Below are 55,620 nucleotides of genomic sequence, written 5' to 3'. Positions count from 1 at the left end.
CGACAGATGACTTGAAAAAATTGGTCGGAGCGAGAGGATTTGAACCTCCGACCCCTAGTCTCCCAGGCGACAGCAGATCGTTAATTCTACAACCATTTTGTTGGAACGGAAGGGCTCTGCATTGCAAAGACAGGATCTTTTACCGGAATTGTAAACCGATCTGGCTACTGAAGTTCGCTGCGATCGGGGGCGATCCGCTCTGAAGGTCAAAAATGATAGTTCACGCCAACTCGGGCCACGTGGAAATCGGCTCGGCCGAAATCTGCCGTGTACCTGGAAAGGTTCGGACCAATGCCCGTTGCGAGCGCAATAGCCGACACTGACGAGTTGCCGAGATCAACGTAGAGATATTCGGCCTTGAAGCTCCAATGAGGCGCAAAGCGCCATTCGCCGCCTCCACCAACGGTCCAACCAGTCTTTATGCGAGAATTGGTCCCCGTGAAGCAGGGCAACCCTATCGTGCAGTTGAATGAAGTGCCGCCGACCGAGATATCGAAAGCGCCACCCGGTCCGTTTGCGACGTAGTCGGCGAACGTTGTTACCTTCCCAAAAGCGAAGCCGCCGGTCCCATACAGAAGAACGCTAGGCGAGACCAGCGCCCCAACGCGCCCACGAATACTCCCCCACCAGTCAATCTTTTGTTCAGCCGAGAAAGTCTGCGTGAAAGCTGGAGGCAGTAGCGGCGTTGTTTCCCGACCGCTTCCGCGCAAGCTGGATGCGCTCAAATCACCTTCAACGCCGACGAGCCAGTTACCACCCAGCTGCCAATTGTAGCCCGCTTGCAAGCCTCCCGTTACACCACTCATCGAAAAGTCGTGAGGTCTGGGAGCAACCTGTCCCGCAAATGGAGCCAGAATCGGAACACCAGGATTGAAGAGGAAAGCGGAAGCAGCGTCCCCGGTGAAATTCACGGAGCGGTCTGCCCAAGCGCCGCCGACGTTGCCGCCTACATAAAAGCCTGTCCAGCTTGGGCTGGAGCCAGCCGCGCGCGCTTTCGTGAAAAGTCCAGGGCTTTGGTCAGCAGCCTCCGCTGTCAACGTCATACTCGCCAGAACCGCTATAGCAATTAGTACTCTTCTCACGGGATGCCCCCTCCGCGATTCCGCAGCGCACGATCCTAAATCAGGTTGACGCTCCATGCTGTGACGTGGAGGCAACACTTGCGGAACGTTGGAAGCCAACTGCAAATGCGCTGCCCGGAGTAAACGGATGGTCGCGCGATGCAACGTCCGATGTCGCCGACGCGTTGGCCCAGCGCGCGGTCGACACCGACGCGGATGTTTCAGCCGCCTTGCAGGACTTCATCAGCGCAAACGCCTCAAGACGCTTTGACTACGATTGAAGTGGCCGCGGCAGCACACATCGGGCTCAAAGCGGACTTGGAATCTTGCAGATCGACACTGCTTTGGGGGCGCAGTGTGACTAATATCACAGTATCGACGCTTGCGTTTCGGCAGCCTCCGCATACCCTGCGCACATATTCTCCGGGGCTACCATGGGCGCTTTTCGCTGGTCTTTATTGTCTCTTTTCATTTGGTTGACCTGTGGATCGGCTCATGCCGAGCGTCGCGTCGCTCTCGTCATTGGCAACTCTGCCTATAAGAGCGTGCCTCGTCTTTCCAACCCCATGAACGATGCGGCACTGGTCGGCGGCATGTTCAAGAAGGCAGGCTTCGACAGCGTCGAAATCAAGCTAGATGTGAGCGCCGCCGAAATGCGCAGATCGTTGCGCGACTTCGCCAACAGGACGCGCGATGCCGAGGTCGCGGTGGTGTATTACGCCGGGCATGGCATCGAGTTGGATGGCAATAACTATTTGATCCCCACGGATGCGACACTCGAAACGGACGGCGATGTCCTTGACGAAACTGTTGCGCTGGACCGTGCGCTATTCGCAGTCGAGCCCGCCAAGCAACTTCGCCTTATCATTCTCGACGCCTGCCGAGACAACCCCTTCGCTAAGACGATGAAGCGAACCGTCGCCGCGCGCGCCATCGGACGCGGCCTTGCTAAGGTGGAGCCGACCAGCCCTAACACGATGATCGCGTTCGCCGCGAAGGCAGGCTCTACTGCCTCGGACGGCGATTCTAAGAATAGCCCGTTTGCCGCCGCCCTCGTCGAGCGGCTGCCCACACCCGGCCTCGACCTGCGCAAGGCGTTTGGCTTCGTGCGCGACGACGTGTTGAAGAGCACTGGCTACAAGCAGGAGCCGTATGTTTACGGCTCGCTTGGTGGCGATGATGTCCCGCTCATCCCGGCCAAGCCGGTTGCGGTTGGACCGCAGCCGAACCCGCAGGATTCGGTTCGACGCGACTATGAGCTGGCGTTGCAGATAGCCACGCGAGAGGTCTGGACGGCTTTCCTCGCGCAATACCCCGATGGTTTTTACGCCAGTCTCGCCAAGGGGCAGTTGAGCAGGATCACGGCAGAGGAAGCACGCTCAGCAGCCGCAGAAAAAGCCCGACAGGCTGAGGATGAGAAGGCCCGTCTTGTGGCCGAGCGAGCCAAGAAGGCGGAACAGGACAAGGCCGCAGCCACTGCCAAGGCAGCCGAGGATGCGCGGCTCGCCGCCGAGAAGGCGAAGCAGATCGAGGAAGCAAAAGCAGCGGCAGCCGAACAGCGGCGCAAGGATGCCGAAGCTGCCGTGGCAAAAGCTATGGCCGACAAGCAGGTCGCCGAGAAGGCTCTGGCAGATAGGATCGCCAAGGACAAGATGGCCGCCGAACTCGACGCCCAACAGGCGGCGGAAAAGAAGGGGCAAGCGGAGGGGGAACAGAAGGTCGCCGCGGTCACTCCGGCTGCACAACCCAGCGCGTCTCCGCGGGAGGCGGCAAAACTGCTTCAGTCAGAACTACGCCGAGTGGGATGTCTGGCAACGGCCGCCGACGGTGATTGGAACGCGTCTTCTCAGCGCTCGCTGACATTGTTCAACAAGTACGCCGGGACCAAGTTCGACGCCAAGCTTGCCAGCTTCGATGCGATCGACGCGATCAAGGCGAAGCCGGGCCGCGTCTGTCCGCTGGTTTGCGACCGCGGCTTCAAGGCCGACGGCGACGGCTGCGTGAAGATCACCTGTCGCGCCGGCTACCGCGTCAATGACGACAATGAATGCGAGAAGGTGCAGGAGAAAAAGCCCGTCTCGACGCGGGATGAATCGAAGGGGCGTGACGAACAGCGTAAGCAGGGCGAGTCAACACCGGCACGGCCGCAAGCCAATGGCCAGATGTTCTGCAACGGAGCTGGGTGCAGGCCGGTGCGACCCGGCTGCAAGCTGGTTCCCGGTGGCGGGGGTCTACCTTCCGGCGATGGCAGATCCAAAGCGATGATGGAGGTCTGCGGGTGACGCTTTTTGCGAACGCTCAAGCCCGTCTTGAAACCGCAGGTCGCCTTCTGGCCCTTGGCTGACCTTGAGCTAGAGAGCCGTTATATCCGCTTCCGAGGGGTAAGCCGACCAAGGTAATGATGCCTAACGAGGGCAGCCTATGACATGCCGATCACTTCCTCGGCAGGGCATTTACTTTTGCGTGACGCATTTCGCCTCTTGGCCCTTAGCTGACTTCCACGCCCCTGAAGGGGGTGGACGGCGCCGGAAAGGTGGCGAACAGATCTTACAGCTTGCGCAGCTCGGCAAACGCCCACGCAATAAGTAGGCAATCCGTCACGGTAATGCCTGCGATCAGCACATCGCAAAGCTCGCCGCGGAGCGCCGCCGCGTCGAGCAGGATCTGCGGCTCCGTTTTCATTTCAACGCTACCGTGAAAAACTGCGATGCAACCCACAGCACCGCAGCGCCACTGCCGCTGCCGAACGCAAGCCAGTAGATCCAGCGCGCCGCCGTCAGCGCGCCCGAGGCCTTGAGCTTTGCGATCTCGACCGCGTCGACAATCGGCTTCATCTCGGCGATATCGGATATGGCGGCCTTGACCAGACCCTCGAGCGTGCGGAAATCGTCGACGACGCGGCAGATCTCGCCGGCCGATCGAGGCCTTCTCGTCCTGGTCGCGCCATTGCCGCGTCAGCGTGTCGACCGAAGCGACCAGGCCTCCGATCGTCTGCGCCATCTTCAGCAGCGCCGCCTGGGTTGATTCTTCCTGGGTCACTTCGCGCCCTCGCCGCCGTAACTCTGCCGAACACCCCCGTACCAGGCGCGGCCGGCCTCGATCCGGCCACTCGCTTGTTTCAGCGCATCGCGCGTGCGCGCCAAGCGCTCGCGCGCATCGTCATTCGGTTTTGCGGATGGATCGGGGACGGGCGCGAAGATCTGCGCCAGCGCTATCGGCAGCTCGCGGTGGAGCGGCGCAGGCAGCGGTTGGATGCGCATGTGCCCGCCAAAATACCGGAACGCTCGCAGAACGAAAATTGCAAACTAATTGTAAACGGGCAGCCTATGGTAAACTGACCGCCCTCCAATCAGTTTGAAGATATTGATGAAAATGGTCGGAGCGAGAGGATTTGAACCTCCGACCCCTAGTCTCCCAGACTAGTGCGCTAACCGGGCTGCGCCACGCTCCGAACGTCGTTCCATTAGCTAGGATCGGCGCGATGCGCAAGGCGAGCGACACCATTTTGGTGTCTCCGTCCAAGCCCGGGAACTGGCCGCAAAACCGGCGAAAGTGCCCTCAGCCGTCGTTGAGCGCCTGATCCAGCATTTCCCGGCAGGCGACGAGGTCGGCAAGCGCCCGGCCGAGCCGCTCCCGGTCCAGCGCGCTGGGGCCGGCCGGTGCGGCGGCGGTGCCGCCCTTGCGGAAGGTCGTGAGGATGTCCTCGTCGTCGACCTCGGTGAAGCGGAAGTCGATGCCTTCCTCCTCATCCCCCTGGTAGTCGTCATCGTCGGCGTCAGTGACGCCCTTGATCGGCGCCTCATCGTCCTCGGGCTCCCTCAGGCTCACCCCGATGGCATCCTCGATGGCGCCGAAGGAGACCGCGGCCGCGCTGTCGGCGAGGCCCTGCACCGATTTGACGCCGTGCTCTTTCAGGATCCGCTGCACGCCGCGGATGGTGTAGCCCTCGCCGTAGAGCAGGCGGCGGATGCCCTTGAGCAGGTCGACGTCGTCGGGGCGGTAATAGCGGCGGCCGCCGCTGCGCTTCATCGGCTTGATCTGGGAGAACCGGGTCTCCCAGAACCGCAGCACATGCTGCGGAATGTCGAGTTCCTGCGCTACTTCGCTGATGGTTCGGAACGCATCCGGCGCCTTGTCCAAATGCCAAATCCTTCGCGGAGGCGGTTACGCCTCGGGTTGAGCCTTGCTGGCATCGCCATTGGTGCGGTGCTGGGCGTTGATCCGCTGCTTCAGGATCGCCGACGGCTTGAACACCATGACCCGGCGCGGCGAGATCGGCACCTCGGTGCCGGTCTTCGGGTTACGGCCGATGCGCTGACCCTTCTTGCGGACCATGAAGGACCCGAACGAAGACAGCTTCACCGTCTCGCCCTTCTCCAGGCAATCGGTGATCTCCTTCAGCACGAGTTCCACGAAGGCGGACGATTCCGTCCGCGAAAGGCCCACCTTCTGGTAGACGGCTTCGCAGAGATCGACACGCGTTACGGTTTTACTTTGATCGGTCATCGCCCTGCCCCACATCACGGCGAACAATTGTTGTCTGAAATTAGGAGCTTACGATACGGCGGTCAACAGCGCTCATCAATGCAGACGCATCGATAATCGGCGCTGATCGGCAAAATTTTATCGACTGTGGCTCTACCAGCGCACGAGCGCGGAGCCCCAGGTGAAGCCGCCGCCCATCGCTTCCAGCAGGACAACATCGCCCTTCTTGATGCGGCCGTCCTTGCGCGCCACCGAGAGCGCCAGCGGGATCGAGGCGGCCGAGGTGTTGCCGTGACGGTCCACCGTCAGCACCACCTTCTCCGGCGCGATATGGAGCTTGTGGGCGGAAGCGTCGATGATTCGCTTGTTGGCCTGGTGCGGGACGAACCAGTCGATGGTCTCGGCATTGAGCCCGGTCGCCTGGAAGGCATCGACGATGACGTCGGTGATCATGCCGACCGCATGCTTGAAGACCTCGCGGCCCTCCATGCGCAGATGGCCGACGGTCTGGGTCGAGGACGGCCCGCCGTCGACGAACAGCTTTGCCTTGTGGCGGCCGTCGGAGCGCAAGTGGGTGGTGACGACGCCGCGGTCGGTCGCGGCATTGCCCGGCTGCTCCTGCGCCTCCAGCACCACCGCGCCGGCGCCGTCGCCGAACAGCACGCAGGTGCCGCGGTCGTTCCAGTCGAGGATGCGCGAGAAGGTCTCGGCGCCGATCACCAGCGCGCGCTTGAAGGCGCCGGTGCGCAGGAAATTGTCGGCGGTGGCGAGCGCGAACACGAAGCCCGAGCACACCGCCTGCAGGTCGAAGGCCGCGCCGTGGTTGATGCCGAGCGCGTTCTGCACGGCGACGGCGGTGGCGGGAAAGGTGTTGTCCGGCGTCGAGGTCGCCAGCACGATGAGGTCGATCGACTGAGCGTCCATGCCGGCATCGCTGAGCGCGGCCTGCGCCGCCTTGATGGCCAGATGCGAGGTGAACTCGCCCTCGGCCGCGATATGCCGCTCGCGAATGCCGGTGCGCTGCACGATCCACTCGTCCGAGGTATCGATGCGCGCCGCCAATTGGGCGTTGGTCACCACCTGCTCCGGCAGATAGGAGCCGCAGCCGAGCACGACCGAACGAAGTTGAGTCACGAAACAGCCTCCTGCGCGGCCTGCACGGAATTGAGTGCACCACCCTCGCGGTTGAGCATCTGATTGATCTTGTTCAGGAGATCGTAGTGAGCCATCTCATAGCCAACATCGATCGCATAGGCAAAGCCTTCGGCGCCGGTTCCGCCGTGGCTCTTGACCACGAGTCCGTTCAGACCCAGGAACACGCCGCCATTGGACTTGTTCGGGTCCATCTTGTCGCGCAGGGCCTGGAAGGCGCCGCGCGCAAAGAGATAGCCGAGCTTGGACAGCCAGCTGCGCTTCAACTCGTTGCGGAGTAATTCGGCCATCTGTCGGGCGGTTCCCTCGGCGGCCTTGAGCGCGATATTGCCGCTGAAACCTTCGGTGACGATGACGTCGACCAGCCCCTTGCCGATGCCGTCGCCCTCGACGAAGCCGATATAGTCGAGCTCCGGCAGGTTTCTGGCACGCAGGATTTCCCCGGCCTCGCGGATTTCCTCGTGCCCCTTGATCTCCTCGGTTCCGATATTGAGGAGTCCGACCGTGGGCCGCTTCTTGTCGAACAGCACGCTCGTCATCGCCGCGCCCATCAGTGCGAGCGCCACCAGATGGTGCGCGTCGCCGCCGATGGTGGCGCCAAGGTCGAGCACAGTGCACTCGCCGCGCCTGGTGGGCCATAACCCCGCAATCGCCGGGCGGTCGATCCCCTTCAGCGTGCGCAGGTGGAAGCGCGACATCGCCATCAGCGCGCCGGTATTGCCGGCGGAGACCGCGACATCCGCATCCCCCTTCTTCACCGCGTCGATGGCAAGCCACATCGAGGACGTCTTGCGGCCGCGCCGCAGCGCCTGGCTCGGCTTGTCCGAACCACTGACGGCAACGTCGGTATGGATGATCTTCGAGGCGGCCTTGAGCTGGGGGTGCCGGTCGAGCTCGGGCTCGATCTTGGCGCGGTCCCCGACCAGCAGGAATTCAGTGTCGCGATGCCTGCCAAGCGAGATGGCCGCGCCCGGAATGACCACGGCGGGACCGGCGTCGCCCCCCATGGCGTCAAGCGCAATGCGAACCTTGCTTGGCATAAAAGTCCTGGAAAACCTGGTCTGGTGCGGTCTTGAACGAGCGGGGCCGCAGAATGGGTTCGCCATGGACATGGCGACCGGTCAGGCGCCACGCCGCGCCCGGACCGGGGCGCGACAATAGCGTTTTGTTATCCCGAAACAACCTCTTGCCCCCAGCCTTTTGCATCCGGGACGATCCGGGGGCGAACAAAGGAATTTTCAGGAAATATGTAAAAAATCAAGGGGATAAATCAGGCTCTCAAACCACTCCCGCAATCCCCTCAAGCCCCCTGGCAAGCGGCCTTTACGGGGAATGCCCCGTTATTTGCCTTTCTTCCTGCCCTTCTTGTTGTTGTCCTGGAGCGCCTTCAGCGCCGCGAAGGGATGGTCCTCCGGATCGGGCGCCGTGATCTCGGCCTCGAACACGGCTCCCTCCTTGCGCGGATAGGGGTCAACCGCCAGGAACAGGGCATCGGTGGCGATCCGGCCGAGGTCGATGATGCCATTGATGATCGGCTCCGGCGGATCGATCACCTCCGGCGGCTCCTCATCGTCCCGCCCCTCCTCGATCAGGTCGGCCATCTTCCGAACCTCGGCCTCGGGAGCGAACACCAGGTCCACCTCCTCCTCGATCTCGCTCTCGATGGGATCGAGGGTGACCACGCAGGTCTGGCCGATCCGGGCACGAATGTGCCCCGTGACCTGGACCCGGCCGCCGCTCTTGGGGACGACGTCGAGGTCGGCCTGGGCGGACAGCACCTCCCGCAAGCCGCCGACCTCAGCGATGGCCTGCCGCTCGGCGGCCGAGGCCTCGAGCTTGCGATGCAGCCCGGTGTCGGGGATCTGCGCGACGATGACGGGGGACCGCCAGGGATCAGGCCGGGATTCGGCATTGGGTCGGCTCATGGCGTGACATCCTCGGGAATCGCTGGAGGAAACCTGAAGGAGGCGCGCAGCAGCGCAGCCTCATCGGCCCGGCCGAGATCGGCCTCGCTGGCGCGGACATAGGCCGCGAGCCGCTTCGCCTGGTCAAGGCCGGCCCCGTTCAAGATATTCTTGCAGATCGCCTCTGCCAGGACCTCGCCCCCGGCCTCGATGGCCTGGTCATAGGCCTGCACCCGGCCGTAAAAGGCCTCGCCGAAGGCACGCATCCGCTTCGGCACGGTCTGATCGCCGATCCCCATCTCGCGCAGATTGTCGTCCATATCCTCGCAGAATCGGTCGAACAGCGCCTGGGACAGCTCGGTGGCGCCGTGGACGGTGCGCAGGCGGCGCAGCAGCAGCCAGAGGTGCAGCAGCAACAGGTCGAAACGCCCGTTAACCGTATCGGGCACGCCCAAGTCGCGGTAAAACATGGGTTCTCGCGCCTGCGTCACGATCATGCCATAGATGGCTTCAATGGTGCCCGACGGGGTTAGCCGGGGTTTCCTGAAGTGATTGAACGGCCAAAGCATTGTGGTTTCCGCAAGCGGGCGCGCGTGTGTTGCATTCAGAGCCTCCGCCCGGTACTTCAGCGCCTCGCGCGACGCAAGGGGACGGAATCAGTTCCGCTATGACAACGAACCAGATCAGCCTGCGCGCAGACAAGCGGCGCGGCCTTCATGCACGCTGGCGCGGCTTGCGCATGCTCGCGGCCGTCACCCTGATCGGTGCGGCGCTCGCGGGCTGCACGGGTGAGCAGTTCCAGAAGGGTTACATCCTGCCGCCCGGCGCGCTGGAGCAGATCCCGATCGGCGCGAGCCAGGATCAGGTGCTGATCGTGATGGGCACCCCCTCGACGGTCGCCACCCTCGATGGCGAAGTGTTCTACTACATCTCGCAGCGCTCGGAGCGCATGGTCGCCTTCATGAACCAGAAGGTGGTCGACCAGCGAGTCATCGCGATCTATTTCGACAAGAACCGGCGCGTGCGCCGGCTGGCGAATTACGGCCTGCAGGACGGCAAGATCTTCGACTTCATCAGCCGCACCACGCCGACGTCGGGCCAGGAGATGAGCTACCTCACGCCGCTGTTCAAGCTGCTCAGCTTCAACTGAGCAGAGCCTTTTCGAGCGAAGGTGGATACCGGTTCGCGTCAAGAAGCGCGTCAAACAAGAGCCTAGAGCCCGTTCCAATTCCACCGCAAGGTAAATGGCTCTAGCCTGCGGCGTCGTGCCGCCCTTCGCGCGGCCTTTGCCGTGGCGTGCGACTTGCCGTCGCAAGTGAGGTTCCCTACGCTTCCCGCCAAAGCAAAAAGCTGGGAGTGGATTCGTGTCCAAGAAACTTCAGAACACTTTGTTGTCCCGCCGTCGCGTGCTCACCGGTGCTGCTGGCCTTACGGCCGCAGCGATTCTGCCGCGATCGAGCCTTGCGGACTGGAAGCCCACCGAGACCGTTCGTCTCATTGTGCCAGCCGCGGCCGGCGGCTCGACCGACGTCATGGGCCGGCTCTTGGCCGCGCATCTGCAGACCGCATGGGGCGGGACGGCCGTCGTGGAGAACCGCTCAGGCGGCGGCGGTACCATCGGGACCGCCGAGGCGGTCCGCGCCAAGCCTGATGGCCACACCATCCTGGTCGGCAATCCCGGTCCAAACGCGATCGCCTACAGCATCTTCAAGAATCTCACCTACAAGCCGGAGCAGCTTCAGCCCGTCTCCAACATGATCCGGATCCCGAACATCGTCTCGGCACATCCGAAGACCGGCATCAAGTCGATCGCCGAGCTGATCGCCTATCTCAAGGCCAATCCGGACAAGCTCAGCTATGCCTCCTCCGGCGTCGGCCAGAGCCCTCACCTCACCGGCGCCTGGTTTCTCCAGCTCACCGGATTGAAGATGACCCACATCCCGTTCCGCGGCGCAGGTCCCGCGCTTCAGGCCGCGCTCGCCGGCGACATCCAGATCCTGTTCGACAATCTCTATCCGAGCCTGCCGCAGGTGCAGAGCGGCACGCTCAACGGTCTGTGCGTCACCACCACCGAGCGCAGCGATCTCGCGAAAGACCTGCCGACCATGCGCGAGAGCGCGCCGGAGCTCGCGGCTTTCGATGTCTCGTCGTGGTTCTCGGTGTTCCTGCCGAAGGGCGTCTCACCCGAGGTGCTGGGCGCGCTCAATCTCCAGGTCAAGGCGATGCTGGAGCGCGACGACGTCAAGAAGCAGATCACCGCCATGGGCGCCCGCGCCGACTACGGCACGCCGGAGCAGTTCGCCGCCTTCGTAGATGCCGAGACGAAGAAGTTCGCCGGCATCATCCAGAAGGAAGGGCTGCAGATGGACGTGCAGTAGCGGCACGGCCACGATCCGTAGGGCGGATTAGCGCTGCGTAATCCGCCGATTGCTACGGTACGTAAGGTGGCGGATTACGCTGCGCTAATCCGCCCTACGCAGTTCGTATTGTCCCAATCGGCCAGCTCTCCGGCGTGACTGTGTTGCCGACGGCGCGAAACTCGCATCGGCAGGCCAAAATGTCTCTTGACTTAGAGCGCGCTCAAACTCGTAGTTTGCGTGCGTCGTGATGAGAGACAGGTATGAAGATCGGCGAACTCGCCAAGCGTTCCGGACTGACGGCCCATACGATCCGCTACTATGAGCGGATCGGACTGTTGCCTTACGCCGACCGGGATCGATCCAGCCGACGTGACTTCGACGCCTCGATCCTTGCCTGGATCGAGTTTCTCGGCCGCCTAAAGACAACCGGCATGCCGATCCGGGACATGCTGCTTTATGCGGATCTCCGGGATCGCGGCAGCGGCACGGAGGCCGAGCGGCGCGCGCTGCTGGAGCGGCACCGCGAAAGCGTGCGTGCCCACGTCGACGAACTGAATGCCTGCCTTCTCGTCCTCGACACCAAGATCGGCGGTTATGCCGAAACGGAACAGAGGATGAAAGATTATGATGCAACACTTCCCGAACGCCGGCGAAAGCCGGTTGGAGCGCGGTCGCCGCGCACTGGCTGAGATCGACGGAGAGGCCGGCCACAAGGTCGTGGCGGCGCTTGGTGACATCGCCCCGGACTTCGCCACCTATCTATTCGAATTTCCATTTGGCGACATCTACTCACGGCCCGGGCTCGACGTCCGTTCGCGCGAAATCGCAACGATCGCAGCGCTCGCAGCCATGGGGAACGCCACACCTCAGCTCAAGGTGCATATCGAGGCAGGTCTGAATGTGGGGCTCGGCCGAGAGGAGATCATCGAGATCCTCATGCAGATGGCCGTCTATGCCGGCTTCCCGGCCGCCGTGAACGGCCTGTTCGCAGCCAAGGAGGTATTTGCCCAGAGAGCCGAGGGCGGATCGGAGCCGAAAGCCTGAGGCTCGACCGTCGGGCCTTGTTTTGTGGTGCGGCCGGCCTGCGCTGCCCCTGACAAAAAAAACCGCGGCTCGCGCCGCGGGTTTGTCTTGCAGAGCCTCTGCTCGCCGCTCAGTGCGCCAGGATCGCCAGCAGCAGCAAGGCCACGATGTTGGTGATCTTGATCATCGGGTTCACCGCGGGGCCGGCCGTATCCTTGTAGGGATCGCCGACGGTATCGCCGGTCACGGCCGCCTTGTGGGCATCACTGCCCTTGCCGCCGAAATGACCATCCTCGATGTACTTCTTGGCGTTGTCCCAGGCGCCGCCGCCCGAGGTCATGGAAATCGCGACGAACAGGCCCGTCACGATCACGCCGAGCAGCATCGCGCCCACCGCTGAGAAGGCCGCCGATTTGCCGGCCACCCCGCCGCCCGCGATGGCGTAGATCAGGAAGTAGACCACGATCGGCGACAGCACCGGCAGCAGCGAGGGGATGATCATCTCCTTGATCGCCGCCCGGGTCAGCAGGTCGACCGCCTTGCCGTAATCAGGCTTGTCGGTGCCCTGCATGATGCCAGGCTTCTCGCGGAACTGGCGCCGTACCTCCTCGACGATCGCGCCAGCCGCACGCCCGACCGCCGTCATGCCCATCGCGCCGAACAGGTAGGGCAAGAGGCCGCCGAACAGCAGACCGACAACCACGTAGGGATTGTTCAGCGAGAAGTCCGGATTGACGCCGGCGAAGTAAGGATGATGCGCGCTGTCCGCAACGAAGAACTTGAGGTCCTGGTTGTAGGCCGCGAACAGCACGAGGGCACCGAGACCGGCGGAGCCGATCGCGTAGCCTTTCGTCACCGCCTTGGTGGTGTTGCCGACCGCGTCGAGCGCGTCGGTCGACTTGCGCACCTCCTTCGGCAGGCCCGCCATTTCGGCAATGCCGCCGGCATTGTCGGTGACGGGGCCGAACGCGTCGAGCGCGACGACCATGCCGGCCAGCGCCAGCATGGTGGCGGTCGCGATCGCGATGCCGAACAGGCCGGCGAGGCTGTAGGTGACCAATATGCCGGCGATGATGACGATCGCGGGCAGCGCGGTCGCCTCCATCGAGACGGCAAGGCCCTGGATCACGTTGGTGCCGTGACCGGTCACCGAGGCCTGGGCGATCGACTTCACCGGACGATAGTCCGTGCCGGTGTAGTATTCGGTGATCCAGATGATCAGCGCCGTGACGACGAGGCCGACCACGCCGCATTCGAACAGCGCCATGCCGGTATAGTCGACGCCGTCGAGCTTGCCGAAGCCGATCAGGTAATAGATCACCACCGCAATGCCTACTAGCGACAGGATGCCGGTTGCGATCAGGCCCTTGTAGAGCGCGCCCATGATCGACTGGCTCGGCCCGAGCTTGACGAAGAAGGTGCCGATGATCGAGGTGATGATGCAGATGCCGCCGATCGCGAGCGGCAGCGTCATCATGTTGGCGAGAATCGGCGTCTTGGCGAAGAAGATCGCCGCGAGCACCATGGTGGCGACCGCGGTCACCGCATAGGTCTCGAACAAATCGGCGGCCATGCCGGCGCAGTCACCGACGTTGTCGCCGACGTTGTCGGCGATGGTCGCGGGGTTGCGCGGATCGTCCTCGGGGATGCCGGCCTCGACCTTGCCGACGAGATCGCCGCCGACGTCCGCACCCTTGGTGAAGATACCGCCGCCGAGACGGGCGAAGATCGAGATCAGCGAGGCGCCGAAGCCGAGCGCCACCATGGCGTCGATGACGGTACGGCTGTCAGGCGCAAGCTTCACCGAATGGACCAGGAAGCCGAAGTAGAGCGTCACGCCGAGCAAGGCGAGACCCGCGACCAGCATGCCGGTGATCGCCCCGGCCTTGAAGGCGAGCTCGAGGCCACCGGCGAGCGACGTCGTCGCGGCTTGCGCGGTGCGCACATTGGCGCGAACCGAGACGTTCATGCCGATGAAGCCGGCCGCCCCCGACAGGACGGCGCCGATCAGAAAGCCGATGGCGACGTAGATACCGAGGAAATAGACAAGCAAGACGAAGATGACCACGCCGACGATGCCAATCGTCGTGTACTGGCGTCGCAGATAGGCCTGTGCGCCCTCAGCGACCGCTCCTGCGATCTCCTGCATGCGCGGCGACCCCGCATCCGCGCTTAACACCGAAGACGTCGCCCAAATCGCGTAGACGACGGAAAGCACTCCGCAGAGCACAATCAACCATAATGCTGTCATGTGATTTTTGCCTCAGATCCTTGATGTACCCCCGGCGCCTTTTGTTGTCCGTCTTGCGGTGCGGCGCCTTGATTTCGAACAAAGCCGCCCAGAGGCGGCCTTAGTCGGTCGCAAGCTTGCCAAAATCAAATTGAGGGTGCAACGCCGGATAAGGCCAAAAACGCCGATCTCGGCAGGTATTTAGGAGCAAGTACCAAGAACTAAGATGCCGGTTTGGAGCAATTCCTAGAAGTGGCTGTAGGACAGCCGCTTCAGGGCCAATTCCTGGCCCTGCCCGTCCAGAAAGCGCGGCCTCTCCGTCCCCGCGACGATGGTGCCGATCGCCGTGACGGCAAGGCCGGCCGCCCGCCCCGCGGCAATCAGTGCATCACCTTGCGCCGGCGGGACGGTGCACAGCACCTCGTAATCGTCGCCCCCCGCAAGCAGCGTCTCGACGCAAACGATTTTGCGGGCGAGCAGGCCCGCCGCCGCGGCTGAGAGCGGCACGCTTGCCACGTCGACCGTGGCCGAGACCCCGGACGCTGCGCAGAGTTTCACCAGATCGCCGGCGAGCCCGTCGGAGACGTCCATCGCTGCGGTCGCATGATCACGCACGGCCCGTGCCAGCACATTGCGCGGCTGCGGCACGCGATAGCGCCAGACCAGGGCGTCCCTTGCTGCGGGGTTGGTCGCGAGCGCTGCCGCAGCGGCGCCGCCTGTGACCACGTCCAGGCCGAGCGCAGCATCGCCGATCGTGCCTGTCACCAGGATGCGATCGCCTGGCCTGGCGCCGGTACGGCCGACCATCCGCCCTTGCGGCACGCGGCCAAAGGCAGTGATCGAGACCATCTGCGGGCCCGGCGTCGAGACCGTGTCGCCGCCGAGCAGCGGGCAAGCGAATTCCTTCGCGTCCTCGCCCAGCGCGTCCGCGAAGGGCCGCAGCCAGGCATCCTCCTTGCTGCGCAGCGCCAGCGTCAGCACGAAGCCGGCCGGCACGGCGCCCTTGGCGGCGAGATCGGACAGGTTCACCCGCAGCGCCTTGCGCGCGATGGTGTCAGGGGGATCATCGGCAAGATAGTGCACGCCCTCGACGACGGCGTCGGTGGTGACGACGATGTCGTCGCCTGATGAGGAGAGCACCGCAGCGTCATCGACCAGACCGAACGCACCGGGATCGGTCGCCAGCGGCTTGAAATAGCGCGCGATGAGGGAGTCTTCGGCGGAAGCTTGGTATTTGTTCTGCGTCACGATAGCAGACCCGTCATCCCTGCGCGATGGCGAAGCCATCGTCGCTGGAGGTGCGAGCCCTTGCGAGCCTCGAAGGATGCACGGCCGAGGCGCAAGCTTCGTGGCACGCCGTCGTCCTTCGAGGCCTTCGCTTCGCTACGGCACCTCAGGATGACGGCTACTGCAAAGGCCATCGACTGATCCTACCCCCGCCCGAACTCGTCGCCGCGAAACTGGCGGCCGATCTGGTCGAGCACGGCGTTGACCATGCCGGTCTCCTCGCGGTCGACGAAGGCGTTGGCGACGTCGACATATTCGGAGACGACGACGCGGCCCGGTACGTCCTTGCGGTGCTCCAATTCGTAAGCCCCGGCTCGCAGCACCGCGCGCAGGATCGCCTCGATCCGCTTCAACGGCCAGCCCTTCGACAGCGCCTCGTCGATCAGGGGGTCGAGCTTCTTCTGGTCGCGCACCACGCCCGAGACGACGTCGCGGAAGAACGCGGCTTCGGCCGGCAGGTAGGTTTCGCCCTCGACCTCGTTGCCTAGCCAATGGCTCTCGAACTCGGCAAAGATGTCGTTGATGCCGGCGCCCGCGATATCCATCTGGTACAGCGCCTGCACGGCCGCGAGCCGCGCCGCACCGCGCCGGTTCGCCTTTTTCTCGGCAGCGCCTGCCGGCTTTTTGATGTTGTCGGCCATGGCTCAGGCCCGCGTCAGGCGGCGTTTGATGCGCAGCATCGCAAGCGCGGCGCGCGCGGCATCGCCGCCCTTGTCGAGCTCGCTGGCGCGTGCCCGCGCCCAGGCCTGCGCCTCGGTGTTGACGGTGAGGATGCCGTTGCCGAGCGGCAGCTTTCGCGCCACCGCAAGATCCATCAGTGCACGCGAGGATTCCTGCGACACGATCTCGAAATGAATCGTGTCGCCGCGGATCACGCAGCCGAGCGCGATCACGGCGTCATAGGGCTTGCCGTTCGCCGCCGCGGCATCCATGGCGATGGCGACCGCCGCCGGAATCTCCAGCGCGCCGGGAACCGTGATGACGTCATGCGTCAGGCCGGCCGCCTTCAGCTCGGCGATGGCGCCGTCCAGAAGCGCGTCCTGGAGATCGTCATAAAACCGCGCCTCGACAATCAGCGCGCGCGCGCCGGAAATGTCAGTCTGGTCCTTCAGGGGTGCGCGCCGCGCGTCTGCCATCGTTCAATCCGTTCTACAGTGGTTGGCGCGTTATGTAGTCGCCGCAAGCACGTAAGCCAAGTTTTAAACTGCCATTTCCGTCAGCCGCGCCGCGTAGCGGGCCATCAAATCGACCTCGATATTGACCTCGTCCCCCGCCTTCCAGCCGTCGATCGTCGTGACATCAAGCGTGTGCGGGATGATCAGCACCGAAAAGGTCACGTCCTTCACGGTATTGACCGTCAACGACACGCCGTCGAGCGTGATCGAGCCCTTGGTGGCGATGAACCGGGCCAGCTCCCGCGTGGTCGCGAGCTCGAACCGCGCCATGTCGGGCAGATCCTCGCGACTGACGAGGGTGGCGATACCGTCGGCATGGCCGGCGACGATATGCCCGCCGAGCTCGTCGCCGATTTTCAGCGCGCGCTCGAGGTTGAGGCGCGTGCCGACCTTCCAACGCTTGGCCGTGGTCAGCGCCAGCGTCTCCGCCGCAGCATCGACGTCGAACCAGGTTTTGCCACCTTCGATTCCGGAGGCGACAACCGTGAGGCAGACGCCGTTGCAGGCGATCGAGGCGCCGTCGGCGATAGTGGTCTGATCATAGCGGCAGGCGATGCGCAGCCGGTGCAGCTGCCCCTTCGCCGTCGGCGTGAAGCCGACGATCTCGCCGATATCGGTGACAATGCCGGTGAACATTATGCGCGCTCGTAGATGGTGAGAGTATCCTTATCGAATGTCTCGCTAGCATGAACCTTGTAGGCCTGCGACTGCGTGATTTCTGACAGGGGCAATGCATCGAGCGCATCGACGCCGCCGGGGCCCACCACTTCCGCCCCGCGGAACAGCCAGATCTCGTCGACGAGGTCGGCCGCGACGAACGAGGACGCAACCCTGCTGCCGCCCTCGACCATCAGGCGGGTGATGCCCTTCCCGGCCAGCGCATGCAGCACGGCGGGCAAATCGAGCCCGGAGGCATTTGCCGGCGGGACGCGGATCACTTGCGCGCCCGTCGCCCCGAGACGCGTCGCTGCTGCGGCTTCCGCAAGATCAGAACCCACCACCCAGAGCGGCGTCTCGCGCGCGGAACTTATGAGCTTGCTCGCGCCGGGAATGCGCAGGTTTTGATCGAGCACCACGCGCACCGGCGAGCGCGCCGCCATGCCCGGCAGGCGGCAGGTGAGAAGCGGATCGTCCGCCAGCACCGTGCCGATGCCGACCAGGATGGCATCGCTCTGGGCGCGGAGCAGATGCACGCGATTGCGCACTGCTTCGCCGGTGATCGCGACCGGCTTGCCGCCGGCAGCGCCGATCTTGCCGTCGGGCGACACCGCGAGCTTCAGGATCACATGCGGACGCTTGTCCCGGATCCGGCGGAAATGCCCGGCATGGTCAAATGCGGCTTCCGCCGCGCACAGGCCCAAATCGACCGTGATGCCGGCGGCGCGCAGGCGCGCATGCCCCTGTCCCGCGACCTCAGGATTGGGATCCTCGATCGCCGCCACCACCCGCTTGATGCCGGCCGCGACCACCGCATCGGCGCAAGGCGGCGACTTGCCGAAATGCGAGCACGGCTCCAGCGTGACATAGAGCGTGGCGCCCCGTGCGGCTTCGCCGGCCCGCCGTAAGGCTTCAGGCTCGCCATGCGGCCGCCCGCCGGGCTGCGTCCAGCCACGCCCGACGATCACCCCGTCCTTGACGATGACGGCGCCAACGGCCGGATTGGGCCAGGTGCGCCCCTGCCCGCGCTTACCCAGCGCCAGCGCAAGCTGCATGAAGCGAAAATCGGCGTCCTTGGCCTCGCGGGCCTTCTGCGCGAACTGATCTTCCAGGATGCGGAAGATCATTTGCGGATCGCGGCGAGCCGCGCTTCCTCCTCACCGGAGAGCTCGCCGAGCACATCCGCAAAATCCTTGGCCTCGCGGAAATTGCGATAGACCGAGGCAAAGCGCACATAGGCGACGTCGTCGAGCGTGCGCAGATGCTCCATCACGGTCTCGCCGATCACCTCGGAGGAGATCTCGGCCTCGCCCCCGGTCTCGAGCTCGCGCACGATGGTGGAAACCATCTTCTCCACCCGCTCCGGCTCGACCTGCCGCTTGCGCAGGCTGATCTGCACCGAGCGCATCAGCTTGTCGCGGTCGAACGGCACCCGGCGGCCGTTGCGCTTGATCACGGTGAGCTCGCGCAGCTGCACGCGCTCGAAGGTTGTGAAGCGGAAATTGCAGGCGACGCACACGCGCCGCCTGCGGATCACGGACGAGTCCTCGGTCGGACGCGAGTCCTTTACCTGCGTATCGAGACTGTTGCAGTTCGGGCAGCGCATCCGCTTGGCCTAGCCTTACTGATAGATCGGGAACCGGTCGGTGAGCGCCTTGACCCGTTCCTTGATCGCAGCTTCGACCAGCGGCGCCTTGCCGTCGTCGGACTGCGCGATCGCGTTGAGGACCTCGGCGATCATGCCGCCGACCTGCTGGAATTCGGCGACGCCGAAACCGCGGGTGGTCGCCGCGGGGGTGCCGAGACGCAGGCCGGAGGTGACGAACGGCTTTTCGGGGTCGAACGGAATGCCGTTCTTGTTGCAGGTGATGGCGGCGCGAACCAGCGCCTTCTCCGAGACGTTGCCCTTCAGGCCCTTCGGCCGGAGATCGACCAGCATCAGATGGTTGTCGGTGCCGCCGGAGACGATGTCGAAGCCGTGGCTCTTCATCGCCTCGGCCAGTGCCTTGGCGTTCTCGACGACGTTCTTCGCGTAGACCTTGAAGTCCGGACGCAGCGCCTCGCCGAAGGCAACCGCCTTCGCCGCGATCACATGCATCAGGGGGCCGCCCTGCAGGCCCGGGAAGATCGCCGAGTTGAGCTTCTTGGCGAGCGCCTCGTCGTTGGAGAGGATCAGGCCGCCGCGCGGACCGCGCAGCGATTTATGCGTGGTGGTGGTGGTGACGTGGGCATGCGGCACGGGCGAAGCATGCACGCCGCCGGCAACGAGGCCCGCGAAGTGGGCCATGTCGACCAGGAGATACGCGCCGACCGAATCCGCGATCTCGCGGAAGCGCTTGAAGTCCCAGGCACGCGAATAGGCCGAGCCGCCGGCAACGATCAGCTTCGGCTTGACCTCTTCGGCCTGCTTGGCGACCGCGTCCATGTCGATGATCTGGTCCTCGCGGCGCACGGTGTAGTGCGCGGCCTTGAACCACTTGCCGCTCATGTTGACGGGCGAGCCGTGGGTGAGATGGCCGCCGGCCGCGAGATCGAGACCCATGAAGGTGTCGCCGGGCTGCAGCAGCGCCAAAAACACCGCCTGGTTCATCTGGCTGCCGGAGTTCGGCTGCACGTTGGCGAAATTGGCGCCGAACAGCTTCTTGGCGCGATCGATCGCGAGGTTCTCGGCGACGTCGACCCACTCACAACCGCCGTAGTAGCGCGCGCCCGGATAGCCTTCCGCATATTTGTTGGTCATCACCGAACCCTGCGCTTCCAGCACGGCCCGGCTGACGATGTTCTCCGAGGCGATCAGCTCGACCTCATGGCGCTGACGGCCGAGTTCGCCCTTGATGGCGGCGGCGATTTCCGGGTCGGCCTGCTCGAGCGAGGCGGTGAAAAACGAATCGGGCGCGGAGGCGGTTTTGGCTGCGGTCATCTTGCGAATATCTCCACCGCCGCAGCCTTTTGGCGGGCTACGGGCGGTCTGGTGTGGCGATCGGAAGCGGCGAGCGCGATCTACCACATCGCCCGTCCCCGGCCAAGCATTTGCGGGTCGGGGGCGAGATTTGTGCAAGATATGGTGGGGAGGGGAGGTTTTCGGTAACTGGACAGGCTTGAGGAAACCGCCCGCCCGTCACATCCTAAATGGGGCCGCTTCGGGCCTTTAACCCCTCATGCCCGAAGCCGTGGGTTGCCGCAGAAATCGCGTCACAGCCCGGTATACCCCGCCTTCACGGGATCCACGCTGCCGTCGAGCTGGCGCAGATAGGTCAGGCCGCAAACGGTCAACCTGTGCGGGTCCTTCTCGCCGGCCTCCATCAATGTATTGAGATAGTTCGTGACCTTGGCCCGTGCCTCCTCGCTGGCCGCAGCGGTGCGGTTGGCGAGCAGGTCATAGGTCTGCATGATGCGGTCGATGGCGGCTTCCATGGCACCCTCTGGTTCTCTTGAATTTTCGGAGCTCGATCAGGCAACCGCGCGGGCTTCGGACTGGGTCTCGAACCAATTGATCGCCTTATTAGCGAGCCTGATCTTGTTGAATTCGCCTTGCTGGAGCAGCTTCACGACAATCCCCAGCAGGCGTTCGTCGGTGACGAGAGTATCGGGGATCGCGCCGGAGCGGCGAAGATAGTTCGCGGCGATGGCGTAGGCCTCGCTCACGAGTTCCACGTTCATCGCCTGAAGCCCGCGCTCGACCAGCATCGACTTGTCTCCGATCCGAAGGAGATAAGCGCTGAACCCGGAACTGGTTCCTCGGCGCGAGCATTTTTTTCGCAGGTGCACAAAGTAAAACGCACCGGTCCGGAGGGGATCCGGGCCGGCGCGCTGGGGAAGTTGAGGCACGTTCAGGAGGCTTGCCGGTCTTGTTGAGGGCCGGCTTGGCCTTGATCCTTGGAAACTCAGAGCCGATAGAGGATCTGGTCGGTCCAGAACCGCTCGAGGCGATGCAGCGACTTGTTGAGGGTCGAGAACTCCTCGCCGGAGATGCCGCCGACCTGCTCCACCGTCTTGACGTGCTTCTGGTAGAGCGTATCGACGATGCGGCGGACTTCCTGGCCCTGCGGCGTCAGGCGGATGCGCACCGAGCGGCGATCAACGCGCGAACGCTGATGATCGAGGAAGCCGAGCTCGACGAGCTTCTTCAGATTGTAGGAGACGTTGGAGCCGAGATAGTAACCGCGCGTGCGCAGCTCGCCCGCGGTCAGCTCCTTGTCGCCGATGTTGTAGAGCAGGAGCGCCTGCACCGAGTTGATGTCCGCACGACCGCGGCGATCGAATTCATCCTTGATCACGTCGAGGAGCCGGCGATGCAGCCGTTCCACCAGAGTCAAAGCTTCCAGATAGAGCGACTGCACCGAACCCTGCTGGCCGGAGACGCGCTCTGCGGTATCTGCCGCAGTTGCGACGGCTTTCATCATGACACTTCCCCTGTTGTCGTTTTTATCGACACTTATTCGACGAAACTTGTGCTCCGTCTGATAGGTGCAACTTAAGGGGCTCGTTTGAAGATCGGCTTAAATAAGAGAATAAAGAGATCATGAATTTAAGACAGTGAATTGCGGATTAAGCCTGTGCCACAAGCACTTTTCGCAACGCTCTGTTGACCTTCGCAAGGTCCTGTTCACCCTCCGTCCGCCCCCGCTGTCGCATTCCAGAACAGGCCCGCTCCGTTTCGAAACGGGCGCGTAACGGCTGTGGCGGAACCGGCTGGTCAACGAAAACTTACCGCAAATTTTAAGCAACCAACGGTCAACCAAGAGCAACACTCTCGTGTCCCGGACAAGCGCAGCGAAGCGAAGCGCAGAGCCGGGACCCAGATGTCTCAAAGCGAGATCGCCGAGAGATAGGCCCCGGCTCAGCAGCGCACTACGCCGCAAGCGCGGCGCGCTGCGCTGCGTCCGGGGCACGAGAGCATTTGCGTATCGAAAGCGTCGCCTACGGCGGCCGTTCGCGCGCGGCCATCCAGGCGAGCGCGAGATAGGCGGCGAGCATGAAGGCTTCGACGCCGACGACGATCAGGCTGCCGCCGTAGATGCCCGGGAACATCAGCTCGATCACCGCCATCGACACCACGGTCGTCAGCCACACCACAGCGCCCCAGGGCGTTGCCAGCCACAGGCCGACCGCGGCGACGAGTTCGATCACGGCAAAGTAGACGGTCGCGGCCTGCCAGGCCATCGACTGGTTCTCGAACGCCTCGTCCTCGCCGCCGACAAATCCCGTCACCTGCGCCCAGTGATAGAGACCTTTCAGGATCGAGAGCAGCGCCATCACCCGCAGGAACAGCACCAGGCGGCGCGTCCAGACATTGTCGTCGGACTCGGCCCGCTCGGACGAGATCGCAGCCACCGACATCGCGCTGTCTCGGGCATTGTCTCTGACGGCGTCCCTGGGGCTGCCGTCACGGGCCGCATCGCGGGTGGAGATCTCGGACATGGGCCCCCTTCTGGCTGCTTCGGCCCGCAAAATCAATCGGCTGCCCGGTCAGTTCAACTCTGCCTTGCGGCAGGTCAAGCCGCGGTGGCGGGAACCATGCGAGCTGGTATAAGAATAATTCCAGCCGGAGGAAGAGTGATGGCGATCAAATACGGACGTCCGATCGAACTGCGCGAGGTTTCGCGCCGGGATGGCGCTGGCGCCTCCCCTGCCCTCGATCTGACCGTCCGCCCGCGCCGCAACCGCAAGGCCGAATGGGCCCGGCGCATGGTGCGGGAGAACGTACTCACCACAGACGATCTGATCTGGCCGCTGTTCCTGATCGACGGCAACAACAAGCGCGAGCAGGTCGCCTCGATGCCCGGTGTCGAGCGCCTCAGCGTGGACCAGGCCGTGCGCGAGGCCGAACGCGCGATGAAGCTCACCATCCCCTGCATCGCGCTGTTTCCTTACACCGACCCGTCCCTGCGCGACGAGGACGGCTCTGAAGCGACCAATCCGAACAATTTGGTCTGCCAGGCGGTGCGCGCGATCAAGAAGGAGTTTCCGGAGATCGGCGTTCTCTGCGACGTCGCGCTGGATCCCTTCACCAGCCACGGCCATGACGGCCTGATCTCGGACGGCAAGATCTTGAACGACGAGACGGTCGCCGTGCTGGTGCGTCAGGCGCTGGTGCAGGCCGAGGCCGGCTGCGACATCATCGCGCCCTCAGACATGATGGACGGTCGCGTCGCCGCGATCCGCGAGGGGCTCGACCGCTCCGGTCTGCTCGACGTGCAGATCATGGCCTATGCGGCCAAATACGCCTCCGCCTTCTACGGCCCGTTCCGCGACGCCATCGGCTCGGCCAAGACGCTCACCGGCGACAAGCGCACCTATCAGATGGACAGCGCCAACACCGACGAAGCGCTGCGCGAGGTCGAGCTCGACATCGCCGAGGGCGCCGACATGGTGATGGTGAAGCCCGGCATGCCCTATCTCGACGTCGTCCGCCGCGTGAAGGACACCTTTGCGATGCCGACCTTCGCCTACCAGGTCTCCGGCGAATACGCGATGATCGCGGCCGCCGCGAATAACGGCTGGCTCGACGGCGAGCGCGCGATGATGGAGAGCCTCCTGGCGTTCAAGCGCGCCGGCGCCGATGGCGTGCTGAGCTACTTTGCACCGAAGGCGGCGGAGAAGCTGCGCGCGCAGGGGTAGGTCTCGTAGGGTGGGCAAAGGCGCATTTGCGCCGTGCCCACGATTGGCCGCGATCGCTACCGGATGGTGGGCACGCTTCCGCCTTCGCTCTTCGAGCTACGGCGGACAAGTCGCTTTGCCCACCCTACGAGACCTTCACTGCCGGCCTCCCCCGCCCCCGAATCGCCGGAATATTTCGGCTTGTTAATCTCCTGCGCCCTTGGCACGGGGATGGCCTGTTCCCATGTCCTGCCTCGAGGGTTTTCCTCTGTTTCCCCTCTGGGAGGACGGACCATGTCGTATGACTCGGGCAATTCAGGCGCCTGGCGCAATGACGGCGGGGCGCAACCGCACGCTTACGATCCCTATCTGAATCCGGAACTGTTCCGCGGCGTTGCGACGCGGCGGGCGTTCGCTTTCCTGATCGACATGGTCGTGATCTCGGTGCCGGTGATCCTCGGCTACGTCTTCATCGCGCTGTTCGGCGTGGTCACCCTCGGCATCGGCTGGGCGCTGTTCTGGCTGGCCTGGCCGGCCTCCGTCATCTGGGCCATCGTCTACTACGGCGCCTGCATCGGCGGTCCCTCGTCGGCGACGGTCGGCATGCGCCTGATGGATCTGGAACTGCGCACCTGGTACGGCGCACCGGGCTATTTCGTGCTCGGCGCCACCCATGCCGTGCTGTTCTGGGTGACGGTGTCGTTCCTGACGCCCTTCGTGGTGCTGGTCGGACTGTTCAACGGCCGCCGGCGCCTGCTGCATGACCTCGTGCTGGGAACGGTCGTGATCAACAATTCGGTTCGCGTGCCCGCGCCGCAAGCCGCAAGGACCTGGTGAGCAAGGACCTGTCAACCCGAACCTACTAAGCTGACTGATCTGATCTGCCGAGCAGGACAATTGACCGTGGGCTTCTGGAGCGCGATGCTGAACCACACTTCGGAGGCCCACGACGTCCCTTGACCCAGCACTCGCGCGACACCCCACAATTTTACCTTACGGCGCCCTCGCCCTGCCCGTATCTGCCGGGCCGGCATGAGCGCAAGGTGTTCACGCACCTCGTAGGTGAGCGCGCGGGCGACCTCAACGACCTCCTGACCCATGGCGGCTTCCGCCGCAGCCAGTCGATCGCCTACCGGCCGGCCTGCGACCAGTGCCGCGCCTGCGTCTCGGTCCGCGTCGTCGCCAACGAGTTCCGGCCCTCGCGCAATTTCCGCAAGGTGATGGCGCGCAATTCCGACATCATCGGCGAGCAGCGCAGCGCAGTGCCCACCTCCGAGCAATATTCGGTGTTCCGCGCCTATCTCGACGCCCGGCACCGCCACGGCGGCATGGCGGACATGACCGTGCTCGACTACGCCATGATGGTCGAGGACAGCCATGTCGAGACCCGCATCATCGAGTACCGCAAGCGCGGCCCCGACAGCGGCATCACCGGCCGCGGCGAGGAGCTGATCGCCGTGGCGCTGACCGACGTGCTCAGCGACGGCCTGTCGATGGTCTATTCGTTCTTCGAGCCGGGCCAGGTCAGCCGCTCGATGGGCACCTTCATGATCCTCGACCACATCGCCCGCGCACGCCGGCAAGGCCTGCCTTACGTCTATCTCGGCTACTGGATCGATGGCTCGAAGAAGATGGACTACAAGGCCCGCTTCCTGCCGCAACAGCGCCTCGCGCCCTCAGGCTGGCTGCGCATCGACGCGCAGGGAGATGCGGCGTCCGAGCCGCAGGATTGAAGCTGGCGAATAGCGAGTTGGGCGTAGCGAGTAGAGCCACCATTCGCCATTCGCCACTCACCCAAAGAACGTATCCGCCAGCAGCTTCAGATTCAAAATCACGATCACGCCCGCCACGATCCACGCGATCGCGGCGACGTATGTGGGAATCGCGAACTTCCCCATCTTGCGGCGGTCGGAGACGAAGCGCACCAGGGGGATGACCGCGAAGGGCAGCTGCATCGACAGCACGACCTGGCTGAACACCAGCAGATCGGCTGTGCCGCGCTCGCCATAGATCGCGGTGACGACGATCACGGGAACGATGGCGATGCCGCGCGTCAAGAGGCGGCGCGCCCAGCTCGGCAGGCGCAAATCGAGAAAGCCTTCCATCACGATCTGGCCGGCGAGCGTCGCCGTCACGGTCGAGTTGAGGCCCGAGGCGAGCAGCGCCACTGCGAACAGCGTCGAGGCGATGCCGAGGCCGAGCAGCGGCGACAACAGCTCGAAGGCCTGGCCGATCTCGGCGACATCCGAATGGCCGCTCTTGTGGAAGGTCGCAGCAGCGACAACGAGGATCGCGGCGTTGATGAACAGCGCCAGCATCAGGGCGATGGTCGAGTCCGTCGTCGCCCATTTGATCGCCTCGCGCCGGCCGGTGTCGTTGCGCTCATAGGCGCGCGTCTGCACGATCGAGGAGTGAAGATAGAGATTATGCGGCATCACGGTCGCGCCGATGATGCCGATCGCGATGTAGAGCATTTCAGGGTTGATGAAGATTTCTGCCTTCGGCACGAAACCGTGCAGCACCTCCGCCACCGGCGGCGCCGCGGCCACGATCTGGACCGCGAAGCACACCGCGATCACCGCGAGCAGCGCGATGACGAAGGCTTCAAGGAAACGAAAGCCGCGGTTCATCAGGATAAGAAGCAGAAAAGCGTCGAGCGCGGCGAGCAGCGCCCCGCCGATCAGGGGAATGCCGAACAGGAGCTTGAGCGCGATCGCGGTGCCGATGACCTCGGCGAGATCGCAGGCGATGATCGCCGCCTCGCAGGCCAGCCAGAGCAGGAAGTTCACCGCCGGCGAATAGGTGGCGCGGCAGGCCTGCGCGAGGTCGCGGTCGGTGACGATGCCGAGCCGTGCCGCCAGCGACTGCAGCAGGATCGCCATCAGGTTCGAGAGCAGGATGACGGAGAGCAGCGTGTAGCCGAACTTCGATCCGCCGGCGAGGTCGGTCGCCCAATTGCCGGGGTCCATGTAGCCGACCGAGACGAGATAGCCCGGACCGACGAAGGCCAGCAGCCGCCGCGCCCAGTGGCCCGCGGCCGGAATGGCGATCGTGGCATTGACCTCGGCGAGGCTCTTGGTGACGGGCGCATCAGCGCGCCAGCCGGCGGTATCGGGAGCAAGGTGGGGTGATCGGGCATCCATGGGGCGAGAATACCCAACTTCGTTCTTATTGCAACTCATTTGCAACTGCATCTAGCGGCAAGGGGCACCACCCGTCCCGGCGGTTATTCGCCGCCCTGTCGGAAAGCGGGTGGGTTGGCGGGCCTCGGAGCCGGATACTGGCGCCAACCCGACTTTGCAGGAAATGAGCCATGTCAAACCCGCCCCGTCTCCCCGACACCTTTGGCCGCCTCGCCTGGTCCAACCTCGCGGCGCAGTCGGCCGAGCAGATCGCATTGGCCGCAGCCCCCATCGTCGCCGTGCTGACGCTCGGGGTGGCCGAAGGCCAGACCGGCCTGTTGCAGACCGCGCTGACCCTGCCCTTCGTGCTGTTCGCGATTCCGGCTGGCCTGCTCGCCGACCGCATCTCACGCCGCTCGCTGATGGCAGGGGCCGAGGCGCTGCGGGCCGTTGCGCTCGCCACCATCGTGCTGCTGCTCGCGCTCGGCGCGCTCAATCTGCCGCTGCTGGCGCTGCTCGGCTTCGCGGCGGTGTGCGGCACCGTCGTCTACAGCGTGGCCGCGCCGGCGCTGGTGCCCTCGCTGGTGAGCGCAGAGCTGTTGCCGGCAGCGAATGCGCGGATCGAGCTTGCGCGCACCATCGCCTTTGCCAGTGGGCCTGCGCTCGGCGGCGCGCTGGTGGGCTGGTGGGGCGCGAGCCCGGCCTTCGGCTTCGCCGCGGCGCTCTCGGCGATTGCCGTGGTGCTGCTCTCCGGCATCTTCGAACCCGCCCGCACGCCGGCGCCGCGGCGTCATCCGTTCCAGGACATCCGCGAAGGCGCGGCCTTCGTGTTTAACCATCCCCTGCTGCGGCCGGTGTTCATCACCCAGTTCATCTTCAACACCGGCTGGTTCCTGCAGATCGCCGTGTTCGTGCCCTACGCCGTGCGCCATCTCGGCCTGACCGCCGCCGGCGTCGGCACCGTGCTGACGATGTACGGCGTCGGCATGGTGATCGGCGCGCTGCTCGCCACCCGCGTGATGCAGCGCGTCGCCTTCGGCACCGTCGTCGGCCTCGGCCCGGTCACCGGCTTCGTCGCCGCATTGGTGATGGCGCTGACCGTGCTGGTCCCCTCACCCTGGCTCGCGGCCCTGAGCTTCTTCCTGCTCGGCGTCGGGCCGATCCTGTGGGTGATCTCGACCACGACGCTGCGCCAGTCGGTGACGCCGCCGCGCCTCCTGGGCCGCGTCTCCGCCATCAACATCATGAGCTACGGCGCCCGTCCGCTCGGCTCGGCGCTGGGCGCGGTCGTCGGCGGCCTCTGGAGCGCGGAAGCGTGCCTTTATCTGGCGGCGGCCGTGTTCGGCGCGCAGGCGCTGGTGATCCTGCTGTCGCCGGCTGTGGCACTCGACCGGCAACCGGACATGGTGGGGGACGAGGCGGCGGTAAGGTGCTAGCCACGTCGTCATTGCGAGGAGCCCTTCGCGACGAAGCAATCCAGAGTCCTTCCGCTGAGGGATACTGGATTGCTTCGCTGCGCTCGCAATGACGGAGAGTGCCGAGGCAGCCGCTAACTCGCCAGATAGCGCTCGTAGCTCCCCGTCACCGGTTCGCTCACGTCGACCTCGGGATCGAGCGTGTAGAGGTCCTGCGCGCGGCCGATGCCGCGCAGCGCGTAGCGGCCGGTGGAGACGAGATAGCGCCGCCCGGCGGCATCCAGGCCCTTGTAGAACTCCGCCGAGGCCAGCAGCTCGCGATCGACCGAGCGGCTCATCGAGGCGATGCGGCTGACCTCGTTGACGGTGGGGCCGACCACCGTGAAGTCGAGCCGGTCCTCGCTGCCGATATTGCCGTAAAAGACTTGGCCGACATGCAGGCCGATATAGGCTGACGTGGTGGGACGGCCATCGGCCTCGCGCCGCTTGTTCAGCGCCGCGATGTTCTTGCGGAACAGATGCTCGGCGCGCAGCGCAGCCCGCCGCGCATCCGCCATGTCCTCGCCCCAGAACATCGCGAGCACGCCATCGCCGATCAGCTTGAGCACGTCACCGCCGGCATCGTGGATGGCGTCGATCACGGCCTGCGCATAATCGTTGAGGAACGGAATGATCTCGTCGGGGCCGATGCTTTCGCTGATGCCGGTCGAGCCGCGCAGGTCCGAATACCACAGCACGGCGTTGATGCGCTCGGTGACGCCGCGCGAGATGCGTCCACGCAGCACCTGCTCGGAGGCATCGCGGCCGAGATAGACGCGGCCAAGCGTGCGCACGATGTCGACCTGCTGCGCCGACTTGATCGCGAGCCCCAGCACCGGCACGAGGTCGCGCAGCGCGGCAAGCTCGGCTTCGCTGAAGCCGCCGTCGCGCCGCGTGGTCCAGCAGGAATAAAGACAGTCCATCAGGCCGAGCGCGCCGTTCTCGCCGAAGCGATGCACGAAGGCGAGATAGTGCTTGTGGCCTTTTTCGGCGAGCTCGCCGATCTGCGAGAAATCCAGCGACGGCGCATCGGCGAGATCGATCACCATCTCGTCGTCGCCATTCTCGAGCATGTGGAAGAACACCGAGCGGCGCCAGCTCTTGGCGGCGTCGCCGTCGGCGGTCGAGCCGTATTCGAACGCGTCGCTCTCGTTGCTGGCACGGTCGCTCCAGCGGAAGCCGCGGCCCTCATAGATCGGATGCAGCGTGTCGATCACGACGAGCCCGCGCGACAGGTCCAGCCCTTCGGCGCAGCAGCGCTCGCAGAAGCCGCGGAGCAGTTCGTTTTCGGGGAGGCCCGTGAGCCCCTGGCCGGTGAGCCAGTTCATCAGCGCAAGGCGCGAGGTCAATTGCATGCGCCATTATGGCGTGCATTCGTGACGAGCGGAAGGCCACGCGCGAAGTCGCGCATCCAAGGCTCCCGCCCACAGCAGGTCGAATATGCCGCAGCCGCTGTTGACGCGCTGCCATGCCGGCTGCAAATGGAACCGATGACACCGCCGACCACAAATACAGGAACATGAGCCAGCGCCAGCTTCCGATCATCCTGGCGCTCGGCACCACGCAGACTCTGGCCTGGGCGTCCAGCTACTATCTGCCCGCGCTGATCGCCGATCCCATGGCGCGCGACCTCGGCGTCTCCTCCAACTGGATCTTTGGCGCGTTCTCGGCCTCGCTGGTGATCTCGGCGATGCTCGGCCCGCGCATCGGGCGTCAGATCGATCTCGTTGGCGGCCGGCAGGTGCTGTCGGCGTCGAACCTGACGATTGCCGCCGGCCTCGCGCTGCTTGGCTTCGCACACTCCGTCCCGGTGATGGTGTTCGCCTGGCTCGTGCTCGGCATCGGCATGGCAATGGGGCTCTACGATGCCGCCTTCGCCGCGCTGGGCCGCATCTACGGCACCGAGGCACGCAGGCCCATCACCGGCATCACGCTGATGGCGGGCTTTGCCTCCACGGTTGGCTGGCCACTCACCGCCTGGGGCCTCGCCCATATCGGCTGGCGCGAGACCTGCTTTGCCTGGGCGGCCGCCAACATCCTGATCGGCCTGCCGCTCAACTTCTTCATGCTGCCCGCGATCAAGGGCGCCAAGCAGGCGGCGGCCACGGCCGAGAAGCCGCATTTGCCGCTCGACCGCACCATGCTCCTGCTCGCCTTCATCTTCGCGGCGGTCTGGACCGTCACCGGCGCCATGGCCGCGCATTTCCCACGCATCCTGGAGACGACAGGGGCGACGCCGGCCGAAGCCATCGCGGCCGGCGCACTGATCGGCCCGGCGCAAGTCGGTGCACGCATGTTAGAGGCCGGCTTCCTCAGCCGCTTCCATCCGCTGTGGTCGACGCGGCTCGCCTGTCTCACCCACCCGATCGGCGCGGTGATCGTGGCGATCTTCGGCGGCGCCGCCGCGAGCGCGTTCGCGCTGTTCCACGGCTCGGGCAACGGCATCTTGACGATCGCGCGCGGTACGCTACCGCTGTCGATCTTCGGTCCGAAGGATTTCGGCTACCGTCTGGGCATCATCGGCGCGCCGGCACGGATGGCGCAGGCGGTGGCGCCGCTGGCTTTCGGCCTGCTGATCGACCTCATGGGCGCCAAGGTGCTGATCGTCTCCTCCGCGCTCAGCCTGTCGGCGCTGGCCGCGCTGTTCCTGATCCGCACCAAGCCGCGGCCTGATTGACGGCGCGGGAGCTTTCGCGCACAAGCGGCCCATGAGCGACGACGCCGGCCCGCCCCGCACCTTCAAAGGCCTCCTGCGCTGGGCGACCACGCCGCCGCAGGCCTGGGGCGTCTACCTCCTCGCCATCATCCTGGTGTGGCTGGTCTCATTCTATGCCGGCACGCTGAAGCCGAAGAAGACGCCGGAGCCGAGCCCGCCCGCGGCGACCGCGCCGCGGAGCTAAGCCGGCTTGGCATCGCTGGTCGCGATCCAGATGCCGGCGAACACAGCAACCAGCCCGATCAGAAGATTTGGCGTGATCGGCTCGCCGATCAAAAGCGCTGCGAGCAAGGCGGCGGCGATCGGATTAACCGTCATCGTATTGGCAACGCGGGTCGGCGTCGCACGCGCCAGTGCCATGACCCAGAGGATGAAGGCGAGCGCGCCGCCGCCAATCCCCAGATAGACACCGGCGATCCATTGCGCCGTCGTGAAGTGATCGAGCGCTGCAAAGCTGCCTTTCACCAGACCTGCCAGCACCAGCACCACAGCGCCCGCACCCATGCCGACCGTGAGAAAGCCGAGCGCGCTGGAGCGCTGCATCAGTGGCCGCGACAGCACGTTGTAGAACGCCATGCAGAACACCGCGCCGGCCATGATCAGCTCACCGCGCCAGGCGCCCGGCGGACTTTGGGCCAGGCCCGCGGCGAGCGCTGCCGCCACGCCCAACACGGCAGTGCCGACGCCCACGATCTTGCGCGCCGTCAGCCGCTCCACGCCGAGGATCGCGCCGACGACCATCGTGTGGAGCGGCAGCGTCGCCAGCGCGAGGCTGGCCCGCGCCGCGGTCGTATAGGACACCGCAATGTTGTAGAGGATGAAGAACACGCCGAAGAAGCAGATGCCGAGCAACGCGACGGCCGGCCAGTCGGACCGCTGCGGCCAGCGCACGCGAAGCAGAACCGCACACGGCAGCAGGCAGAGGAAACCGATCCCCCAGCGCAGGATCGCCAGCAGGATGGGATCGGCGCCACCGACGAGATAGCGGGTGATCGCCGCTGCAGTGCCGCCGATGCTGCTCGACAGCAGCGCGATCGCGACCCCGGCCCACTCTCCCACAATCATCTCCCCGTCGCGGAGCTTTCGTGGGCCCTAGCACGAGGCTGCCGCCAGCGTCATGGCAGCAGTATCAGCGCAAGATCAGTCGTAAAACTCCGGCGCCATTTTCTGGCTGTCGCGCTGGGCCTTGTCGTGGTTGATCCAGAGCTGCGCCTTCTCCTTGGCGAGGGTATCGGCGATCTTCTGCATCGAGGCCGCGCTCTGGTCCTTGTCGACGTTCATGCCGGGCACGCGGCGGTTGTCCCAATTGTCTTTGAAGTGCACCGCATCGCCCGACAGCACCACAGCGCCGGTCTTCGGCAGTTTCACCAACAGCGACTGATGCCCCGGCGTGTGGCCGGGCGTCGACAGGATGGTCACGCTGCCGTCGCCGAAGACGTCCTTGTCGCCCGTGAGCAGCTCGACCGGGTGCGAGGGCTTGAAGCGCGGCGCGTTGTTGGCGCCGGGCCAGTCATATTCGGCCTTCTGCACGTAAAGCATGGCCTGCGGGAACAGCTCGACATTGCCGGTGTGATCGGGATGCGTATGCGAGACGGCCATCGCCTTGACGTCCTCCGGCTTGAGGCCGAGCTGTTCGAGCTGGCCGGCCAGCGTCTTCGGCCGCCGCCAGGTGACGGCCTTGGGGTCGGCGGGCACGAGACCGTTGGGCATGGAAGCGACGGAATCGGCGATGCCGGTATCCCACAGGAACCAGCCCCTGCTGTGCTTGACGAGATAGCAGCTGTCGACGAATTCCATCGTCTTGCCCTCGTTCAGGCCGGGCGTCCAGCGCGAGATGTCGCCGGCGGTGCCCTCGCCGCAGTTGAGCACGTAGAGCCTTTCGACGCCGGTCTTTTCCGATTGCGCCAGCGCCGCGGGGCCGGACAGGCCCAGTGCAGCGATAAGGAGAGCGAGCTTGGTCCTGCGCATCATTGTTCCTCCCTTGCAGCCATGCAGGCCGACCGAGGAACAACCCCGGCCGCGCCGCAGAATTCCGGTCACGTCAATGCGGGCAGGTCTCGACCTCGACCGTGACGTGGCTGAGGCCCTTCAGCCCGGCGAGCCGCCGCTTGTAAGCGGCCGGCTGCTTCGGCTGGTCCGACACCACCGAGAGCAGCACGGCACAATGGCCGGGGCCGACCTGCCAGAGATGCAGGTCGGTGACGCGGTCGTCGCCGACCTCCATGCGCGCCCGGATCACCCGCTCCAGCTTCTCGTCGGCGCGCACGTCGAGCAGCACCGCACCTGACGACTTGACGAGGCCAAACGCCCAGCTCGCGATCACCGCGCTGCCGATCAGGCCGACGGCGGGATCGGCCCAGACCCACCCCGAATACATGGCGACGGCGAGCGCTGCGATCGCCAGCACCGAAGTCGCGGCATCCGTCATGACATGGACATAGGCCGCGCGCAGATTGTTGTCGTGATGATGGTGGCCGTGGTGATCATGGTCATGATCGTCGTGCTCATCATGCGCATGGCTGTGGCCGTGCTCATGACCATGATGGTGATGATCGTGATTGTCGCGCAGCAGCCACGCGCTGGCGAGGTTGACGCAGAGACCGAGTGCGGCCACCGCCATCGCCTCGCCATAGACGATCGGCACCGGCGTAATTAGCCGCAGCACACTCTCATAGGCGATCTCGACCGCGACCAGGCCGAGGATGATCGCGCTGGCGAAGGCGGCGAGATCGCCGAACTTGCCGGTGCCGAAGGTGAAATGCGCATTCCCCACATGCCGCCGGGCGAAGCGGTAGGCGAAGGCGGCAATGCCGAGCGCCGCCGCATGCGTGCCCATGTGCCAGCCGTCGGCCAGCAGCGCCATCGAGCCGAACAGCGAGCCGGCCACGATCTCGCCGACCATCATGACCAGCGTCAGCACGACCACGAGCCAGGTGCGCCGCTCGTTCTCGTCGTGCTTCTCGCCCAGGAAGGCGTGGTCGTGGGTCCATTGTTCGATGGAATGCGAATGCATCGAATTCTCCAGAAGATTCAGGTCGCTTGTCACGCAATATAGACCGGCTGGCGCCAATTCTCGAAGGTCCAATCGTGCTTGCGGATTGACAGTGCTTCTTAGTTTCGCTGTAATCTGCCCCATGGGGATTTGAGCGATCTCCCCACGAGGCGACAGGCCCAAGCATCGCGTCCCGTTCAATTCTTGCGAGGACGCAACATGTCTGCATTCACAGCGATATCGTCTGACAAATTGGCACGGCTGATCGGCACGGCGAACGGCCCTGCCCTGATCGACGTTCGGACGGAGGAGGATTTTGCCGCCGACCAGCGGCTGATCCCGGGCTCCATCAAGCTCAGCCACGACAAGGTGACGGACTGGGGCGGCGCATTCGCCGGCCGCCGCGCCGTGGTCTCGTGCTTCCGCGGCGAGAAGCTCGCGCAGGGCACCGCGGCCTGGCTGCGCCAGCTCGGCGTGCAGGCCGAAACGCTGGAGGGCGGCTTCGAGGGCTGGAAGGCGGCCAAGCTGCCGCTGGTCGACGCCCGCAAGCTGCCGCCGCGCGATGCCAAGGGCCGCACCGTATGGGTGACGCGGGCGCGGCCCAAGGTCGACCGCATCGCCTGCCCTTGGCTGATCCGCCGCTTCGTCGATCCCAATGCGGTGTTCCTCTATGTGGCGCCGTCGGAGGTGGTCGCCGTCGGGGAACGCTTCAAGGCGGCACCCTTCGACATCGAGAACGTGTTCTGGAGCCACCGTGGCGAGCTCTGCACCTTCGACGTGATGATCGAGGAATTCGGCATCGCGACACCGGCGCTGCTCAGGCTCGCAACACTGGTGCGCGGCGCCGACACCGCGCGGCCGGATCTGGCGCCGGAGGCGCCCGGCCTGCTCGCAGCCTCGCTCGGGCTGTCACGGATGTATGACGACGACCTCGAACAGCTCGAGGCCGGCATGACGCTCTACGATGCCTTCTACCGCTGGTGCCGCGACGCCAACACCGAGACGCACAACTGGCCGACCAACAAGGTGAAGGCGTAATGGACACCCGTAACGTTCAAGCAGGAGCTGATGCCGGTCACGGCATCAGCTTCGGGGAAGCCTTTCGCGTCTGGCTCCGCGTTGCGTCCTTGAGCTTCGGCGGGCCTGCGGGCCAGATCGCGGTCATGCACCGCATCCTGGTCGAGGAGAAGAAATGGATCTCCGAAGGCCGCTTCCTGCATGCGCTGAACTATTGCATGCTGCTGCCGGGACCGGAGGCCCAGCAGCTCGCGACCTATGTCGGCTGGCTGATGCATCGCACCGCCGGCGGACTGATGGCGGGCGGATTGTTCATCCTGCCCGGCATCATCGCCATCATGGGCCTCAGCTACATCTACGCGGCTTTCGGCAATGTCAGCTTCGTCGAGGCCCTGTTCTTCGGTCTGAAGGCCGCCGTGCTCGCCATCGTCGTCGAGGCCGTGGTGCGCGTCGGCAAGCGCGCGCTGAAGAACCGCATCATGATCGCGCTCGCAGCCGCAGCCTTCGTCGCGATCTTCTTCTTCGCCGTCCCCTTCCCGATCATCATCATCGCCGCCGGCCTGATCGGCTATGCCGGCGCGCGGAGCGGCCGGCCCGAATTCGCGCCGGCCGGACACGGCCATGGCGACAGCAATGCAGTGATCGACAGCATGCTCGGCGAAGCCGTGCCCGAGCACGTGCGGCCCAATACGGCGCGCGCGATCCGCGTCGGTGCGCTGTGGCTGGCGCTCTGGCTGGTGCCGGTGATCGCGCTGCTCGCTGCCTTGGGTCAGGCCAACGTGTTCAGCCAGATCGCGCTGTTCTTCTCGAAGATGTCGCTGGTCACGTTCGGCGGCGCCTATGCCGTGCTGGCTTATGTCGCCCAGCAGGCGGTCGAGCATTATCACTGGCTGAAGCCGCACGAGATGCTCGACGGCCTCGGCATGGCCGAGACCACGCCGGGCCCGCTGATCATGGTGCTCCAGTTCGTCGGCTTCATGGCCGCCTACCGCGACCCCAGCGGCCTGTCGCCGATGCTGGCGGCGACCCTCGGCGGATTGCTCGCGACCTGGGTCACCTTCACGCCCTGCTTCCTCTGGATCTTCGTCGGCGCCCCCTATATCGAGCGCCTGCGCGGCAACACGGGCCTCGCCGGCGCGCTGAGCGCAATCACCGCGGCTGTCGTCGGCGTGATCCTCAACCTCTCGATCTGGTTCGCGCTGCATACGCTATTCCGCGAGACGGTGCCGGTGCACGCGTTTCCGCTGGATTTCGACAGGCCGGTGCTGACCAGCGTCGACATCCCCGCGCTGCTGCTGTCGATCGCGGCGGCAACGGCGATCTTCCGGTTCAAGCTGGGGATGCTGACGGTGCTGGCGGGGAGCTGCGCGGCGGGAGTGGCGTTGCGAGTGGCGGGGGTGATCTAAGGCGTATCCTCATCGGGTCGTCGCGTCCGGATTGCATCGAGAGGAGACGTTGCAGCCGACAGCGCATCACGACGGCTTGGGCCAGAAGCGGACTCATGCACCGCTGCAATTGTCGTCGCTATTCGATCACCTCGTCGGCGCGGATGAGTAACGAGGTAGGCACAGTGAGACCAAGTGCTTTGGCGGTCTTCATGTTGATGACCAACTCGAATTTGGTTGGCCTCTCTACCGGCAACTCGGAAGGCTTGGTGCCTTTGAGTATCTTGTCCACGTAGCCGCCCGCACGGCGCATCAGATCGCCCGCGTCGGCTCCGTATACCGACAATCCGCCATTGGCGTAATGTCGGAACAAGTACATTGCCGGCAGATGATATTTCGCCGCCAGCGCGATGATTCGCGGAGCCTGGACATAGGTGAGAGGATCACCAAAATCGATTATCGCATCGACGTGCTGAACGGCGGCCGAGGCAAAGGCGGCGTCGAGTTCTTCGGCCGTGGTCGCCTCAACTATCAGCAGAACTATACCGAGTATACCGAGCCTACGAGTCAGGCCGGGTATCTCTTCCGCCAAGTAGTGCCTTTGCATTGGGTTGTCGGGATTGACCAAGAGCGCGATCTTCGAGGCGCCGGGTACGAGTTCCCGAAGGATTTCGAGACGTTTAGCGAGGAAATCATCTGGTACCATGGTCGAAAGACCCGTTATGTTGCCACCGGGGCGTGACAGGCCTTGGACGAGGCCAAGCTGCACGGGATCGGCTACCCCCACGAATACAATCGGAATGGTGGCAGTCGCCGATTTCAGGGCCATGGCTGCTTGTGGTCCCGGAGCAACAAGGACATCCGGATTGAGTGCAACCAGGTCGGCGACGGAAGCTGGCAGTCGATCCGGGGGTTGGGAAAAGCGATACTCGATCACCAGATTTTTCCCCTCCACCCAGCCGAGACTTCGCAGCGTATCAACGAACACACGCTCGGCTTGGTTTAGGGCCCGCCCGCTCCCATCACCTATGGCAAGAAAGCCAAGTTGACGGCGAGCTCCCTGCGCCCTCGAGCGCCTTCGCGAAACGAGCAGTGCCGCAGTAGCCGCTATGAACTCCCGCCGCTTCATCGGATCCTCATCGCAGCTTGAGGACGATGGGAGACAAAGTATCACGTTCGATGGTCGCGCGGACTGCGATGCTGCGTCGCAAGTACCGCGTGTGGCGCAGGACGGCTTTGGGTCAAAGGCTGCCTTGACCAGCTTGCACGGCTTGTTCGGGTCATCGTCAGGAAGCAGACACCGCACCATAAGCTAGGGTCAGCGGCGGGCCACTTCCGGAATCATGCATCACAGCAAACGCTGCTCTATTCGATTACTTCGTCGGCGCGAGCGAGGAGATAAGGCGGGATAGTAAGGCCGATGCTCTTTGCTGCGTTGAGATTGATCGCCAGCTCGAATCTGGTCGGCTGTTCGACCGGAAGGTCGGCGGGTCGAGCGCCGTTTAGAATCTTTCCTGTATAATCGGCAAGCTGACGCTGAACATCGGTAATGCGAGGCGAATAACTCATAAGGCCGCCGGATTTGACGAAAAAAGACCATTCATAAGTCGCGGGGATCCGATACTGCTCGCACAACGCTGCGAGTTGCTCTCGACGTGCAATATAAAATGCATCTGGACTAACGAGAAGCGCGGCATGCTTCCGGTTTCTGACTTCGCCGAAGGCAACAGCAATTTGCTCGTCCGTACTCGCCTTCAGGACGTGAATTTCTCGGCCAAGCGACTTGGCCGCAGCTTCGGCATCCGAAACCACTACATTCGCATTTGGATTCGTTGGATTTACCAGCATGGCGATTGTTCCGCCTGCCGGCGTCAACTCTGCCAACAACTCAAGTCGCTTGGCGGTGAGTTGCGGAGTGTACATGCTCACGCCAGTCGCATTGCCTCCCGGCCTGTTCAAACTGGAAACAACGCCAAGATGTACCGGGTCCATGGCAATCGCAAACACGATCGGAATCGTCTTAGTCGCTGCCGTTGTCGCCAAAACTCCGTTTGTACCAGTGGCGGCGACGATTACTTGAACGCGATCCCGAATGAGACCTGCAATCAAGTCCGGAAAGCGATCATACTTTCCATCAGCGAAGCGGTACTCGATCGCCACGTTCTGGCCTTCTACAAAGCCGTTGGTGCGGAGACCATCCCGAAAGGCGACGAGCAATTCCTTGCTCTTGTCGGCTGTGTCGAAGCCGAGATAGCCAATTGTTGGAAGCGTGCCCTTTTCCGCGTATGCCGCACAAGGCGAGATAATTGTTGCGATCATGAAAAGCGCAATCAAATGTCGCCGCTTCATTGGAACCCTCAAGGTCGTGAGAGCACGGCATTCCCTATCGAGGATAGATCAATGAGAAGTCAGCGGGGTGAGCGTCGGCGCCACTTCATCGCTCCAGCGTGGCGAGATAGGCGGCGAGCGTCAAAAAATCTGCCTCGTTGAGCGCTTTGACGACGTCGATCATCGGCTTGCTCTCCGGCCCAGCGCGGAAGCCGTGCCGGTATTCGTAGAGCTGGCGGAAGATGTAGGTCGGCGAACGCCCGGCGATGCCTGGCACGACGTCCGTGCCGGTCAGCTTGTCGCCGTGGCAGGCGGCGCAAGCGATCTCGGGCCTTGCGGCCAGCCCGCGGCCGGCAGCCACGCTGCCTGTCGGCACGTAGGCGGTAAAGCGAACTCGCGCGTCGCGGTTGACGAAGCGGCCGACGTCAGCCGGCGTCTCGACGATGCGCGTGCCGATCGGCTCGCGTTCATCGCCTTTGGTGACGAAGAACCAGCCGGCGACGGTAGGCTTCGGCACGGTCTCAGTCTCCACCACATCGACCAACTTCCTTGGCTTAATGGCCGCGAAATATTCTGCCGCCGCCTTAATCTCATCGTCGTTCGCCGCCTTCGCAAGCGAGATCATCCATGCTTGCGGAACGCGGTCGGGCAATGCCGTGGAGCGCCTGCCGCTCCTGTAGTCGTGCATCTGCTGAATAAAATAAGCAACCGGCAGGCCAGCGATGTCGGCGTTCTCCGGACCGCCCGTGCCAGAGGCACGATGGCAGAAGCCGCAGGCGTAGACGTCAGGCTGGCGACCGCTCGTCACGACTGCCGGCATCGTCGGATGGTCACCTGGGTGCCAATCCGGCGCCAGGAAGCGATCGCGCGTTTGTGGGACCGTATAGCTCGCCGTGCTGTCGGGAACGCGGCGAGGTTGACCGTCATCCGGCGGCGGCTTGAAGTCGGGCGGGTTGTAAGTGTAGGCCCAAAACGGTGGCTTCTCGGTGACCTGCGCGTGCGCGCCCGCCGTACCTACGAGAATTATGGTCAGTGCACCTGCCGCCCGAGCGGCCGCTCCCAATCGCACCATGTTCGTCTCCGGCTTATCTGCCCAGACGGAACAGGTAGATTAACCACGAATCCGTGCTGAAACAATTGGCTTTCGTGGCGATTCAGGGCCGCATGCCCGTCGGGCAACACAGTCGGTCAGTTTGACCATGCCGCCTGTCAAGCCCCGTCGCTGAAAATATTCCCCTTTACCGAAATTCGGATTTGTCGTACACCCGAAACACCCTGGCCCGAGACGGGGGGCGGATCGCGATCGTCACGAACCGCGGGCTGGGCAGCGATGGACGCGACGGCGTCGGGCGCAACGGGCATTGCAGGGCGGGACACCGTGAGCAATCGCCTTTCCGCGCGAACGACACGACGCTGACAGCGTCTTCGCATGGCTTCGGGGGCGAGCACACGCCACCCCCCGGATTCCCAGCGACGACGTGCGCGGACGCAGAAGTCGTGTGGTCCCGACGCCCGGGGTCTGTGCGTCAAGTCTTGCGGTGATGTGGCGGCCCGACCGGGCGCGCGCATCGATATCCGCAAGGCGACGGGGGCAATAGTGCAACGCTCCCCGAGGAGAGCACGAAGGACACCGTTAAAACCATTCGCGCAGGGAAGGCCGGGCGACCGGCACACCTGTGGTCCACCCCGTGTGCATTTCTATCGCGCACGGATCGCGGGTGCCAGCCGGCGCCCGGCCTTCCCTGCGCCCTCGCCTTTTTCGAGGGCGGCCCGTGGAGCAAAACGCCGCGAGAAGGCGAACTCTCGTCTGCTATTTGAAACGCGAACTGGAGCGCGACGGCCTCGCCATTTACAATGACGATGGAGGAGCAGCAGACGCGCACTAGAACCGTCACCCTGAGGTGCGAGCCTCTTCGGCGAGCCTCGAAGGGCGACGGCCCGGCTCTCGCTGCTAGGGTATCGAAGCATCTCGGCCGTTCATCCTTCGAGGCTCCCGATGGCGCGCTAACGCGCCCCATCACTCGCTCCTCAGGATGACGGGATAAGTGGAGTTTGACCCGGGTAGAAACTACCGCATCATCATCCGCGCGATCGCTTCCCCGATCACCACCGTGGTGAAATGCGTGTTGGCGCGGCAGTCCGACGGCATGATCGAGGCGTCGGCGACGCGCAGGCCCGAGATCCCCTTCACCCCGCCATCGGGATTGACCACGCCATCGGCATCGCCAGCGCCGCTCATGCGGCAGCTGCCGGCGGCATGCTGGATGTCGCCGGTCTCACGGCGCAGCACTGCGTCAAGCTCGCGATCGGGCAGCGCTGCCGCCTGCGGCAGCGTCAGGTCGGTGTCGGCGAGCCGGATCCAGTCGGCAATGCCTGACAGCGCCGGCTGTGACGTGATCACGGCAAGCCGTTTCACCGCGTCCATCATGCGCAGCATGTCGCGGGGATCGGCCAGCATGTTCTCCTCGACGACGGGATCGATCGCGGGGTCGGTCGAGGCCAGCTTCAGCGTTCCACGCGAATACGCATTGAACAGGCCGGCGCCGATCGCCCCGGAGTTACCGATGCCGCGGTGATTGAAGGCGATCAGGATCATGTCGCGCGTGCCGCCGTCGGCGAGGCCCGAGGAATAGGTCACGCAGCAATTGGTGTGGCGGGTATCCTGATCGGTTGGCCGCAGATTTTCGTGGAGTTGGATCGTGGCGCGAAACAGCGGATGGTCAAAGTAATGCTTGCCCACCGGCAGGTCCTGCGCGACCGCAATTCCCATCGCCTTCAATTCGTCGGCCGGCCCGATGCCCGAGCGCAGCAGGATCGCCGGACTGTGGATGGCGCCGGCGCACAGCACGATCTGCCGCGCGCTGATCTCGTGGGTGCCCTGCCCCTCGATATGGACGCGGACTTCGGTCGCCTTTCCGTCGCTGATCAGCACGCGATCGACCAGCGCGTGGCCGCGAATTTCGAGATTGGCGCGGCCGCGCGCGGGCTCCAGATAACCCTCGTTGGTGCTGATGCGGCGCAAGTCGCGGCTGTTGATGGGATAGCAGGCAACGCCCTCGCCGTCGCGGCCGTTGAGATCGGCACACCGGGGATAGCCGCTCGCCAGCGCGGCATCGCGCAAGCCGCGATCGATCGGCCCCCATTTTTCCGGCGGCGCCCGGTAGACCGGCAACGGCCCGCCGCGTCCATGGCCCTCGGTGTCGCCGAACTCCAGATCGTCCTCGATCACGGAGAATAACGGCATCACCTCCCTGGCCGACCAGCCGGTGCAGCCATTGGCGGCCCATTCGTCGAAGGCGTCAGCAACGCCGCGGATGGCGATCTGGCCGTTCATCATCGAGGAGCCGCCGAGCCCCTTGCCGCGCCAGTAGAAGCGTGGCTCCTGCCCGGCCACGCGGCGCGACAAGAGATCAGGCCACTGCCATTTCTCCTGGTACTCGCGCTTGTGGATGATCGGGATCGGATTCGGCGTCCGCACTTCCCACGGCGCCTCGTCGGCACGCCAGTCCAGGCCCGCCTCGAGCAGCAGGACGCGCCGTGCGGGATCCTCAGACAGCCGCGCCGCAACCGCAGCGCCGGCGGAGCCGCCGCCGACAACAATGACATCGTACATCGCGCTATTTCTCAACGTTCGGGAAGACCGGCATGTCGGACGGTATCAGAGCGCGCAGAGCGGCGGAATATGAATTGGAGAGCGGCGCTGTCGCAGCTCGTCATTGCGAGCGCAGCGAAGCAATCCAGACTGCCGCCGCGGAAAGATCTTGGATTGCTTCGCTGCGCTCGCAATGACGTGTGGAGAAAGCGGCGCGCAACACACTCGTGCCCCGGACGCAGCGCAGCGTCACCCCGGCGATGCGAAGCATCGTCCGGCGACGGTGCGCTGCAGAGCCGGGGCCCATGTCTCCGAGCAATCCGTGTGGCGTGGGTCTCGGCTCTGCGCAGCAGCGTTGCACGCTGCAGCGCGTCCGGGACACGAAACGCCTACCCGATCACCTTGCCGAACTTGTTCGACTTCGGGAAACCCTTCGGCGGCAGGCGGCCGGCGTCGGCGCGGGTGCCTCGCCACTCCGCGAGCTCCTTCATGGTCGCAGAGAACTCGCGACCGGCAGAATCCTTCCAGGTGAGGCCTGCCTTGGCCTCGAACACGACGACGTCGGAGAGGCCGCCGTCCTTGTACTTCTGCAGGCGCACGCCGCGGCCGCGTGCCATTTCCGGCACCTGGTCGAGCGGGAAGACCAGCATCTTGCGATTCTCGCCGATCACCGCGACGGTGTCGCCCTGCACTTCGGTGACGGTGCGCGCCTCGTTCGGCATGTCGACGTTGAGAACCTGCTTGCCCTTCTTGGTGGTGCCGACGCAATCGTCCTCGTTGACGACAAAGCCCTGGCCCTCGTGGCTCGCGACCAGGAATTTGCGTCCGCCCTTGTTGACGAACAGCGTGACCGGCGCGGCCTCCGGCTCGAGATCGATGAACTGGCGGATCGGTTCGCCGTGTCCGCGCCCGCCCGGAAGCTTCGCGACATCGATCGAGTAGAACTTGCCGTTGGTGGCGAACAGCAGCAGCTTCGAGGTGGTCTCCGCGAAGAAGGCAAAGCCGAGCTTGTCGTCCTGCTTGAAGGCGAGCCCAGAGAGGTCCTCGACGTGGCCCTTCATGGTGCGGATCCAGCCCTTGTCGGAGACGACGACGGTCACCGGCTCGCGTTCGACGAAGGCTTCCTCGATCGCGGCCAGATCGTGCTCGGGGGCGTCGGCGAAGGTGGTGCGGCGCTTGCCGAGCGGCGTCTTCGGCCCGAACATGTCGCGGACCTTGCCGACCTGCTCGCCGACCTTCTTCCACTGCTCGGGTTCGGACGCCAACAGTCCCTCGATGCCTTTCAGCTCCTTGCGCAGATCCTTGTCCTCGGTGCGGATCTCCATCTCCTCGAGCTTGCGCAAGCTGCGCAGCCGCATGTTGAGGATGGCTTCGGCCTGCACCTCGGTGAGCTTGAACGCCTTCATCAGAGCCGGTTTCGGCTCGTCCTCGTTGCGGATGATCCTGATCACCTCGTCGATGTTCAGATACGCAATCAGCAAGCCGCCAAGGATTTCCAGCCGGCGCTCGATCTCGGCCTTGCGATGGTTGCTGCGGCGAATCAGGACGTCGCGCAGATGGTCGAGCCACTCGCGCAGGCCCTCGGCCAGCCCCACCACCTTGGGGACGCGCCCCTTGATCAGAACGTTGAGGTTCAGCGGAATCTTGTTTTCGAGCTCGGTGAGCCGGAACAGCGCTTCCATCATGAGCGCCGGATCGACGTTCTTCGACTTCGGCTCAATCACGATGCGGACGTCTTCGGCCGACTCGTCCCTGATGTCGCCGACCAGCGGCAGCTTCTTCTGGTCGAGCAGCTCGGCGACCTTCTCGATCAGGCGCGACTTCTGCACCAGAAAGGGAATCTCGGTGACGACGACGACCCAAGAGCCTCGCGCGCCCTCCTCCTGCTCCCACCTGGCGCGAACGCGGAACGAGCCCCGGCCGGTGGTGTAGGCTTCAGCGATCGCCTGCTTGGAATCGACGCAGATGCCGCCGGTCGGGAAGTCCGGGCCCTTGACCCACTTCAGCAATGCCTTGGATTTCGCGTCGGGCTTCTCGATCAGATGCAGCGCGGCGTCGCAGAGCTCGGCCGCGTTGTGCGGCGGGATCGAGGTCGCCATGCCGACGGCGATTCCCTGCGCGCCGTTGGCGAGCAGGTTCGGGAAGCCGCCGGGCAGCACGACCGGCTCCTTCGACTGGCCGTCGTAATTGGCGCGGAACTCGACGCCGTCCTCGTCGATGCCCTCGAGCAGAAGCCGCGCGACGTCCGTCATGCGCGCTTCGGTGTAGCGGTAGGCGGCGGGGTTATCGCCGTCGATATTGCCGAAATTGCCCTGGCCGTCGACCAGCGGATAGCGCGAGGAGAAATCCTGCGCGAGGCGGACCATGGCGTCGTAGATCGCCTGGTCGCCGTGCGGATGGAACGAGCCCATCACGTCGCCGACGATTTTGGCGGATTTCTTGAAGGCCGTGCCGGGATCGAGCCTGAGCAGGCGCATGCCGTAGAGGATGCGGCGGTGAACCGGCTTCAGGCCGTCGCGCGCGTCGGGCAGCGCGCGGTGCATGATGGTGGAGAGCGCATAGGCGAGATAGCGCTCTTCCAGCGCTTCACGCAGCGGCACCTCGTGAATTTCGGCCGGCTCTTGCGGCGGAATCAATCGTTTTCCCATGCCGCCCGGTTAAACCGTGGAAGCGAATCGGGCAAGGATGGATTGGTTCCCTGTGGGCGGCCTAATGGCCTGCCCACCCGGCTGTCACGGTCTCGGTTTTGGCCTGAGCCGGCGCCGGCCCATTGGTCAGACAACGCCGGGCGGCTTCGATTTCAGCCTCCGTCGCCCCCTTGGACCGCGCCCATGTCTCTGCGGCCGCAGCGGAATATTTGGCCACATAGTACCGGACGACCGTGCAGGATGCCCGGCGAAATACGCCGGGTTGCGGCTCGCCGGCCATTGCATCAGGCGCAAACGCGAGCAGCGCCGCGGACAAGGCGAATCCCCTGATCAACATTTAGGCTGTCCCCGTTGTGGAACCTCAGCGCCAATTCCATCACCCCGGATTTCGTTCCGCGGAACTCCATGTCGAGGGACAACGCAGAGTCCCGCTTCGCTCATGGCGCCGGGATCGCCGCCCTCGCCTGCTGCCGTATCAGGGCATTGATGAAGCCGGCGCGCGCGTCGGAATGGCCCTGCCCCCGCGGCTCCAGCACATGGCGCAGCAGGAACAGGCCCGTGAGCCGAAAGCCGTCCTGGAGGTCCTGCTCGGTGAGGTCGCTCGCGGTTTCGCCCTGGCGCAGAAACGGCGGCAGGCGCAACAGGCGGTCCCGCCACGGCTCACCCGCGCCGCGCGACACCGCGCCGCCGGATTTCGGCGAGACGTAGATCAGGTCGGTGGTCTCGCCGGTCACCGCACAATTGTCCAGCGCCAGCCCGAAGCCGAGCTCGGCGAGCATCGCCAGCTCGAAATGGATGACGTGGACGGCGGCGCCGCCGATATCGTCGAAATCGTCGAGCGAATGCTCGAGCAGCGCGAAGATCTCCTCGTGCGGATCGCGCTCCGGGAGCAGCCGTGCAATCGAGGCCAGATGAGTGACGCCGTAGACGCCATGGGATGATCCGAGCAAATTGGCCGCGCGCAGCTTCAGTCCCTCGATCGCATAAGTGCCGAGATGCTCGTCGAGCCGTGCCCGCCACACCACACTGACGCTGTTCCCCGGCTGGAGCAGCGGCCGCATCCGCGAGCCGGCGCCGCCGCGCACGAGGCCGAGATGCCGGCCGTGTGCGCGCGTCAGCAGTTCGACGATGGCACTGCTCTCGCCATGCCGCCGCACGCCCAGCACGATGCCCTCGTCGGTCCATTCCATGGGAGGAAGTCTATCGCATTTCGGTCGGCCGTAGGGTGGGCAAAGCGAAGCGTGCCCACCAATTTGACCCGCAACCAAACATGGTGGGGGCACGGCGCGCGGAGCGCGCCTTTGCCCACCCTACGGCCCTTGCGCACGCCGTCAGGCGTTGAACCAGCCTTGCGCGTCGCCGGTGAAGGAGAAATACAGGCCCAATGTCGTCAGCGCGCAGGAAACGATCTCGATGGCGCTGTCGAGCTCCATCCCCTTCTCCCCGATGATCTGGCCGAGCGAGATCACCGACAGCACGAGGGCTGCCGCGAGCACAAAGCGCGGCCAGTTCTTGCGCCAATGCGCAGCTAACCGGACGAAGTAGACCAAGAGCAGGATCATGCCGCCGGCGAGCAAGGTCCCCGTCATGATCATCTGCTCGGTCATCTCGGCATTGGGCGTGCGGTCCTGCACCGCAACGGACAAGGCGTCCAGCATCAACGATGCATAGAGCAGCGCTTCGAAGCGCCGGACGTTGCTGGGCACGCTCATCGGATACCGATCTTTTCTTGGTTATTCCCTGGGAAAGTCCAGGCCCATCTCGCGGTAGCGATCCGGATCGTCGCCCCAGTTTTCGCGCACCTTGACGAACAGGAACAGATGCACCGGCACGTCCAGGATCTGCATCAGCTCCTTGCGCGAGTCCGCGCCGATCGACTTGATGGTGGCGCCGCCCTTGCCGAGCACGATCTTGCGCTGGCTTTCGCGCTCGACGAAGATCGTCTGCTCGATCCGCACCGACTTGTCCTTGCGCTCCTCCCATTTGTCGGTTTCGACCGTGGACTGGTAGGGTAATTCCTGGTGCAGCTTCTGATAGATTTTTTCGCGCGTGATCTCGGCCGCGAGCTGCCGCATCGGCGCGTCCGACATCTGGTCTTCGGGATAGAGGTAGGGACCCGCCGGCACCATCTCTGAAAGCGTCGTGCGGATGTCGTCGACGCCATCGCCCGAGATCGCCGCAATCATGAAGGTCCGCGCGAACTTCATGCGCTCATTGGCGGCCTGCGCCAGTGCCAGCAATTTCTCGCGCTGGACCAGATCGACCTTGTTGATGACAAGGATTTTCTCGTGATTGACGCTGGCCGCCTTGGTGAGGATCGCCTCGGCTTCCTCGTCGATGCCGGTTTTGGCATCGAGCAGCACGCAGACGAGATCGGCGTCATGCGCCCCGCTCCAGGCGGTCGAAACCATGGCGCGGTCGAGCCTCCGCTTGGGCAGGAAGATGCCGGGCGTGTCGACCAGGATGATTTGCGCATTGTTCTCGATCACGATGCCGCGGATCAGCGCGCGCGTGGTCTGCACCTTGCGCGAGACGATCGTGACCTTGGCCCCGACCAGCGCATTGACCAGCGTGGACTTGCCGACGTTCGGCGCGCCGATGAGCGCAACGAAGCCGCAGCGCGTCGCAGTGGGCGTCTCGCCGCTTGCTTCAGCCGTCATTGCTGCCGCCGACGCCTTCACGTTCGATCATCACCGAAGCTGCCACCTTCTCTGCTGCGCGCTTGCTGCCGCCGATGCCTTCCGCCGGCGCGAGGCCGGGCAGATCCACCGCGACGCGGAATTGCGGATCGTGGTGCGGGCCGGTGCGCTCGACCTCGCGGTAAACCGGCGTCGGCAGCCCCTTGCCCTGCGCCCATTCCTGCAACACGGTCTTGGGATCGCGCAGGGGACGGCGCGGCTTGTGCATGCGCTCGGTCCAGTTGCGTTTGACGAAATCGGACGCCGCCGCGTAGCCGCCGTCGAGGAAGACAGCGCCGATCACGGCCTCACAGATGTCGCCGAGCACCGACTTGCGCAAGCGCGCGTCGGCGCTGGGGCCGACCGAGCCCAGCTTGACGTCGTCGAGCAGACCGAGCGACTTGGCGACGTCGGCGCAGCTTTCCTTGCGCACGAGCTCGGCAAGGCGCTTGGACAGCTCGCCCTCATCGGCGTTCGGGAAGGCGTGATAGAGCATGTCGGAGACGACGAGCCCGAGCACGTGGTCGCCGAGAAATTCCAGCCGCTGATAGCTGTCGCCGCGCTTGCGCCCGGACTTCAGCGCCGAGACATGCGTGATCCCCTGCATCAGGAGGTTCGGGTCAGTGAAGCTGTAGCCGATGCGCGCCTCGAGTGCCGCGTTGGCATCGGTGCCCTTGGCCTTGCTGCTCCGCGTCCGCTTCTTCTTCGCGGGCGCCTTGGTTTCAGGGGTCTTGGTTTCAGGATTCTTGGTTTCAGGATTCTTGGTTTCAGGATTCTTGGGCGCAAGGCTCTTGGTCGCAGCTTCGCCGTCGGGGCCCGCTTGGCCCTCGGTCGGTTGGATCGCGATGTCCTTGGCTTCGTCTTTCATCGGACGATTTTGAAGAAGCGATTCCAGCGCACCGCCCACGGCCAGCGCCAGAACATCCAGGCATGCTCGCCTTCGGCGATGGAGAAGAAGATCATCTGGGCGCGGCCGATCAGATTCTCCTGCGGCACATAGCCGACCTGGCCGAGAAAGCGGCTATCGGTGGAATTGTCGCGGTTGTCGCCCATCATGAAGAAATGGCCTGATGGCACGGTGTAGACGTTGGTGTTGTCTACATAGCCATTGTCGGCGCAGTCGAGCGTCTCATAGGACACGCCGTTCGGCAGCGTTTCCTTCCAGCGCTTCACCCGGGAGATGCCGCCACCTTCCGAGCCGCAGGGCTCCTCGCCGACATATTCGCTCATCCGCTGCCGCTCGACCGGCGCGTCGTTGATGTAGAGCAGCCCGTCGCGCATCTGGATGCGGTCGCCGGGAAGGCCGATCACGCGCTTGATGTAGTCGGTGGAATCGTCCTTCGGCAGGCGAAACACGACGATGTCGCCGCGGCTCGGGTCCGAGCCCCAGATCCGTCCGGAGAACAGCGGCGGCGAGAACGGAATCGAATAGTGGCTATAGCCGTAGGAATATTTCGAGACGAACAGATAGTCGCCGACAAGCAGCGTCGCCTTCATGGAGCCGGACGGGATGTTGAACGGCTGGAACAGGAAGGTGCGGATCACCAGCGCGATCAGGAGAGCGTGGATCACGACCCGGATCGTTTCGCCGACGCCGCTTTCAGTTTTCGTTCCCGAAGTCACGCTCATTGCTCTCTCAATTCCGGCCGGCGATCACAGAGCGCCCTCCTCCCGCGAACGGCCCACCGGTTCGCGGCGCAAGGAGATTGTCCTGATTCTGATAGTGAGGGCCAATTCCGGCGTAAAGCCGAATTCGCCCAAGCTGATTTGCGTCCGCGGACTTTTAGACGGTTGTCGGAGGCCACGCAATCAAGGATCGCATTAAAACTTCATAAGATATTGATTTATAACACAAATCATAAAATCCCGACACCCAGTCAGGGTTTGGGCAGCGGCACGGCGGAAATGATGACGAACGCCTGCGCCAGTGGCCAGTCGTCCGTGATCGACAGGTCGATCTGCGCCTCGAACCCTTCCGGCGTCAGGGCCTGAAGCCGGGCCAGGGCGCCGCCGGTCAGTTGCATGGTCGGCCGCCCGCCCGGCAGATTGACCACCCCCATGTCGCGCCACCACACGCCGCGCCGGATCCCGGTGCCGAGCGCCTTGGAGCAGGCTTCCTTGGCGGCGAAGCGCTTGGCGTAGGTCGCCACCACCATTTTCTCGTTCTTGGCGCGCCGCTCCGCCTTGGCCCGCTCGGCCGGGGTGAAGATGCGGTCGAGGAAGCGCTCGCGATGGCGCTCGATCACCTTGGCGACGCGGGTGATGTCGATGAGGTCGGAGCCGATGCCGATGATCACGCCCGGCTCCGGCCGCGGTCCATCGCCGCGCGCATGCTGCGAACCGTCTCGGCAAGACCGACGAACAGCGCTTCACCGATCATGTAGTAGCCGATGTTGAGCTCCATGATGTCAGGCAGGGCCGCGATCGTCTCCGCCGTCGCATAGTCGAGCCCGTGCCCGGCATGAACCTCTAGTCCGGCGGCCTTGGCCAACTTCACCCCCGCTACGATCCGCTGCCATTCGGCCTCGGCTTTCTCCGTGTGGCCGTCGACCACGGCGTCGCACCAGGCGCCGGTATGGATCTCGATCACGGGCGCGCGCAGCCGCGCCGCCATCTCGATCTGGGCGGGATCGGCGGCGATGAACAGCGAGACCCGAATACCGGCATCGTTCAGCCGCGCAATGTAGGGTGCGAGCGCGTTGTGCTGGCCGACCACGTCGAGCCCGCCTTCGGTGGTCACCTCCTGGCGGCGTTCCGGCACCAGGCACACCGCGTGCGGCTTGGTGGCAAGCGAGATGCGCATCATGTCGTCGGTCGCCGCCATCTCGAAATTGAGCGGCTTTGAGATCTCGGCCTTCAGCCGCGCCATGTCCTGGTCGCGGATGTGGCGGCGATCCTCGCGCAAATGGGCGGTGATGCCGTCGGCGCCGGCCTCGATCGCCAGCAGCGCCGCACGCACCGGATCGGGATGACGGCCGCCGCGCGCGTTACGCACGGTTGCGACGTGATCGATATTGACGCCGAGGCGAAGCGGAGAAGCGGGCATTTCAGAACTCGCGAAATCAGAGGGACCGGCGCATGCGAGATGCGCCTATCCATTAACACGTTCGACTTTGGCGACGACCGCCTTGGCGCGCAGCTGGGCCAGGATCGCACTCAGATGCTTCAGATCGTAGACTTCGAGATCGATCGTCGTCTCCGTGAAATCCGGTGAGCGGCGCTGCATGCTGATGTTGTCGATGTTGCCGTCGTGCTCGGCGATCACGGTCGCGATCTGCGCCAGCGCTCCGGGCTCGTTGACGTTCTCGACCTTGATGCGGGCCGGGAATCGCTGCGGCGCGGAGTCCTCGATGTCCCAGCGGACGTCGAGCCAGCGCTCCGGCTCCTCCTCGAAATCCTTCAGGGCCGGCGCCTGGATCGGATAGATCGTGATGCCCTCGCCCGGCGTGACGATGCCGACGATGCGATCCCCCGGCACGGCGCCGCCGTTCGGGGCGAACTTCACCGGCAGGTCGGAATTGATGCCGCGGATCGGAATGGCGACCGGGCTGCGCGGCGACTCCGACGACTTATCCTTGAGCTTGGCGGCAAGCCCCTTCTTGACGCCGTAGCGCGCGATGCGCTCCTCCTTGTAGTCCGGGTACATCGCACGCGCGACGTGGGAAGCCTTGATCTCGCCGCGCCCCACAGCCGCCATCACGTCTTCGATCGAGGTGCGTGCGAGCCGCGGCAGCGCGCCCTTGAGCTTGTCGTCGGCATATTCGATCTTGGCGCGCTCGAACAGGCGCTCGACGATGCGCCGGCCGAGACCGGCATATTGATCGCGCACGGCAGTGCGCGTGGCGCGGCGGATCGCGGCGCGCGCCTTGCCGGTGACCGCGAGCGTTTCCCAGGCCGAGGGCGGCGCCGATTGCGCTTCCGACGTCAGCACCTCGACCTCGTCGCCGTTCTGGAGCTCCGAGGACAGCGGCGCGAACTGGCCGTTGATCTTGCAGCCCACCGCGCTGTTGCCGACGTCGGTATGCACGGCATAGGCGAAGTCGATCACGTTGGCGTGGCGCGGCAGCGCAATCAGCTTGCCCTTCGGGGTGAAGCAGAACACCTGGTCGTGGAACAGCTCGAGCTTGGTGTGCTCGAGAAATTCCTCCGGGTTGGCACTCTCCGAGAGGATGCCGATGGTGTGGCGCAGCCAGGCGAACGCGTTGGACTCGCGCTTGAGGAATTCGGTCGGCGAGCCGACGCCCTCCTTGTAGAAGACGTGCGCGGCGATGCCGCGCTCGGCGATCTGGTCCATCGCCTCGGTGCGGATCTGCAGCTCGACGCGCTGGTTGCCGGGGCCGATCACCGTGGTGTGGATCGAGCGGTAGTCGTTCTGCTTCGGCGTCGAAATGTAGTCTTTGAAGCGCCCCGGCACGACCGGCCAGGTGGTGTGGACGATGCCGAGCGCGCGATAGCAGGCCTCGATGTCGTTGACGACAAGGCGGAAGCCGAAGATGTCGGACAATTGCTCGAAGCCGACCGACTTGCGCTCCATCTTGGTCCAGATCGAGAACGGCTTCTTGCGGCGGCCATAGACCCGCGCCCCTAAGCCCCTGTGGCGCAGATTGTTGGAGAGCTGGTCCTCGATCTCGCCGATCAGATTGCGGTTGCGTTCGGCGAGCGCGTCGAGGCGCTGCATCACCACCGAATAGGCTTCGGGATCGAGGGTGCGGAAGGACAAATCCTCCAGCTCCTCGCGCATTTCCTGCATGCCCATGCGCCCCGCCAGCGGCGCATAGATGTCGAGCGTCTCCTCGGCGATGCGCCTGCGCGATTCCGTCGGCACGAAGTCCAGCGTGCGCATGTTGTGCAGACGGTCGGCGAGCTTGACCAAGAGCACGCGAACATCGTCGGCAATGGCCAGCAACAATTTGCGCAGATTTTCGGCCTGCTTGGCCTCCCGTGACACCAGCTCGAGCCGCTTCAGCTTGGTCAGGCCCTCGACCAGGGCGCCGATCTCCGGCCCGAAGATCTGGTCGATCTCGGCCCGTGTCGCTTCGGTATCCTCGATCGTGTCGTGGAGCAGCGCGGCCACGATGGTGGCGTCATCGAGCTTCAGGTCGGTGAGAATCGCTGCCACTTCGAGCGGGTGCGAGAAATACGGATCGCCCGAGGCGCGGGTCTGCGAGCCATGGGCCTTCATGGCATAGACATAGGCGCGGTTCAGCAGGTCTTCGTTGGTGTTGGGATTGTAGGACCGGACGCGCTCGACGAGGTCATATTGACGCATCATGCGCGCGCGGGGCTTGGTCGGGCGGGCGACCGGCGCAGTCGGGGCCACGGCAACCGATTCGGTTGCGGCCTGCATCTGCGTGGATCTGCGGCGCCGAAATACCATGCCGTCCTGCCTTCAAACGGGCCCTAAGCAGCCCGCTGCATACATCTTAGCTCCGATCGCGCTTGTGTCCGATCAATTCGGTGACAGGACGCATCGCCAGCGACAACGCTATGGTAACCACGAAAACGCCAACAAAAGCAAAGGCCCGAACAACGGTTCGGGCCTTCGATAAAATCACAAGAAGTCGACAATCGCGACCGACGATTTACTCGTCTTCCTCGGGCTGCTCCTCGGGCGGCGCGAGGCCTTCAAGACCCTTCAGGAGCTCCTCTTCGGTCATGCGCTCGACGGCGACTTCAGTATCGTCCGCATCGACGCTTGCACCTGCGGAACCGATCAGCGGCACCGTATCCGGCTCGGGCTCGTCGACCTCGACGAACTTCTGGAGCGAGTGCACCAGCTCCTCGCGGAGGTCCTCAGGCGAAATGGTCGTCTCGGCAATTTCGCGCAAAGACACAACAGGGTTCTTGTCGTTATCGCGGTCAACCGTTAGTTGTGAACCGGACGAAATCATGCGGGCACGGTGGGCGGCCAGCAGGACCAAGTCAAACCGGTTGTCGACCTTGTCGATACAATCTTCTACGGTGACGCGAGCCATAGACTGTCGCTCCGTTGTGGGTGGGACGAAATATGTGGATGATTGGGGCTAGTTATAGGGGCCGGGACGGTTTCGCAAGGCCAATTTGTGATTTGGCCTCGCCAAACGGCTCTGCTACCCCCACATTGGGGCTGGGATGGGTGGTTTCCCGGGCTGCCATCGAGGGCGGCGCCGGGGATATGAAAGTCCGCCATAACTATACCTTGATTGCCCCGACTTCTCCGGATTTGCGGTTTCGACGGGTTTCGGCAGCACTCTGAAGTGCGTGGCTTGCCGCCGCGCGCCAACAATAAACGATCAATCACGACACACTACGCGAGCAAACTGAATGTCCCCTTCCTCTACCGACAAGATCGCGCTCTTCATCGACGGAGCCAATCTCTACGCGACAGCGAAAACTCTGGGCTTCGACATCGACTACAAGCGCCTGCTGAAGGAGTTTCAGAGCCGCGGAACGCTGCTTCGGGCGTTCTACTACACCGCGATCATCGAGGATCAGGAATACTCCTCGATCCGCCCGTTGATCGACTGGCTGGACTACAACGGCTACACCGTCGTCACCAAGGCGACCAAGGAGTTCATCGACGCCTCCGGCCGCCGCAAGGTCAAGGGCAACATGGACATCGAGCTCGCCGTGGACGCCATGGAGCTCGCCGAGCACATCGACCAGATGGTGCTGTTCTCCGGTGACGGCGACTTCCGCTCCCTTGTCGAGGCCGTGCAGCGCCGCGGCGTGCGGGTCACCGTGATCTCCACCATCGCCAGCCAGCCGCCGATGATCGCCGACGAGCTGCGCCGCCAGGCCGACGTTTTCACCGACCTCGTCGAGCTGCAATCCAAGCTCGGCCGCGATCCGTCCGAACGCCCCGCCCCGCGTGACCGCGGTGAGCGTGGCGAACGTCACCACGCCCCCCAATTCCTCCAGCGCGCAACCACGATGGCGCCGAGGGGCGATGACGACTTCGAGGAGTGAGGCGGCTCGGTCAACAAGCCGCCAGCCCTCCACCGTCGTTCCCGACCGCGATTGTCCGCTCTGTCCGCGTCTGGTCGCCTTTCGCGAGGCGAACCGGGCGCGCGAGCCGTTCTGGCACAATGCGCCGGTAGCGCCCTTCGGCCACATCAAGGCGCGCCTTTTGATCGTCGGCCTCGCGCCGGGGATGCAGGGCGCCAACCGCACGGGACGGCCGTTCACCGGCGACTATGCCGGCGACCTGCTCTACGCCACGCTGCTCGAATACGGGTTTGCCAAGGGCGCCTATCAGGCGCGTCCCGATGACGGCCTGAAGTTGATCGACTGCCGGATCGCCAACGCAGTGCATTGCGTTCCGCCGCAGAACAAGCCGTTGCCGGTCGAGATCAACACCTGCCGGCAGTTTCTGGTCGCGAATCTCGAGACGATGCCGAAGCTGCGCGCGATCATCGCGCTCGGGCGAATTGCGCACGACAGCGTGCTCAAGCCGCTGAAGCTGAAGGCCTCTCAGGCCCCCTTCGGCCATGGCGCTGTGCATCAGGCCGGCGCGTTCAAGCTCTACGACAGCTATCACTGCTCGCGCTACAACACGAACACGGGTGTGCTGACGGCGGACATGTTCCGGTCGGTGTTCGCGAAGGTGAAGGCGGATCTCGATTAATCGGCCTTTGCTGGATTGGCCTTCAGCCAGTCCAGGACGTCGCCGGCGTTCCGGTCAGGCGGAAACACGGGATAGAGCACGTGCGTGATCCTGGCATCGTCGATAACAAGCGCGAGGCGCTTGATCAGCGTCAGGCCCGCGACCTCCA

The 55,620-nt window shown here is 64.5% G+C and carries 57 protein-coding genes and 1 tRNA gene (1 of these 58 only partly in view); 15 read left to right on the top strand and 43 right to left on the bottom strand.

What is annotated here, in order from left to right; translation table 11 throughout:
* Positions 1 to 206: 206 nt before the first annotated feature.
* Positions 207 to 1,043 (bottom strand): outer membrane beta-barrel protein, encoded by an 837-nt coding sequence (locus tag IVA81_RS26545; RefSeq protein WP_247323431.1) that lies wholly within the window; start codon positions 1,041 to 1,043, stop codon positions 207 to 209.
* A 452-nt stretch (positions 1,044 to 1,495) separates the two neighbouring features.
* Here IVA81_RS26545 and IVA81_RS26540 point away from each other — a divergent pair, with 452 nt between their 5' ends.
* Positions 1,496 to 3,343, top strand: a complete 1,848-nt coding sequence (locus tag IVA81_RS26540; RefSeq protein WP_247323430.1) for a caspase family protein — start codon at positions 1,496 to 1,498, stop codon at positions 3,341 to 3,343.
* Between the two features lie 265 nt (positions 3,344 to 3,608).
* Here the strand turns inward: IVA81_RS26540 and IVA81_RS26535 are convergent, their stop codons facing one another.
* The 9 genes from IVA81_RS26535 to IVA81_RS26495 form a co-directional block, all read right to left on the bottom strand.
* Positions 3,609 to 4,100, bottom strand: coding sequence for a hypothetical protein (locus IVA81_RS26535; protein WP_247323429.1), 492 nt, complete (start codon positions 4,098 to 4,100; stop codon positions 3,609 to 3,611).
* Positions 4,097 to 4,321, bottom strand: a complete 225-nt coding sequence (locus tag IVA81_RS26530; protein ID WP_247323428.1) for a hypothetical protein — start codon at positions 4,319 to 4,321, stop codon at positions 4,097 to 4,099. The genes IVA81_RS26535 and IVA81_RS26530 overlap by 4 nt, the downstream gene beginning before the upstream one ends.
* 113 nt (positions 4,322 to 4,434) lie before the next feature.
* A tRNA-Pro gene (locus IVA81_RS26525) sits at positions 4,435 to 4,512 on the bottom strand.
* 107 nt (positions 4,513 to 4,619) lie between these two features.
* A complete protein-coding gene (locus tag IVA81_RS26520) occupies positions 4,620 to 5,201 on the bottom strand; it encodes a MerR family transcriptional regulator (protein WP_247323427.1) in 582 nt (193 codons plus the stop codon).
* A 24-nt stretch (positions 5,202 to 5,225) separates the two neighbouring features.
* Positions 5,226 to 5,567: an integration host factor subunit alpha gene (locus IVA81_RS26515; protein ID WP_018456841.1), complete on the bottom strand. Its 342-nt coding sequence runs from the start codon at positions 5,565 to 5,567 to the stop codon at positions 5,226 to 5,228.
* Between the two features lie 132 nt (positions 5,568 to 5,699).
* Positions 5,700 to 6,680, bottom strand: coding sequence for a beta-ketoacyl-ACP synthase III (locus IVA81_RS26510; protein WP_247323421.1), 981 nt, complete (start codon positions 6,678 to 6,680; stop codon positions 5,700 to 5,702).
* Positions 6,677 to 7,738 (bottom strand): phosphate acyltransferase PlsX, encoded by a 1,062-nt coding sequence (gene plsX / locus IVA81_RS26505; protein WP_247323419.1) that lies wholly within the window; start codon positions 7,736 to 7,738, stop codon positions 6,677 to 6,679. Before plsX ends, IVA81_RS26510 begins: the two co-directional genes overlap by 4 nt.
* A gap of 300 nt (positions 7,739 to 8,038) precedes the next feature.
* Positions 8,039 to 8,623: a DUF177 domain-containing protein gene (locus tag IVA81_RS26500; protein WP_247323417.1), complete on the bottom strand. Its 585-nt coding sequence runs from the start codon at positions 8,621 to 8,623 to the stop codon at positions 8,039 to 8,041.
* Positions 8,620 to 9,171, bottom strand: a complete 552-nt coding sequence (locus IVA81_RS26495) for a ubiquinol-cytochrome C chaperone family protein (protein WP_247323415.1) — start codon at positions 9,169 to 9,171, stop codon at positions 8,620 to 8,622. The genes IVA81_RS26500 and IVA81_RS26495 overlap by 4 nt, the downstream gene beginning before the upstream one ends.
* A 98-nt stretch (positions 9,172 to 9,269) precedes the next feature.
* Here IVA81_RS26495 and IVA81_RS26490 point away from each other — a divergent pair, with 98 nt between their 5' ends.
* From IVA81_RS26490 to IVA81_RS26475, 4 genes are all read left to right on the top strand, one after another.
* Positions 9,270 to 9,752: an outer membrane protein assembly factor BamE gene (locus IVA81_RS26490; RefSeq protein WP_247323408.1), complete on the top strand. Its 483-nt coding sequence runs from the start codon at positions 9,270 to 9,272 to the stop codon at positions 9,750 to 9,752.
* A 214-nt stretch (positions 9,753 to 9,966) separates the two neighbouring features.
* A complete protein-coding gene (locus IVA81_RS26485) occupies positions 9,967 to 10,980 on the top strand; it encodes a tripartite tricarboxylate transporter substrate binding protein (RefSeq protein ID WP_247323407.1) in 1,014 nt (337 codons plus the stop codon).
* Positions 10,981 to 11,222: 242 nt separating this feature from the next.
* Complete coding sequence (locus IVA81_RS26480) at positions 11,223 to 11,651, top strand: MerR family transcriptional regulator (protein WP_247323406.1); 429 nt, start codon at positions 11,223 to 11,225, stop codon at positions 11,649 to 11,651.
* Positions 11,590 to 12,006 carry a carboxymuconolactone decarboxylase family protein gene (locus tag IVA81_RS26475; protein ID WP_247323462.1) on the top strand — a complete coding sequence of 139 codons (417 nt, stop codon included), beginning with the start codon at positions 11,590 to 11,592 and terminating at the stop codon, positions 12,004 to 12,006. Before IVA81_RS26480 ends, IVA81_RS26475 begins: the two co-directional genes overlap by 62 nt.
* A gap of 109 nt (positions 12,007 to 12,115) precedes the next feature.
* Here the strand turns inward: IVA81_RS26475 and IVA81_RS26470 are convergent, their stop codons facing one another.
* From IVA81_RS26470 to IVA81_RS26415, 12 genes are all read right to left on the bottom strand, one after another.
* Entirely contained in the window at positions 12,116 to 14,236 is a 2,121-nt protein-coding gene (locus IVA81_RS26470) for a sodium-translocating pyrophosphatase (protein ID WP_247323405.1), read from the bottom strand.
* A gap of 225 nt (positions 14,237 to 14,461) precedes the next feature.
* Positions 14,462 to 15,463 (bottom strand): thiamine-phosphate kinase, encoded by a 1,002-nt coding sequence (thiL, locus tag IVA81_RS26465; protein ID WP_247323404.1) that lies wholly within the window; start codon positions 15,461 to 15,463, stop codon positions 14,462 to 14,464.
* Positions 15,464 to 15,645: 182 nt separating this feature from the next.
* Positions 15,646 to 16,143: a transcription antitermination factor NusB gene (nusB, locus tag IVA81_RS26460; RefSeq protein WP_247323403.1), complete on the bottom strand. Its 498-nt coding sequence runs from the start codon at positions 16,141 to 16,143 to the stop codon at positions 15,646 to 15,648.
* A gap of 3 nt (positions 16,144 to 16,146) precedes the next feature.
* Positions 16,147 to 16,638, bottom strand: a complete 492-nt coding sequence (gene ribH / locus IVA81_RS26455; protein ID WP_247323401.1) for a 6,7-dimethyl-8-ribityllumazine synthase — start codon at positions 16,636 to 16,638, stop codon at positions 16,147 to 16,149.
* A 63-nt stretch (positions 16,639 to 16,701) separates the two neighbouring features.
* Positions 16,702 to 17,313, bottom strand: a complete 612-nt coding sequence (locus IVA81_RS26450; protein WP_247323399.1) for a riboflavin synthase — start codon at positions 17,311 to 17,313, stop codon at positions 16,702 to 16,704.
* On the bottom strand, positions 17,313 to 18,461 hold the full coding sequence (gene ribD / locus IVA81_RS26445; RefSeq protein WP_247323397.1) for a bifunctional diaminohydroxyphosphoribosylaminopyrimidine deaminase/5-amino-6-(5-phosphoribosylamino)uracil reductase RibD: 1,149 nt from the start codon (positions 18,459 to 18,461) through the stop codon (positions 17,313 to 17,315). Before ribD ends, IVA81_RS26450 begins: the two co-directional genes overlap by 1 nt.
* Positions 18,458 to 18,940, bottom strand: a complete 483-nt coding sequence (nrdR, locus tag IVA81_RS26440; protein WP_011087793.1) for a transcriptional regulator NrdR — start codon at positions 18,938 to 18,940, stop codon at positions 18,458 to 18,460. Before nrdR ends, ribD begins: the two co-directional genes overlap by 4 nt.
* Positions 18,941 to 18,955: 15 nt before the next feature.
* On the bottom strand, positions 18,956 to 20,254 hold the full coding sequence (gene glyA, locus IVA81_RS26435; RefSeq protein WP_247323395.1) for a serine hydroxymethyltransferase: 1,299 nt from the start codon (positions 20,252 to 20,254) through the stop codon (positions 18,956 to 18,958).
* A gap of 272 nt (positions 20,255 to 20,526) precedes the next feature.
* A complete protein-coding gene (locus tag IVA81_RS26430; protein WP_014494771.1) occupies positions 20,527 to 20,748 on the bottom strand; it encodes a hypothetical protein in 222 nt (73 codons plus the stop codon).
* Positions 20,749 to 20,784: 36 nt separating this feature from the next.
* A complete protein-coding gene (locus IVA81_RS26425; protein ID WP_247323393.1) occupies positions 20,785 to 21,021 on the bottom strand; it encodes a hypothetical protein in 237 nt (78 codons plus the stop codon).
* Positions 21,022 to 21,218: 197 nt separating this feature from the next.
* The gene (locus tag IVA81_RS26420; protein WP_106952563.1) at positions 21,219 to 21,737 is read right to left on the bottom strand and encodes a MarR family winged helix-turn-helix transcriptional regulator; all 519 of its coding nucleotides are present in this window, start codon (positions 21,735 to 21,737) and stop codon (positions 21,219 to 21,221) included.
* A gap of 517 nt (positions 21,738 to 22,254) precedes the next feature.
* Positions 22,255 to 22,755: a DUF6163 family protein gene (locus IVA81_RS26415; protein WP_247323392.1), complete on the bottom strand. Its 501-nt coding sequence runs from the start codon at positions 22,753 to 22,755 to the stop codon at positions 22,255 to 22,257.
* A gap of 138 nt (positions 22,756 to 22,893) precedes the next feature.
* On the opposite strand from IVA81_RS26415, the gene hemB reads away from it, so the two are divergent.
* The 3 genes from hemB (at position 22,894) to IVA81_RS26400 (ending at position 25,667) form a co-directional block, all read left to right on the top strand.
* On the top strand, positions 22,894 to 23,955 hold the full coding sequence (gene hemB, locus IVA81_RS26410; protein WP_247323391.1) for a porphobilinogen synthase: 1,062 nt from the start codon (positions 22,894 to 22,896) through the stop codon (positions 23,953 to 23,955).
* A gap of 273 nt (positions 23,956 to 24,228) precedes the next feature.
* Positions 24,229 to 24,771, top strand: coding sequence for an RDD family protein (locus IVA81_RS26405; RefSeq protein WP_247323390.1), 543 nt, complete (start codon positions 24,229 to 24,231; stop codon positions 24,769 to 24,771).
* A gap of 119 nt (positions 24,772 to 24,890) precedes the next feature.
* Positions 24,891 to 25,667: an arginyltransferase gene (locus IVA81_RS26400; protein ID WP_247323389.1), complete on the top strand. Its 777-nt coding sequence runs from the start codon at positions 24,891 to 24,893 to the stop codon at positions 25,665 to 25,667.
* 57 nt (positions 25,668 to 25,724) lie between these two features.
* Here IVA81_RS26400 and IVA81_RS26395 read toward each other — a convergent pair whose 3' ends face one another.
* Complete coding sequence (locus tag IVA81_RS26395) at positions 25,725 to 27,077, bottom strand: Nramp family divalent metal transporter (protein WP_247323388.1); 1,353 nt, start codon at positions 27,075 to 27,077, stop codon at positions 25,725 to 25,727.
* A gap of 170 nt (positions 27,078 to 27,247) precedes the next feature.
* Here IVA81_RS26395 and IVA81_RS26390 point away from each other — a divergent pair, with 170 nt between their 5' ends.
* Complete coding sequence (locus IVA81_RS26390) at positions 27,248 to 28,492, top strand: MFS transporter (RefSeq protein ID WP_247323387.1); 1,245 nt, start codon at positions 27,248 to 27,250, stop codon at positions 28,490 to 28,492.
* A 113-nt stretch (positions 28,493 to 28,605) separates the two neighbouring features.
* On the opposite strand, the gene IVA81_RS26385 is transcribed toward IVA81_RS26390, so the two are convergent.
* On the bottom strand, positions 28,606 to 29,865 hold the full coding sequence (locus IVA81_RS26385; protein ID WP_247323386.1) for an adenylate/guanylate cyclase domain-containing protein: 1,260 nt from the start codon (positions 29,863 to 29,865) through the stop codon (positions 28,606 to 28,608).
* A 164-nt stretch (positions 29,866 to 30,029) separates the two neighbouring features.
* On the opposite strand from IVA81_RS26385, the gene IVA81_RS26380 reads away from it, so the two are divergent.
* Together IVA81_RS26380 and IVA81_RS26375 are read left to right on the top strand one after the other, a co-directional pair.
* Positions 30,030 to 31,187, top strand: coding sequence for an MFS transporter (locus tag IVA81_RS26380; protein ID WP_247323461.1), 1,158 nt, complete (start codon positions 30,030 to 30,032; stop codon positions 31,185 to 31,187).
* Positions 31,188 to 31,218: 31 nt separating this feature from the next.
* Complete coding sequence (locus IVA81_RS26375; protein ID WP_247323385.1) at positions 31,219 to 31,410, top strand: hypothetical protein; 192 nt, start codon at positions 31,219 to 31,221, stop codon at positions 31,408 to 31,410.
* Here IVA81_RS26375 and IVA81_RS26370 read toward each other — a convergent pair.
* From IVA81_RS26370 to dmeF, 3 genes are all read right to left on the bottom strand, one after another.
* The gene (locus tag IVA81_RS26370) at positions 31,407 to 32,285 is read right to left on the bottom strand and encodes a DMT family transporter (protein ID WP_247323384.1); all 879 of its coding nucleotides are present in this window, start codon (positions 32,283 to 32,285) and stop codon (positions 31,407 to 31,409) included. The genes IVA81_RS26375 and IVA81_RS26370 overlap by 4 nt on opposite strands.
* 81 nt (positions 32,286 to 32,366) lie before the next feature.
* Positions 32,367 to 33,197 (bottom strand): N-acyl homoserine lactonase family protein, encoded by an 831-nt coding sequence (locus IVA81_RS26365; RefSeq protein ID WP_247323383.1) that lies wholly within the window; start codon positions 33,195 to 33,197, stop codon positions 32,367 to 32,369.
* A gap of 70 nt (positions 33,198 to 33,267) precedes the next feature.
* A complete protein-coding gene (dmeF, locus tag IVA81_RS26360) occupies positions 33,268 to 34,239 on the bottom strand; it encodes a CDF family Co(II)/Ni(II) efflux transporter DmeF (RefSeq protein ID WP_247323382.1) in 972 nt (323 codons plus the stop codon).
* Positions 34,240 to 34,437: 198 nt separating this feature from the next.
* On the opposite strand from dmeF, the gene IVA81_RS26355 reads away from it, so the two are divergent.
* Both IVA81_RS26355 and chrA read left to right on the top strand, forming a co-directional pair.
* Entirely contained in the window at positions 34,438 to 35,256 is an 819-nt protein-coding gene (locus IVA81_RS26355) for a chromate resistance protein ChrB domain-containing protein (RefSeq protein WP_247323379.1), read from the top strand.
* On the top strand, positions 35,256 to 36,641 hold the full coding sequence (chrA, locus tag IVA81_RS26350; protein ID WP_247323377.1) for a chromate efflux transporter: 1,386 nt from the start codon (positions 35,256 to 35,258) through the stop codon (positions 36,639 to 36,641). The genes IVA81_RS26355 and chrA overlap by 1 nt, the downstream gene beginning before the upstream one ends.
* A gap of 118 nt (positions 36,642 to 36,759) precedes the next feature.
* Here chrA and IVA81_RS26345 read toward each other — a convergent pair whose 3' ends face one another.
* The 15 genes from IVA81_RS26345 to rpoZ all read right to left on the bottom strand — a co-directional run bounded on the left by IVA81_RS26345 (position 36,760) and on the right by rpoZ (position 53,841).
* Positions 36,760 to 37,749, bottom strand: coding sequence for an ABC transporter substrate-binding protein (locus tag IVA81_RS26345; RefSeq protein WP_247323375.1), 990 nt, complete (start codon positions 37,747 to 37,749; stop codon positions 36,760 to 36,762).
* 236 nt (positions 37,750 to 37,985) lie between these two features.
* Positions 37,986 to 38,969, bottom strand: a complete 984-nt coding sequence (locus tag IVA81_RS26340; RefSeq protein WP_247323374.1) for an ABC transporter substrate-binding protein — start codon at positions 38,967 to 38,969, stop codon at positions 37,986 to 37,988.
* Positions 38,970 to 39,054: 85 nt separating this feature from the next.
* Positions 39,055 to 40,020, bottom strand: coding sequence for a cytochrome C-binding protein (locus IVA81_RS26335; RefSeq protein ID WP_247323372.1), 966 nt, complete (start codon positions 40,018 to 40,020; stop codon positions 39,055 to 39,057).
* Positions 40,021 to 41,016: 996 nt separating this feature from the next.
* Positions 41,017 to 42,561: a GMC family oxidoreductase N-terminal domain-containing protein gene (locus tag IVA81_RS26330; protein ID WP_247323370.1), complete on the bottom strand. Its 1,545-nt coding sequence runs from the start codon at positions 42,559 to 42,561 to the stop codon at positions 41,017 to 41,019.
* A gap of 368 nt (positions 42,562 to 42,929) precedes the next feature.
* On the bottom strand, positions 42,930 to 45,188 hold the full coding sequence (gene parC / locus IVA81_RS26325) for a DNA topoisomerase IV subunit A (RefSeq protein ID WP_247323368.1): 2,259 nt from the start codon (positions 45,186 to 45,188) through the stop codon (positions 42,930 to 42,932).
* 61 nt (positions 45,189 to 45,249) lie between these two features.
* Positions 45,250 to 45,525, bottom strand: coding sequence for a hypothetical protein (locus IVA81_RS26320; RefSeq protein ID WP_247323366.1), 276 nt, complete (start codon positions 45,523 to 45,525; stop codon positions 45,250 to 45,252).
* Positions 45,526 to 45,625: 100 nt separating this feature from the next.
* Positions 45,626 to 46,378, bottom strand: coding sequence for a DNA repair protein RecO (recO, locus tag IVA81_RS26315; RefSeq protein ID WP_247323364.1), 753 nt, complete (start codon positions 46,376 to 46,378; stop codon positions 45,626 to 45,628).
* Positions 46,379 to 46,519: 141 nt separating this feature from the next.
* Positions 46,520 to 46,900, bottom strand: coding sequence for a hypothetical protein (locus tag IVA81_RS26310; RefSeq protein ID WP_247323363.1), 381 nt, complete (start codon positions 46,898 to 46,900; stop codon positions 46,520 to 46,522).
* 21 nt (positions 46,901 to 46,921) lie between these two features.
* Positions 46,922 to 47,848 carry a GTPase Era gene (gene era, locus IVA81_RS26305; RefSeq protein ID WP_247323360.1) on the bottom strand — a complete coding sequence of 309 codons (927 nt, stop codon included), beginning with the start codon at positions 47,846 to 47,848 and terminating at the stop codon, positions 46,922 to 46,924.
* A complete protein-coding gene (gene rnc, locus IVA81_RS26300) occupies positions 47,838 to 48,734 on the bottom strand; it encodes a ribonuclease III (RefSeq protein WP_247323358.1) in 897 nt (298 codons plus the stop codon). Before rnc ends, era begins: the two co-directional genes overlap by 11 nt.
* The gene (gene lepB / locus IVA81_RS26295; RefSeq protein ID WP_247323347.1) at positions 48,731 to 49,495 is read right to left on the bottom strand and encodes a signal peptidase I; all 765 of its coding nucleotides are present in this window, start codon (positions 49,493 to 49,495) and stop codon (positions 48,731 to 48,733) included. The genes rnc and lepB overlap by 4 nt, the downstream gene beginning before the upstream one ends.
* A 248-nt stretch (positions 49,496 to 49,743) precedes the next feature.
* Positions 49,744 to 50,163 (bottom strand): holo-ACP synthase, encoded by a 420-nt coding sequence (gene acpS, locus IVA81_RS26290; protein ID WP_247323345.1) that lies wholly within the window; start codon positions 50,161 to 50,163, stop codon positions 49,744 to 49,746.
* A complete protein-coding gene (locus IVA81_RS26285; RefSeq protein WP_247323343.1) occupies positions 50,160 to 50,912 on the bottom strand; it encodes a pyridoxine 5'-phosphate synthase in 753 nt (250 codons plus the stop codon). The genes acpS and IVA81_RS26285 overlap by 4 nt, the downstream gene beginning before the upstream one ends.
* A gap of 45 nt (positions 50,913 to 50,957) precedes the next feature.
* Positions 50,958 to 53,243 (bottom strand): bifunctional (p)ppGpp synthetase/guanosine-3',5'-bis(diphosphate) 3'-pyrophosphohydrolase, encoded by a 2,286-nt coding sequence (locus tag IVA81_RS26280; protein ID WP_247323333.1) that lies wholly within the window; start codon positions 53,241 to 53,243, stop codon positions 50,958 to 50,960.
* Positions 53,244 to 53,448: 205 nt separating this feature from the next.
* A complete protein-coding gene (gene rpoZ / locus IVA81_RS26275) occupies positions 53,449 to 53,841 on the bottom strand; it encodes a DNA-directed RNA polymerase subunit omega (RefSeq protein ID WP_007603391.1) in 393 nt (130 codons plus the stop codon).
* 328 nt (positions 53,842 to 54,169) lie between these two features.
* Here rpoZ and IVA81_RS26270 point away from each other — a divergent pair, with 328 nt between their 5' ends.
* Together IVA81_RS26270 and IVA81_RS26265 are read left to right on the top strand one after the other, a co-directional pair.
* Entirely contained in the window at positions 54,170 to 54,814 is a 645-nt protein-coding gene (locus IVA81_RS26270; RefSeq protein WP_063194883.1) for an NYN domain-containing protein, read from the top strand.
* A complete protein-coding gene (locus IVA81_RS26265) occupies positions 54,795 to 55,472 on the top strand; it encodes a uracil-DNA glycosylase (RefSeq protein ID WP_247323331.1) in 678 nt (225 codons plus the stop codon). Before IVA81_RS26270 ends, IVA81_RS26265 begins: the two co-directional genes overlap by 20 nt.
* Here IVA81_RS26265 and IVA81_RS26260 read toward each other — a convergent pair.
* Positions 55,469 to 55,620 carry the end of a peroxiredoxin gene (locus tag IVA81_RS26260; RefSeq protein WP_247323329.1) on the bottom strand. The gene runs 433 nt beyond the window's last position, so the window shows 152 of its 585 coding nt (coding positions 434-585); the start codon falls outside the window, past its right edge — the gene reads right to left on this strand; it ends in the stop codon at positions 55,469 to 55,471. The genes IVA81_RS26265 and IVA81_RS26260 overlap by 4 nt on opposite strands.

The organism is Bradyrhizobium sp. 141, assembly GCF_023074055.1.
Classification (GTDB): domain Bacteria; phylum Pseudomonadota; class Alphaproteobacteria; order Rhizobiales; family Xanthobacteraceae; genus Bradyrhizobium.
The sequence above is the reverse complement of the archived record's forward strand: the minus strand, read 5'-3'. Positions and strand labels throughout refer to the sequence as shown.

Bases quoted from the DNA above. Each gene is read 5' to 3' on its own strand.
- IVA81_RS26285 (WP_247323343.1), bottom strand. From the start codon at position 50,912: ATGCCCGCTTCTCCGCTTCGCCTCGGCGTCAATATCGATCACGTCGCA.
- hemB (WP_247323391.1), top strand. From the start codon at position 22,894: ATGGCGATCAAATACGGACGTCCGATCGAACTGCGCGAGGTTTCGCGC.
- IVA81_RS26310 (WP_247323363.1), bottom strand. From the start codon at position 46,900: ATGAGCGTGCCCAGCAACGTCCGGCGCTTCGAAGCGCTGCTCTATGCA.
- ribH (WP_247323401.1), bottom strand. From the start codon at position 16,638: ATGGCAGACGCGCGGCGCGCACCCCTGAAGGACCAGACTGACATTTCC.
- lepB (WP_247323347.1), bottom strand. From the start codon at position 49,495: ATGAGCGTGACTTCGGGAACGAAAACTGAAAGCGGCGTCGGCGAAACG.
- IVA81_RS26415 (WP_247323392.1), bottom strand. From the start codon at position 22,755: ATGTCCGAGATCTCCACCCGCGATGCGGCCCGTGACGGCAGCCCCAGG.
- IVA81_RS26320 (WP_247323366.1), bottom strand. From the start codon at position 45,525: ATGTTGATCAGGGGATTCGCCTTGTCCGCGGCGCTGCTCGCGTTTGCG.
- IVA81_RS26345 (WP_247323375.1), bottom strand. From the start codon at position 37,749: ATGAAGCGGCGGGAGTTCATAGCGGCTACTGCGGCACTGCTCGTTTCG.
- IVA81_RS26420 (WP_106952563.1), bottom strand. From the start codon at position 21,737: ATGATGAAAGCCGTCGCAACTGCGGCAGATACCGCAGAGCGCGTCTCC.
- IVA81_RS26470 (WP_247323405.1), bottom strand. From the start codon at position 14,236: ATGACAGCATTATGGTTGATTGTGCTCTGCGGAGTGCTTTCCGTCGTC.
- IVA81_RS26330 (WP_247323370.1), bottom strand. From the start codon at position 42,561: ATGTACGATGTCATTGTTGTCGGCGGCGGCTCCGCCGGCGCTGCGGTT.
- recO (WP_247323364.1), bottom strand. From the start codon at position 46,378: ATGGAATGGACCGACGAGGGCATCGTGCTGGGCGTGCGGCGGCATGGC.
- ribD (WP_247323397.1), bottom strand. From the start codon at position 18,461: ATGATCTTCCGCATCCTGGAAGATCAGTTCGCGCAGAAGGCCCGCGAG.
- IVA81_RS26450 (WP_247323399.1), bottom strand. From the start codon at position 17,313: ATGTTCACCGGCATTGTCACCGATATCGGCGAGATCGTCGGCTTCACG.
- IVA81_RS26495 (WP_247323415.1), bottom strand. From the start codon at position 9,171: ATGCTTTGGCCGTTCAATCACTTCAGGAAACCCCGGCTAACCCCGTCG.
- IVA81_RS26475 (WP_247323462.1), top strand. From the start codon at position 11,590: ATGCAACACTTCCCGAACGCCGGCGAAAGCCGGTTGGAGCGCGGTCGC.
- IVA81_RS26530 (WP_247323428.1), bottom strand. From the start codon at position 4,321: ATGCGCATCCAACCGCTGCCTGCGCCGCTCCACCGCGAGCTGCCGATA.
- rnc (WP_247323358.1), bottom strand. From the start codon at position 48,734: ATGAAAGACGAAGCCAAGGACATCGCGATCCAACCGACCGAGGGCCAA.
- IVA81_RS26380 (WP_247323461.1), top strand. From the start codon at position 30,030: ATGAGCCAGCGCCAGCTTCCGATCATCCTGGCGCTCGGCACCACGCAG.
- IVA81_RS26430 (WP_014494771.1), bottom strand. From the start codon at position 20,748: ATGGAAGCCGCCATCGACCGCATCATGCAGACCTATGACCTGCTCGCC.
- era (WP_247323360.1), bottom strand. From the start codon at position 47,848: ATGACGGCTGAAGCAAGCGGCGAGACGCCCACTGCGACGCGCTGCGGC.
- nrdR (WP_011087793.1), bottom strand. From the start codon at position 18,940: ATGCGCTGCCCGAACTGCAACAGTCTCGATACGCAGGTAAAGGACTCG.
- IVA81_RS26405 (WP_247323390.1), top strand. From the start codon at position 24,229: ATGTCGTATGACTCGGGCAATTCAGGCGCCTGGCGCAATGACGGCGGG.
- IVA81_RS26385 (WP_247323386.1), bottom strand. From the start codon at position 29,865: ATGCAATTGACCTCGCGCCTTGCGCTGATGAACTGGCTCACCGGCCAG.
- IVA81_RS26390 (WP_247323387.1), top strand. From the start codon at position 27,248: ATGTCAAACCCGCCCCGTCTCCCCGACACCTTTGGCCGCCTCGCCTGG.
- IVA81_RS26540 (WP_247323430.1), top strand. From the start codon at position 1,496: ATGGGCGCTTTTCGCTGGTCTTTATTGTCTCTTTTCATTTGGTTGACC.
- IVA81_RS26425 (WP_247323393.1), bottom strand. From the start codon at position 21,021: ATGCTGGTCGAGCGCGGGCTTCAGGCGATGAACGTGGAACTCGTGAGC.
- plsX (WP_247323419.1), bottom strand. From the start codon at position 7,738: ATGCCAAGCAAGGTTCGCATTGCGCTTGACGCCATGGGGGGCGACGCC.
- IVA81_RS26480 (WP_247323406.1), top strand. From the start codon at position 11,223: ATGAAGATCGGCGAACTCGCCAAGCGTTCCGGACTGACGGCCCATACG.
- IVA81_RS26515 (WP_018456841.1), bottom strand. From the start codon at position 5,567: ATGACCGATCAAAGTAAAACCGTAACGCGTGTCGATCTCTGCGAAGCC.
- IVA81_RS26395 (WP_247323388.1), bottom strand. From the start codon at position 27,077: ATGGATGCCCGATCACCCCACCTTGCTCCCGATACCGCCGGCTGGCGC.
- IVA81_RS26270 (WP_063194883.1), top strand. From the start codon at position 54,170: ATGTCCCCTTCCTCTACCGACAAGATCGCGCTCTTCATCGACGGAGCC.
- rpoZ (WP_007603391.1), bottom strand. From the start codon at position 53,841: ATGGCTCGCGTCACCGTAGAAGATTGTATCGACAAGGTCGACAACCGG.
- IVA81_RS26280 (WP_247323333.1), bottom strand. From the start codon at position 53,243: ATGGTATTTCGGCGCCGCAGATCCACGCAGATGCAGGCCGCAACCGAA.
- nusB (WP_247323403.1), bottom strand. From the start codon at position 16,143: ATGGCCGACAACATCAAAAAGCCGGCAGGCGCTGCCGAGAAAAAGGCG.
- IVA81_RS26365 (WP_247323383.1), bottom strand. From the start codon at position 33,197: ATGATGCGCAGGACCAAGCTCGCTCTCCTTATCGCTGCACTGGGCCTG.
- parC (WP_247323368.1), bottom strand. From the start codon at position 45,188: ATGGGAAAACGATTGATTCCGCCGCAAGAGCCGGCCGAAATTCACGAG.
- IVA81_RS26355 (WP_247323379.1), top strand. From the start codon at position 34,438: ATGTCTGCATTCACAGCGATATCGTCTGACAAATTGGCACGGCTGATC.
- IVA81_RS26490 (WP_247323408.1), top strand. From the start codon at position 9,270: ATGACAACGAACCAGATCAGCCTGCGCGCAGACAAGCGGCGCGGCCTT.
- glyA (WP_247323395.1), bottom strand. From the start codon at position 20,254: ATGACCGCAGCCAAAACCGCCTCCGCGCCCGATTCGTTTTTCACCGCC.
- dmeF (WP_247323382.1), bottom strand. From the start codon at position 34,239: ATGCATTCGCATTCCATCGAACAATGGACCCACGACCACGCCTTCCTG.
- IVA81_RS26545 (WP_247323431.1), bottom strand. From the start codon at position 1,043: ATGACGTTGACAGCGGAGGCTGCTGACCAAAGCCCTGGACTTTTCACG.
- chrA (WP_247323377.1), top strand. From the start codon at position 35,256: ATGGACACCCGTAACGTTCAAGCAGGAGCTGATGCCGGTCACGGCATC.
- IVA81_RS26500 (WP_247323417.1), bottom strand. From the start codon at position 8,623: ATGAGCCGACCCAATGCCGAATCCCGGCCTGATCCCTGGCGGTCCCCC.
- IVA81_RS26265 (WP_247323331.1), top strand. From the start codon at position 54,795: ATGACGACTTCGAGGAGTGAGGCGGCTCGGTCAACAAGCCGCCAGCCC.
- IVA81_RS26375 (WP_247323385.1), top strand. From the start codon at position 31,219: ATGAGCGACGACGCCGGCCCGCCCCGCACCTTCAAAGGCCTCCTGCGC.
- IVA81_RS26340 (WP_247323374.1), bottom strand. From the start codon at position 38,969: ATGAAGCGGCGACATTTGATTGCGCTTTTCATGATCGCAACAATTATC.
- IVA81_RS26335 (WP_247323372.1), bottom strand. From the start codon at position 40,020: ATGGTGCGATTGGGAGCGGCCGCTCGGGCGGCAGGTGCACTGACCATA.